Raw genomic sequence first — 57,671 nt, 5'->3', positions numbered from 1 at the left:
TCGAGGCCTCATCGATCACCAGAACATCCAGTTGCTCAAGCACTTCACGATGCGCGGCCGGCGAATAGCGCGGCGAACGGACGAACTCCTCCGTCACCCCGGGCCGGAAACTGAACAGCCGATGCAGGGTCAGCCCGCCGACGTTCAACGCCGCCATCCCCGTGGGGGCGGCAACCAGCACGTTGCGTGTGGTCTGCTCCATAAACAGCCGCACGAGCGTGGACTTGCCCGTGCCTGCTTTACCCGTGATGAATGCGTGATTGCCCACCTGAAGATGGTTGAGCGCGGCCCTCAACTCCGGGGTCATCACGATGCCAGACATGCCCCGATCCTATCCGTGCCAGTTGCGTGTGGGCGGAGGCCGGGTGTGCGAAGCCGGGGCGAGTGTGGTAGGAATGTATAGCTATTGCAAATGAGTCTCAATAGCAATAACGGTATTCTTCTCACTAGAAAGCGCACAGCCATGCCGCCACTAGGGACACCAGGGAATCAGCTTCCCGCCACCAACTCCGCTGAACGAGTCAGCGCTGACACACGTACCAGCGCCGATACCTTCAGTGCCGCCTCGCGTTCTGCTGACGTAGCTTCCAGCACCAAACAATTCGCCGCCAAGGGCGCGAAGGCCCGCATTGCCTCAACCACGGGTGTGTTGGCCCTGCTGTTGGCGGGAATCTCGCCGGTAGCGGCCGCGCACGCCAACACCGCGCCAGCCAACACGGCCGCGGCCCAGACCTCGGTTGCAGGTTTGGGTGCTCATAACGCAACTACGGGCTTGGCCGCCTATAACAGCGCTACGGTTCCGGCTGCGGACCACCTGATCCTGGAGGCGGGCCACGTTGATGCGTTCAATGTCACCGCATCGAACGGTGCTTTGAAGCTCAACCTCAAAGAAGACGTCACTGGCTCCCATGTACACCGCGACCCGTCCAAGGTTGAGCTACATGTCAAGGATGCCGCTAAGCGGGACATCCCAGCAGGCTGGCCGGGTGCTGGGCAAAGCTATTTCTTGCCGCAAACCCAAGACCACAATCTGCTCTGGCCGGGGTGGGACACCCTCGGGACCCAGGGCGGCGGGGTCGGTAAGCACGTGGATCTCGTGTTCACCTCTGTCCAAGGCCCGGGCAAGGTGTACTTGTTTGGGACTAACGGTTTCGGGCAGATGAGCCCACTTTTGAAGAACGGCGCAACCCAACTCACAGCGGGTGCGGTGCGCGAACAAACCTATCCGGCCCATACCCACGCGAACTGGGCCTTCACCAAACCGGGCCTGTACAAGATCACGCTCAAAGCACGTGGAACCCAAACCAGCTCCGGGGCGATCATCGAATCCCCGGCGCAGACCTACTACTTCACCGTAGGCTCCGCCCACAAGGGAACAGCGTTCACCAAACCGGCACCCGCACCAGCACCTGCGCCGACACCAACGCCGACGCCGAAGCCGGCTCCGGAGAAACCAAAACCGGCACCGAAGCCAAAACCAGCGCCGAAACCGACGCCTCAACCAACTCCGACGCCAGCTCCTGAGAAGCCAACGCCAGCGCCAGCGCCGTCTGAGTCAGCCAAGCCGACCCCAGCGCCAGCTCCGGAGAAACCAAAACCGGCACCGGAAAAGCCGAAGCCGAAGCCGGCGCCGAAACCGGAACCATCTGAGTCGGCCTCGCCTGAGAAGCCAGCACCGAAGCCAAAGCCTGAGAAACCGGCGCCGAAGCCAGAGAAAACGGCCCCAGCGAAGCCAGCCCCTGAGAAGCCAGCGCCAGCGCCGGGCACCGGAGAAGCTCCTGGCGACGCTGCGCCACAAACGCCGGGTGATGCTGCGCCGCAGGCACCCGCTCCAGAAGCTCCGGCTCCAGGTGCGCAACTTCCAGGCGCGCAGGCTCCAGGCGCCCCGGCCGATGTGCCAGCACCAGTCGCGCCAGCTCCAGCGCCAGTAGCGCCTGCTGCGCCGGCGACCCCGGAGTGCACCCCGGTCGAGGAACCACGTGAGGCAACGCAGGCCGAAATCGATGCGGCCACATCGTCCGAGGATTCCACGGCAGAAGATTCCGAGGCGGAGGATTCCAAGACGGAAGACTCCACAGCCGAGGGTTCCAAGGGCTCTAAGGGCTCAACGGCCGACCGTTCCGCAACTACCGGCGGCGTCACCAGGGGCGGCACCAGCCTGTTCTCCGTGGCGGGTCTGCTGCCGACGTCACGGGTCAGCGGCAGTGTGACCATCCCAGCGAACTCGCACGTGCACCCGAACTGGGTGTTCTCCAAGCCGGGTTCCTACACGGTACAGATCCGGCAGAGCGCAACACTCAAGAGCGGTGGGACCGCCTCAGCACGCGCAACGCTGCGTTTCAACGTCGGCCCAGGTGCCGCCGGTGTGACGGGCGGGCACTTCGACCTCGGTTCGCAACTGAAAGGCTCCACCCTCAAGGCTTCCCTCAAAGACGACCGTAAACAGCCGGCCGCGTGGGTTGAGCCAGGTTCGCTTTCTTTCGCGCTCGGTGATGCCGCACGCACTTCCGCCCCGGCAGGCATCGACTTCGTAGCCCCGCAAGGCTCCAACGTGTGGATGGTCCCATCCACACAGATCCCAGGCGTGCCGTGGATCGGCGCGAACACAATGCACCCATCCCTCAAAAACACCACCGGACCGGTTACATGGACGCTGGAATCCGTGTCCGGCCCCGGCAACGTAGCCGTGTTCACCTCCGGGAACTTCGGTCAAATCGTCGGCCAACGCTGGTTCCACTCCACCGCAAGCACCCCAACGCCAGGCCAGAAACCAAGCCAGCCACAGGGTGCCAAGCCAGGCCAGCCTGAACAGCAAGGCACAGGCCAGGGCGCAGACAAGGGCCAGGGTGCAGGCGGCGGCGCAGGCCAAGGTGAAGGTTCAGATGCGGCAGGTGGCACATCGGACGCTGGGGGATCCGCACCCAAGGTGACGGTGCCCGGGATCGCGAAAGACCAGGCCTCCGCCAAGGAAGGCCAGCTGTTCAAGAAGGACGGCAAGGTCATGATCATGGACACCGTGGGCCGCACCGCGGACGGCCAGCCGTGCGCACTGCCGGACGCTGGCGGGGCATCGCTGGCCCGCACCGGCGTCGATGCCGCACAGCTCGGCGCTGCCGGTGGCCTACTGACGGTGATCGGTGCGGCAGCGTTCATGCTGTACCGCCGTGCACGCCGCGCGGAGTAACGCGTGCGCGGACACCAACCGGATAACAGCCAGCCCGCCCCCAACGGGCCGGCACATACGCGGGGGCTCTCGCGGCGAACGTTCATCACGCTCGCCGCGGGAGCCGCCGCCGCGGCTGTTTTCCTCCCCGGCACAACAAGCCGCGGCCTCACCTCCGGCGGGCTGCGGATCGTCGCAACCACCGGAATCCTCGCCGACCTGACCCGAAACGTAGTCGGACCCGATGTGCACGTCAGCGCTTTGGTGCCCGAAGGCGCTGACCCGCACTCCTTCGAACCCACACCACGTGCGATGCGCGACATCGCCCTAGCCGACCTCGCGTTCTCCAACTACCTCATGCTGGAAGAACAATCCATCATCCGCGCGATCGACGCCAACATTGGCGCGGACGCAACCCACATCGCGCTCGCCGAAGAAGCCTCCGGCTACGGCGCCGAAATCATTCCACTCGTTGAGTCACGATCCCTCGACGCGGTCTGGCTCGGTTTGCGAGTCGCGACCGCCAATGGCGCGGGGACCCGCCGCGGTGATGCGACAAGGCTCGGGCTGGTATCGGCGGAGGGCCCGGGGACGGTGTTCGCGTTCGTGACGGGAACGTTCGGGCGGCCAGAGAAAGTCTTCGACTCCTCGCTGCCGGACAACGCACGCGAGAACATCACGAACCTGCCGCCCGGCGCCCACACCCATATGTCGTGGGCGTTCACCGAACCGGGCATCTATACGCTTTCCTTCCGCGCCACACCTGCCACAAGCGGGGCACTCGGCAATAAGCCAAGCGGGACGCTTGGCAACAACTCAGGCGGGACACTCGGCGGCGAGGCCCGCGGCGCCGGTGCTGATACGGCCTCACCGGATGCCGCCGATGCTTCGGGTGCGGTGGTCTCGACGTTGCGGATCGCGGTGGGCGTGAGCCCTGAGGATGCCATCGCAGACATGCCGGCGGGGGTTGCGGGGGCGGGGCCGCGCATCGTGGGCAAGGGGCATGCGGACATCACGGTGGATACAGCGAAGCGGCGGCTCGTGTTGCGTGTGGATGAACCGCAACCGGAGGACATTCCGTTGGAGAACACGGTGATCCATGTGCCGCCGAAAGCGCTACAACCGATCCCGGCTGACCCGGCGTTCAGGTTCATCGGCCGCCCCGGTACTGATGTGTATCAGCTGCCGCAAGCGGTGCTCGGTAAGCATGTTCACGGCGAAATCGACCCGCATTTGTGGCATGACGTGAGCAACGCGCAAGCCTATGTTGAGGTGATCCGCGACCAGGTGATCAAGAAAGATCCACGAAACGCGTCCCGTTACCGCGGCAACGCATCGGCCTATATCGCCCGGTTGGACGAGGTCGATGACTATGTGACGCGTTCCATCGCCTCCATTCCGGAACGCAACCGGAACCTCGTCACAACACACGAGGCCTACGGGTATCTCGCGAACCGGTATGGGCTGGATGTTGCGGGGTCGGTTTCACCCTCGCCGGGGCAGGAGCCATCGCTGGCTGAACGCCGCAGGCTCGCTGCGACCCTGCGTGACCTCAACGTCCCGGCCGTTTTCATCGAACAAACCGCGGGCGGCACCGCTCAATCCTTGCGGGACGCCGCGCAACTGGCCGGGGTGGGCGTCGCGCCGATCTGGGGTGACGCATTCACCCCCGGAGTCAACACATACGAACTCTTGATGCGCGCCAACGCTGACTCGCTCGCGCGTTCACTCGGAGGCAAACCCCTAGGTGAGCACGATGCGCCCGGCCGCTAACTGCGCACCGGCGCTGGCCCCGTTGCATGTTGGCGGCCGCCGCCACTTGCCGCCGGGCCCGGGCCTAACTGCCGCTTGCCGTCAGCCCCGGGCCTAACTGGCGACTGCTGCTGACCCTACTCACTGCTGAAATCTGGAATTAATAAGGACACTCACGATGCTGAAGTTACATACGCCACCGCATACAGCCGCGCCTGCAGCACACAGCGGATTGCCTCGGCTGTCCGCGTTTTTGCTAACCGGTGCGCTCGCTTTTGCGCTTGCTGTTGTTGGGGTTCTCGCGGGGGTTTTCGGGCAGGTTCCTGCCGCGCACGCTGAGCCGTCCTCGGATGATCCAGCACTCGAGCAGACGGTGGAATCGGATGAACGCACCGTCACGGGCGAGGCCGCGGTTTTGGATGTGGGGCACGCTGATCTAGGGATGCGCCGCGTGGATGGCAAGTGGGTTATGCAAGTGCGTGATGACCGGACTTCCCCTGCGGTGTGGCGCAACCTCGAAGACGTTGTGATCCAGGTGCATGACGCCGGTAAGCAACAGATCCCGGAAAGCGGCTACGAATTCACCGGCGCGAAAGGCGGGGATGAGGCCTGGGTTGTTCCTCAGGTGGAGATTTCCGGTGTGGTGTGGCTCGGCTGGAACACCCAGGACCCCGAGCTCATCAAACACGCAGACCGCGGCGTGACCATGAAGTTCAGCAAAGCAACCGGACCCGGGCAGATGACCCTGTTCCTGCAACCCGGTAACTTCGGTGACCCGCAGCTACTGGTGGATAGCTCCAACCTCGCCGAACACAACAGCGTGTTCATCGAGAAGAACACGCACACGCACGCGAACTGGGTCTTCACACGCCCCGGCCAGTACACGGCCCAGCTCACGATGACCGCCGAAGACAAGGACGGTAAGAAGGTCTCCGCCTCAGGTTCGCTCGTGTTCGCGGTAGGGGACTCCACGAACACCGAAGAGGCGCTCGCCGCGGCCAAGGAAACCAACAGCGCCACTGGCAAGCATGCGGTGGGAGAGGCCGCCGGGCACGATGCGGCAGGCGACGATGCAGAGAACGATGGTGCGAACAACGGGGCCGGCGACAGCAAGTCGGCCGATGCCGCAGCCGATGCGGGCGAGACCAAGCCTGCAGGCGCGTCGTTGGCGTGGTGGCTTGCCGGTGGCGCCGCCGTCGTGATCGCGGCGGGCGTGGCTGTTGGCGTGGTGGTGCAACGCAAGCGCCGCGCAACCGAGGCGGAAGTGTGGGGTAGCGGTGCCGGTGAGTGAGAATAACGGCATCGCGGTGCTTGAGGGCCGCGATGTGTGCGTGAATTTGGGGCAGCGGCCCGTGTTGGAGCACGCCTCGATCACCGCTTCCGCTGGTGAGATCCATGTTTTGCTTGGCCCGAATGGTGCGGGTAAAACCACGTTGATGCGTGCGTTGCAGGGGCTGGTTCCGTTAGCGGGCGGTTCGGTGAGTGTGGCTGGCCGTTTGGGTTATGTTCCGCAACGCCACGACATCGACTGGACGTTCCCTGTGACCGCAGCGGACGTGGTGCGGCTCGGTCTGGTGCGTTCGGTTTCCCGCTGGCGTCGCCTCAGTGTGGGGCATATGAAGCGGGTTGCGCACGCGTTGGAGCGGGTTTCGATGACGCACTTACGAAACCGTCCGATCTCGGAGATGTCTGGTGGGCAGCGGCAGCGGGTCATGATCGCTCGCGCGCTGGTTCTAGAGCCGAGCGTCTTGTTACTCGATGAGCCATTCACGGGGCTGGATATGCCTACCCAGGAAGAACTGTCGGTTTTGTTCGTTGAGCTTGCGCGGCAGGGCGCGGCGATCGTGATGTCCACGCACGATCTCAGCCACGCCCTGACCATCGCCGACCGTGTCACGCTCCTGAACCGCACCGTGATCGCTAACGGCCCACCACACGCACTCGGCGATCCGGGGCTTTGGCAACGCACCTTCCAAGTCAGTGAAGCCTCGCCACTGCTCACCCAAGTCGGCGCCTTCACCGGCGCCGCTGCGGAGGCAGCAACCGCGCCGGAAGTAACAACAGGATCGGAGGCTGCCTTCACATCGGCCCCAGCCACCGCATCGGAGGCTGCAGTCATACAAGAAGGGGTGCGCTCATGCTGACGCCGTTGGATTTTCTACAGGATCTGTTCAACCCGCAGCTCGCGTTTCTGCCGAAGGCGCTGGTGGTTGCGACGTTCTCGGCACTGGTGTGCGCGGTGGTGGGCACGCACGTGGTGTTGCGGGGGATGACGTTCATGGGGGACGCGATTTCGCATGCCGTGTTCCCGGGGCTTGCGGTGGCGTTTGTGTTGCAGGGTTCGCTGCTGTGGGGCGGGCTGATCGCTGGGGTGCTGACCGCGGTTCTGATCGCGGTGTTGAGTCAGAATGAGCGGCTGCGTTCGGATACGGTGATCGGTATTTTGATGGTCACGATGTTCGCGATCGGCATTGTGGTGATGTCTCGCGCGCCCGGCTATTCGGGAAGCTTGAGCACGTTCTTGTTTGGTTCGTTGACCGGTATCCCGGATTCGGCGCTGGTGACCACGGTGCTCGGGTCCGTGCTGATCCTCGCTGTTTTGGCGGTGTTCCACCGTGATTTGGTGATGGTGGGGCTGGACCGCGGTTACGCTACGGCGATCGGGATGCGGGTCATGGCGTTGGATATTGTGTTGGCGGTTGTGGTGACCTTCGCGGTGGTCATGAGTGTGCAGACGATCGGCAACATCCTGGTGATTGCGCTTCTGGTGACCCCGGCGGCGGCCGCGCGGATGGTGTGCGACAGGATGGTTCCGATGATGCTCACCGCCGCGTGCTTTGGTGTGCTGGGTGCGTTCGTGGGGATCTATGTTTCGTGGGCTGTTGACCTGCCGACGGGTGGCGCCGTAGTGCTGGTGTGCGCGGTGATTTTTGTGTTGGCGTGGCTTTTGGGGCCGCGCCATGGGGTGCTCGCCCGACAGCGCGGTGTGCGTGAACAGAACGGCCTGGGAAGCGTCCGCGCGGGTGCAGCGGCGACCGACGCCTAGATTTATCTCGTGCGCTTATCAATCCACTCCAAATATATATTTCAGTTCCTATTGATTGCTCCTTATTCTTAAAGAAGAGTTATCAAAGGAGGTGGCCGTGGAAATCAAAGCGTTGAGGTACTTCACGGCAGTGGCTGAAACCCTCCACTTCGGCGAGGCCGCGATGCGGTTGCATATCGCTCAGCCCGTACTTTCGCAGACGATCGCCCGGCTAGAAAAAGAACTCGGCACAACACTGCTGAACCGTACTACCCGCAAGGTTGAACTCACGGACGCTGGCGCGTACCTGAACCGGGAGGCCCGCCGCGTTCTGGCCGATGTGGATTCGATGTTCGCTGGTGTGCGCAACATCGCCGGCGGCTCGGCAGGCATCATCCGCATCGGGTTCACCGGAACCACGGGTTTCGCGCAGCTGGCTCGCATCAAACAAGCCGTGGGTGAAGCCCTACCGAACATCACGCTGGAAGTGCACACTGACCTGCTCACTCCGGCCCAGCTTGAACGGATCCGCAACGGCCAATTGGACATGGGGATTCTGCGTGGCCACACATCGGACCCTGAGCTGGAAACCTATCCGTTAGGAACCGAGAAGCTCGTGGCAGCGATGCCGGAAGGGCACCGGCTTGCATCCGTAGAAGGCGAGCTCGCCCTCAAAGAATTCGAGGAAGAGCACTTCATCGCGTTCGGAGACCCGCGCTCCAACGTCAACGCCCGTGCAGCAGCGAGCTGCCATGCCGCGGGATTCACCCCGCACATCGCGCACACCGCCCCAGGCACGGCAGGGCTACTCGCGTTGGTTGCCGCGGGAGCTGGGGTCGCGTTCATCCCCGAATCAGTGCAAGCCCTACGTCCGCAGGGTGTGGTGTTCAAGTCCGTGCCGGAAACCCTGCCGACTGACCTCGCACTCGTGACCCGCGCCGGAACATCCAGCCCCGTAGTGAAGCACGTCATCGAAGCGCTCGTGGACAACGACGTCGTCAGCGCCGACGCAGACAATCCAGACCGACTCAACAACAAACAAGTTCCCGTAACGCAGGCTTAGGTAGGACTCACTGAAGGGAGATCGATGTGGCACAGACACGGTTCCATGAATCCGCGCTCGCCGCAGTAGAAGGCATCAAGGACGGCTCGACTGTTCTGATTGGCGGTTTCGGTATGGCGGGGATGCCCGTCACGCTGATTGACGCGCTGATTGAGCAGGGGGCGAGCGACCTCACGGTCGTATCGAACAACGCTGGTAACGGTTATACGGGGCTCGCGGCCCTGTTGCAGGCGGGACGCGTACGCAAGATGGTGTGCTCGTTCCCACGCCAATCCGATTCCTACGTGTTCGATGAGCTCTACCGCGCGGGCAAGGTCGAGCTTGAGGTGGTGCCGCAGGGCAACCTCGCCGAGCGTATGCGTGCCGCTGGTGCCGGCATCGGCGCTTTCTTCTGCCCAACCAGCTACGGAACCCCGCTCGCAGAAGGTAAGGAAACCCGCGAGATCGACGGCCGTAATTATGTGCTGGAGTACCCGATCAAGGGCGATGTGGCGCTGATTCACGCGGAGACCGCGGACAAGATGGGCAACCTCGTGTACCGGAAGACGGCCCGGAACTTCGCGCCAGTCATGGCGACCGCCTCGACCCGCACGATCGTTGAAGTCAACAACGTGGTTGAGGTGGGCGAACTGGACCCAGAGAACATTGTGACCCCGAAGATTTACACCGACGACGTCCTCGACTTGTCGGCCCTGCCAAAGGAGGAGACCGCAGCATGAGCCAGGACAACGTGAAAAATGAAGCTGTAGGCGCTGGTGGTACTGACGTGGAGGGCGCTGGCGTGGCGCGCGGCACGGTTGAGCACACGGACCGCGGCCCACTGGAGAAGACCGAGATGGCGCAGATGGTGGCGCGGGACATCCCGGATCACTCGTTCGTGAACTTGGGTATTGGGCAGCCGACGCTGGTTGCGGACTACCTGGATGCTGATTCCGGCGTGACGCTGCACACGGAGAACGGGATGCTCGGCATGGGCCCGGCCGCTAAGGAGGATGAGGTTGATGAGGAGCTCATCAACGCCGGCAAGATTCCAGTGACCGAGTTGCCGGGGGCGAGCTTCTTCCATCACGCGGATTCGTTCGCGATGATGCGCGGCGGCCACCTGGATGTGTGTGTTCTGGGTGCGTTCCAGGTTTCCGGTGGCGGCGACTTGGCGAACTGGTCCACGGGCGCCCCGGATGCGATCCCTGCGGTGGGTGGCGCTATGGACTTGGCGATCGGCGCGAAGGATGTGCTGGTCATGATGACGCTGTTCACCAAGGACGGCAAGCCGAAGCTGGTCCCGGAATGCACCTACCCGTTGACCGGTACGGGCTGTGTTTCCCGCGTGTACACGGACCTCGCGATCTTCGACCTGACCGACGACGGCGTGGTTGTTCTGGAGACGTTCGGCACGAGCTTCGACGAACTTCAGGAAGCCCTCGACATCGAACTCAAGCGAGCATAGTTAGCGCTTGATGAGTTAGCGGTCTATTAGTTAGTCCACGAGGCGGCCACGGGGCCGGCTTGGTTGCGTACCAAGCCGGCCCCTTTGTTGTTGTTCGTATAGGATTCAGAATGTTGTGTTGTAGGTCACATTGTGGTCGCGCTGTTGAGGGGCTGCGCTGTTATCTGGGTCCCATTGCCAGAAATGAGTTGTCATGGGTGTGGTTAATCGCCGGTTGCGGTTGGCGAAAGCCTCGAACGCTACTGACGCGTTTTTCGTTCAGGCGTTCGGGCCGTGGATTGAGATTGTCGCGGTTGCCCTCCTCGCCGCGAGCGCGTGGCAGATGGGCCTACTGAACGCGCTGACCACGGTGGCGTTCATGATTCTGGGCATCCCCATCGGCGTTTTTGTTGACCGTTTCGAAGCGGTCCGCGTCTTGAAGCTTGCGCTTGTGGCGAAGGTCGCGCTCGCCGCAGTGCTTGTTGCGGTGGCGGTGAGCGGGCATCTGAGCATCCCGTTTCTGCTCGTGTTCGCGACCGTCATGGGTATTGTGACGGTCGCGACGGAGACCGCTCAGGTCTCCACGGTGCCTGCCCTTACGGATCATGAGGGGCAGATCAGCCGGACGGTCGCGAACATCGCCACGTGGGACCGGATCGCTTCACTTGTTGCGCCGGTCGCCGTCGCTTACGGCGTCACCGTGTTGGGCGCTAACTGGACGCTGCTGGCGGCCGTCGGTTTCGCGGTACTCGCAATGATCCTCGCGCTCTTGATCGTGAAGCCAGCCGCAACGCAGGCTGCGCCGGGTGGGGTCGATGATGCTGACGATGCCGGCACCGACACTGACGCGGGCGCTGAGACCGGTGTCGAGGCTGATGTGTCTGACCAGGCGCCCGCGAAGCAGTCGTTTTGGGAGCAGGTTAAAGACGGCTGGTCGGTTTTGGTTGCTGACCGGCAGTTAGCGGGTATGACGTGGCTTTCGGCGTTCACTAACGCCGGCTTGTCGATGGGTGCCGCGGTTGAATCGATTCTGGTCATCCAAACATTGGATCTAGGTGTCGAGTTCTACGGCATCCTTGGTTCCTTGGCGGCTGTTTCGGGGATTGCTGCGTCTTTCGTTTCCGGTCGTATTTCTGATGCGGTGCCAGTCAGGAAACTGTACGTGTGGGGCGGTATGGGGCAGTGTGTTGCCGCGGCCCTGCCGCTGTTCGCGTTCGCGGTGCCGCAAGCGGCCGTGGTGTTGCTGATTATTCACACGATGGTGTGGGGCGTCATCTTGACCATCACGAACGTGGCCTCCCAGATCTATGCCGCGACCACAGTGGAGCAGCGCCTGCTTGGCCGGATTTCTGCGTTCCGCCGCACACTCACGATGGGTTTGGTTCCGATCGGCAGCATTGTCGGCGGTGTGCTGGGCACGGTTGCCGGACTATGGTTACCGCTGCTTTTGTGGCCGGTTTTCGCGCTGTTCGGTGTGCTGATCTATATGACGCTGGATCGCCGCCGCGGCCCGGACACAGCCTAGAGAGGCGACTAGGCTCAGGCGGCGGTGAAGACTTTCTTTCCGGCGAACCACGTGCTGACCGGCTGAATCGTGATGATGTCCTCGACCGGGCAGGTGAGCGGATCGGTTTCTAGGATCACAAAGTCCGCCGCCTTACCTTCAGTGATGGAGCCGGTCTGTTCACCGAGGCCCATCGCGCGGGCGGAGTTGATCGTGTAGGTAGCCAGCGCTTCCTCACGGGTGAGTGCTTGTTCCGGCCACAGCTCGCCCGGGAATTCCCCGGTCGGGTCTTTGCGGGTCACGAGCCCATAGAGCGCTTCCCACGGATTCGGTGAAACGGACACAGGCCAGTCGGAACCGGCAGCGATCAGCGCCCCAGCCTCCGTCAAGGCACGGTTCGGGTGCGCTTTGCTTCCTCGTTCTTCACCCAGGACAGACTTGATAGCTTCGATGATCACGCCAGGGAACCACAGCGACGGCGAAATATCCGCCGCAACGTTCAGTTCAGCGAAACGCGGGATGTCTTCCTCCGTGACGAACTGGCCGTGCGCAACCTGGTAGAGCACGTCGTCGTAGCCAGCTTCGCGGACCTTCTGCACCGCATCCAAAACGGCGCGCACCGAGGCGTCGCCGGTGCAGTGGATCTTCGCGGAGATCCCGCGTTCAGCGGTACGCAGCAGCCACGTTTCAAGCTCCTCGTACGGCATGGTCATGTGGCCGTGAGTGCACGCGTGCCCGTCTGTGGGAAGGTACGGTTCAACGAACGCGGCCGTCAAAGCCGGCGGGACGCCGTCGAGGAAAATCTTGATGAAATCGGGTTTATGGTGCTCGCTGCGGGTGTGCTCCATCCCGAAAATGACGTCTTCCCCGACCGGCTGATAACCGAAAATGAACTCCTCAACCGGGGTGCTGGAAACAACCCACGAGTTCAACTCACCAGCATCATCCAGCGCCTTGACGGCCTCCATAATCTGTAGGGAGGCGGCGGCATCCTGGAAACCCGTGATGCCGTACGCGTTGAGCATCTCAACCGCTTTGGCCGTGGACGCCTTGAGAGCCTCGGCCGACTCCGGCTGATCGGCCGCCTTAGCCAACTCCACCAGAACGCCCGCGGATTCGATGAGCCAACCCGTCGCGTTGCCGGCGCTATCGCGGGAGATGACCCCGCCGTCGGGGTTCGGGGTGTCCGCGGCGATCCCGGCCTTCCGCATCGCAAGCGAGTTAGCCCACCGGTTATGAAGCGAATCATCCGTGAGCAGCACGGGGTGATCGCCGGACGCCTCATCCAGCGCGGCGAGCGCTTCCGCGGTGTCGATGGTGCCGATGAGGCCCGAACCTACCGAGCCGCCATAGATCCACTCGCCGGCAGGGGTTTCGGCGGCGCGGGTGCGTACGGCTGCGAGGATTTCTTCCAGGTTGGCGGTGGGCGGGAACGTGAGGTCGGTGAGCTCGCGGCGGCCACCATGATTGTGATGGTTATGTACGTCGATGATGCCCGGTAGGACCGTGTAACCCGTCAGATTGACGGATTCCGCGCCCTGTTCCAGTAGCGCGCGGGCGGCATCACCCACCGCAACGATGCGGCCGGCGTCCACCGCGAACGCATCAGTTTTCGGGGCGGCGGCGTCCATAGTGTGAACCGTGGCGGAATGAAAAACGGTCGTCATCGAAACCTCCAAAGCATCTTCGGGTGGGGCGCGGGAATTTGCGGATGGGGCAGAGCTATTTGCGGATGGGGCAGAGCTATTTGTGGACGGGGCGGATCGCTAGGTTTTCGATCATCGCCTCCGGCGTTGCGTCTACCGCGAGCCGGACCGTCGCCGCAACCGATTCGGGGCGGATGTACAGCGAGCCGTTGTAGTCGTGGTTGCCGTAGGAGGCCTGCAGTTCGACCTGCATGTCAGTATCCACGCGGCCCGGATGGATCGAGGTGACCCGCACCGATCCGCGTTCCTCCTCCCGCAACGCATCCGAAAACGCACGTAGAGCGAACTTAGAACCCGAATAGACGGCAGCCCCCACGCCGGAGAAGTAGCCGGAACCGGAGTTGATTGTCACAACCTGACCACGCGCCGCACGCAGCGCAGGTAGCAACAGACGCGTCAGCTCGGCCACAGCGAAAACATTCACGGAGAACACCCGCTCATACACATCCCACGGGGTCTCCGCGACCGTCTCGCCATCAGCCACACCCGCTGAATGCACCAACACATCCAGCCGCGGGAGGGCATCCGCGCCCTCGCCAAAACCGCTTGCGGTGGCACCCTCGCCGGAACCGCCAGCACCAGAACCGCCGCCGAAGCCGGCGTCCGCGACAGCGCGGGCGATCGCGTCCTTATCTGTCAGCTCGGCGATGAACGGGCGGGCACCCGGGAACTCGGCCAGCACATCGGCCAGTGAATCCTCGCTTGAAGCACCCAGGATCAGCTTGTGGGTCGAGGCGAGCTCGCGGGCGATCGCCAACCCGATCCCACGCGAAGCACCCGTAATCAACGCAACCGGCTTACCGGATTCAGCAGCCTCGGCAGATTCAGCAACAGAACCATGTGAAGTACTCATGCAACCAACGTAGCGGGTCAACGTCGCGCGGGAAACAGGTGGCATGGAAATCGCTGACCAAAGGGACAGAATCGCTGACCAAAGGAGCAGCCAACCGGGAAACAGTCACCGGGCAACCGTTGCGTTGGGTGACCGCCGCTCTGGAAGTCGAGTTCCGGATTCGGACCGCTTACGTTTAGCATGAGAGGCACATCACTCTTTACTGTTTCATTAACAGTTCTTTGTTGTTCGCGATAGGTCGGGTGCCAACGGACCGCTGTCGCTCGATTCTGCGTTTGAACTATATGCACCCAGGAGGTTGGCATGGCTGAGCCGAAGATGCCGGAGTATCTGGAGAGTCTTCGTCCGGACCCGTCGAAGGGCCGTGACGTTAAGCAGAAGTCGCCGGGCGAGTTGGATCCGGCCGTTGAGAAGCGCACGGTGAATGTGCGTTGGGGTGGGCTCGCGCTCGGTGTGGTGTTGAGCGTGCTGATCTATTTCATCCTCCCGGATTCGATGTCGCATAACGCGCGTTTGACTGCCGCTACCGCGATTGTGATGGCGGTGTGGTGGATGACCGAGGCGCTACCGATCCCGGCTACGGCACTGCTGCCGCTCGTGATTTTCCCTGTGCTGGCTCAGCCGATTCAGGCGGAGGGGAAGGACCCGGAGCCGGTCACTTTCAACATGTTGGGTGCCTCGTATGGCTCTGACACGATCTTCTTGTTTATGGGCGGGTTCTTCATCGCGTTGGCGATGCAGCGGTGGAATCTGCACCGGCGGATCGCGTTGGGTGTTTTGCGGGTCATGCCGAATAGGCCTGGCGCGATGATCGCGGGCTTCATGATTGCGACCGGTTTCGTTTCGATGTGGGTTTCGAACACGGCTACCGCGGTGATGATGTTGCCGATCGGTATGTCTGTGTTGTCGCTGGTGAACCAGATTACGCAGAATGATGACGCGAACCCGAAGACCGGTTCGATCGCACTCAACGCAGATGGCGAGCCGGTGACGTCCGCGGTTGATTTGATCCGCACTAACTTCGGTTCCGCTTTGATGTTGGGTATCGCGTATGCCGCCTCGATCGGTTCGCTGGGAACCTTGATCGGTACTCCGCCGAACGCGTTGTTGGCGGGCGCGATGAGCGACAACTTGGGTGTCACGATCGGTTTCGCTCAGTGGATGCTGGTGGGTGTCCCGATTTCTATCGTGATGATGGCGGTCGCATGGTTCTTGCTGGTCAAGGTTCTGTTCAAGCCGGAGATCGATGAGATCCCGGGTGGGCGTGAGCTGATCCGTTCGGAGCTGAGCAAGCTTGGCCCGATGTCCCAGGGCGAGATCCGTGTGATCGTCGTGTTCATTGCGACTGCGCTTGCGTGGATCATCATCCCGACGGTCGCTCAGCTGACTGATAGCACGGCGATTATTTCTGACGCGGGCATCGCGATGCTCGCGGGCGTTGTGTTGTTCATGATGCCGGCTGGTGCTGAGCGCGGTGTGCGCCTGTTGGATTGGAAGACCGCTAAAGAACTTCCGTGGGATGTGCTGTTGCTGTTCGGTGGCGGCCTGGCGCTTTCCAGCATGTTCAGCAAGTCCGGTTTGACGAAGGACATCGGTACGTTCGCGGGCAAGCTGGACGGTGTCCCGCCGGTTCTGGTTGTCGCGATCCTGGCGGCCGCGATCCTGTTCTTGACGGAGCTGACCTCGAACACCGCGACTGCGGCGACGTTCATTCCGGTGGCGATGGGTATCGCATCGGGTATGGGTGCTGATCCGTTGCTGTTCGCAGCACCTGTCGCGTTGGCTGCCACGTGCGCGTTCATGCTTCCGGTGGCGACCCCGCCGAACGCGGTCGCCTACGGTTCCGGTTACGTCACGATCGGCGAGATGGTCAAGGGCGGCGTGTGGCTGAACCTCATCGGCATCGGCGTCATCACGCTCGCGTGCTCGACCCTGCTTGTGTGGGTGTTTGGTCTCGCGCTGTAAAACAGCGTGACTGTGTAGAAGCGATCTGGCCTCGTCAGCATCCACATCAGCGGCCCCACAACCAACATTGGTTGTGGGGCCGCTTTTGATGTTGTGGTTGCGGCCACGGTAGTGTGAAAGGTTCCTCAACGAAAAGAGTGAGCATGGCTGCCGAGAGTCCCGGCGAAGCAACATACGGTTCATCCCTCACCAAGGCGGAGCCGTACGGAACGGAACAAATCCCCGATGTAGAGAGGCACGGTAGCCCACGCAGCCAGTTCACGCTTTGGTTCGCCGCGAACATGGTGCTCGCGGTCATGGTGTCCGGTTTCTTCTCCGCGCAATTCGGGTTGTCAGTGGTGCAGGGCCTCACCGCGGTTTCCGCTGGAACACTGTGCGGCGTGCTGGTCATGGGGTTGCTGGCCGGTATCGGCAGCAAGCTGGGTGTCCCGCAGCAGGTCCAGGGCCGCGGCCCGATGGGTTTCTACGGGAACTACCTACCGATCACGTTGCTCACCATTGTCTCCGCGATCGGGTGGACGGCCGTGAACACGGTGTTCGCGGTGATCGCGCTCCAAGTTTTGGTGGACATCAACTTCGCGCTCGCCGCGGCACTCATGTTCGCGGTGCAGGCGGTGTTCGCGGTGTGGGGCCACAACGTGGTGCATGTTGTGAATAAGGTAGCCACCGTCGTACTGACGGTGTTGTTCCTGGTGATCTCGGTGCTTTCGCTGCGTGAGGCTGACTTCACGCTCGCCGCTAACCCCGATGCGGGCAGCTACATGGGCCCGGTTGCCGGCTGGATCACGTTCGCGGGTTTCTTCTTCGCCTACGTGATGACGTGGACTCCGTTCGCATCGGATTTCTCGCGGTATCTTCCGCGCCGCACCCCGCATTCGAAGGTCGTGCTCTATACCGCTGGCGGCAGCTTCTTAGCGCTGACGTGGCTGGGCAGCATCGGGGTTCTGGTTTCCAGTTTCGCGGGCGAGCTGGATGCGATCCCCGCGTTGGCGCAGCTGACGGGTTCGTGGACGCCAGTCGCGATGATCACGGTGGTGCTCTCCACGATCCCGGTGAGCGCGATGAACCTCTATGGCGGCGCACTATCCCTGTTGACGTTGAAGGTCCCGGTGAGCCGTATTGTTGCGGTGGTCATCGTGGCTGTGGTGAGTCTCGGCATGACCTTGTTGATGCAGGATGACCCGTACGGCGGGTTCTATAACTTCCTCTCAGTGCTTGCCTACCTCGTGGTTCCGTTCAGCACGGTGTTGCTGCTGGACTATTACTTGCGGATGCGTAAACCCGCCGTGGATAGCTCCGTGGAGCTGTATAACACCGGGCGCCGGTTCGAGTGGGACTTCTTCGCATGGATCGGCGGATGCTTGGTCTCGATGCTGTTCTGGGATACCGAACTGCTGGCCGGCCCGCTCGCTGAACTCTCCCGTTCAATGGGGGACCTCGGGTTCCTCGCCGGGATCCTGGGCGCCGGGGTGCTCTATATGCTGACCTATAAGCTGCCCGTACCCACGGGCCTGCTCCGCACACGGAAAGCGGCCCGCCAACAGGCCGAAGCCGAAGCGGCCGCTGAGGCCGACGCCGACGCTTCGGCGACGGCCGCCGAAACTAGGCCCAACACTGAAACCAAGCCCACCACTGAATCGGAAGGTTGAGGATTGATGAGTACCGCATCGGACGCCGCTGCACCGGCTGCAGGGCAGCAAGCACCTGAGACGGGCACCCCGCGCAAGGGTGCGCTGGTGTTTATTGATATGCAGAACATTTTCGCTGACCAGGACGGCCAGTGGGGTGTCTCGAATTATGCCGAGGTTGAGCAGGCGATGGCGCGGTTGCGTGAGCGGGATGGTTCGCCGGTGATTTGGACTCGCTTTGTGCGGGACCCGGAAGAGCACGGCGCGTGGGCGGACTATTACGACCGCTGGGACGAATGCCGCGCCGAACCCGAATCCGAGGTGTGGGACTTGACCTCCCCGGTGCGGGATGGCGACCGTGTGTTGTCGATGCCGACGTTCTCCAAGTGGGGCGAACAGCTCGCCGAAATGACGAAGGACTATGACCGCCTAGTGTTGGCGGGGGTCGCCACGGACTGTTGCGTGATCGGGACCGCGCTGGGCGCCGTGGATGCCGGCAAATGGGTTACGGTGCTCACGGATGCGTGCGGCGGCGGAACCAAAGAAGTGCACGACCAGGCGATGGCGATCATGGACTGCTTCAACCCGATGCTCACGCTCATGACCGTGGACGAATACCTGAGTGCGTGAGCGGACTGAAACGCGTAACTGGAGAGGACGTGGCCGTTGTGGCTGGTTCACCGCGCTGGAAGACGGTGCTGTTTGACCTGGATGGGACGCTGATCAACACGATCCCGTTGATTGTGGCGACGTTCCACCGCACCTTTGAGCATTTCGGGGTGCAGGCCCCGGATGATGAGGTCATGAAGTCGTGGATCGGGTTGACGTTGGAGGACACGTTCCGCCCCGTGGCCGGCGAGGACGCGGCCGATGAGTGGGTGGCTGTGTACCGGAAGTTCAACCAAGAGATGCACGACGACGCGGTGGCCCCATTCCCCGCCGTGGATAAGGTGCTCGCTGATCTTGAGGCCGCTGGCTGCACGGTGGGTGTTGTGACGGCGAAGCTGCCGGAGATGGCGCGGCGCGGCCTGCGGGTGTGTGGTTTGCCAGAGCTGAGCCCGCTGGTGGGTAACGGTGATGTTGAACGGCATAAGCCGGCACCCGATCCGGTGTTGAAGGCGCTCGAGTTGGTGGGTGTTGAGCCTACCGGCGGCCCGGGCGGGGCGGTGTACGTGGGGGATGCGCCTACCGATATTCAGGCGGGCAACGCCGCCGGTGTGGACACGGTGGGCGTGACGTGGGGCGCGGCGACGCGTGAACAGATCGACGCTGCGCACCCAGGCCAGGTCGCTACGAGCATGGCGGAGCTACACAAGATCCTGCTACCGGGCGGTTAGTCCAGCTTTTCTTAGCCCGTGAGGCAACTACTGCTTTGCCGGCGTCTGTGAGTAGGGCCGGCTTTCGGGACGGGCGCCGCCTTCGAACACGGCAAGGTAGGAATCGGAGATGTGCCCAACATCGACTGCTTGGCGTCCGGTTTCGGCGATCTTGTGGGATAGAACCGTGCCTGCGGGGCCGAGCGCGACTAGGAAAATGTCCGTATCGGTGGCCTTGTGGACCTCGTTCATGATCCGTGGGATGTCCGCGTAGGCGTGACGGTCTTGTGAATCGATGCGGTCAGAACCTGCCAGGTTGCCGAACAGCTGTGGGATCAGGTCGAATCTTGAGCTTTTACCGGTGATGATGGTCGCTTTCTTGCCGGCCCAGACGCTACGCCATGCTTCCACGCCTTGCTCGCCTTCGGAAGCGAAGAACAACGGCCGGGTCGCGTGCGCGTTGCCAAGGCGGGTGGCTGGTGCGATGACTTCGCGGAATTCGGGCCAGTATTGGGCCCAGATCATGCTCCAGTGGCGGTCACGGTAGGTGTGCGGGGTGCCGAAGATGATGTCGTCACGGTTGAGGCTTCCACTCATGGCTTCGTTGAGGTCTTTTTGAAGTGCCGTTGAGTTCTTCTGGAAACCAAGGTTTGCGGTGATGTCGAAAGCGAGCTTGAGTTCGCCGTCGCCGATGCGCACAAAGGAGAGGTTGTTTTCAGAAACGGTCTGCACTGTTTCAAGCAGACCCAGCTGCTTCGCCCGGTATTCTTTCCGCATTTCTTCAAACAGTGGCATCGTAGCCAGGCTACGCATCGCATCGTCGTGGCGGCGCTGAAGTGTGGCTTCCTTGCGTAGCGTTTCCAGATCCTTCTGGATCTGCGCAAGTGCTTCATTGGTGGACGTGTTCGCGGCGTCCAGCGTCTTCTTGATGGAGCCGAGGGTCCTGTTATTGGTTTTCAGGCTCTCGGTGTAGTTGAAATTGAGCAGCCGCCGAATATTGCTTATGAACTTTGGTTTTGCCATGCCTGTAGCTTCTTTCATCAGGGTTTCTTCAATTCTGCCTGAGTTTGCTCGCGGGCTGGCTGAAGGATGAGTGTGGTGTCACCTGGCGGATCGCGAAACTGTAACCCGGGCGCGATGCCTGTAACGCCGGGCGTGGTCCTGCAATACCGGGCGTGGTGTCTAGGAGTTTTCCTCCTCCTTGGTTATGATCAATCCGGGCACTGACTCTTTTTCGTTACTTTAATGCCGATTTGAACTCGTACACATCTGAACTAGGGCAGCTTCGTCACCGTACTTGTTGAGTGTTTCTGCGCCCGTATTTGGCTCGTTCTAGTTTGAGGAATGTGTATGAAACGGTTCTTCCGTGCATTCGCTATTGTTCTGGTTGCCGTTGGGCTCAACGCCGGCACCGCGGTCCCAAGCCAAGCGGCGCCACGCCTGGTGGACGTGACCGGGTTCAGCGCAAAGTCCATCGTGGTTTCTAACTGGTCCAATTCCAGTTGTCGTGACGTCGTGGTCACCATGCGGAAAACCATGTCCCAGAAGGTTGACTCTTGGAGTGTTTGGGCCGATGTGACCCGAGGCGGCACCAAGGTGGACTGGGCAGATTATGGGGACTCTGGCGACCACTCAAAGACTCGTGTTCAGGTTTGTCCTCGCTTTGATGGCCTCGGTAAATACACGGTTGGTCCTTCGGCCGTCTCTGCTGACACCCGGGACGACTACAAGTACCAGTCCTATACCGACTGGACTAAGGGACATTTCTACGTCCGTGCTAAGGGCAAGGCCGCGCTGAAGGGGAAGCGTAAGGGGAACACCGTGACCCTGACTGCATCGGCTCAGCGCTACAATCCTGAGCGTAACAAGTACGTGGCTCATGGGGCTAAGAAGGCTCGCGTGCAGGTGAAGTCGGGCAAGAAGTGGAAGACCGTGAAGACGGTCAAACTGAAGAAGGGTAAAGCGACCGTCAAGATCAAGACGAGGCTCAAGAAGCAGTACCGCTTCGTCTTCGATCAAACCAGCGCCACCACCGGTGCAACCTCGAAGACCATCAAGATCTAGCCGCTTCCAGGTGCGGGTCCTCACCGCAACGCTACCCGGCCTTCATGCTGATTTCACTGGTTGAGCACGCTCATTTCGCCGGTTGAGAATCCCTCCGAAAAACGGGATGTCCTTGTTGGGCTCAAACTGACAGGACGTCTCCTATGGAAGGGGTTTTCAGCATGTTCGGTGATGAGTTCAAAGGCCGGGTCGCGTTGGTGACTGGCGGTGGTTCGGGAATCGGTGAGGCAACCAGCAAGAGGCTCGCTGAATACGGCGTCAAGGTGGTTGTTGCTGACATTTCTCAGGAGGCCGCGGAGCGCGTGGCTTCTGAGATCGAAGCCGCAGGCGGTACGGCGTTCGCCGTTGCCGGTGACACCTCCGTCAAGGAAGACAACGAGCGCATGGTCCGTGAGGCTATCGAGGCGTATGGTCAGCTGAACTATGCGGTCAACAACGCGGGAATCGGTGACCCGGCAGCACCGGCCGGTGAGACTGACCTTGAGGCTTGGGACAAGGTCATCGGCATCAACCTCAACGGTGTTCTGTACGGGATGCGTTACCAGATCCCTGAGATGTTGAAGGCTGGCGCGGGTGAGTCCGCGATTGTGAACATGGCGTCGATTCACGGCACGGTCGCGGCGATCGGCAATGGCGCTTACACCGCCGCGAAGCACGGGGTTGTAGGCATCACCAAGAACGCGGCCGCAGAGTACGGCCCGGAGGGGCTGCGCATTAACTCTGTTGGCCCGGCCTATATCGATACCCCGTTGCTGGCTAACCTGTCGGAAGAGATCCGCGATGCGCTCGTCGCTAAGCATCCGATGGGTCGCTTGGGCCGCCCGGAGGAAGTCGCGAACCTGGTTCTGTACTTGCTCTCGGATTACGCGTCCTTCGTCACGGGTGCCTACTACCTGGTTGACGGCGGCTACACCGCCGTCTAAGAACCGAAGAAAACCAGCGACCAAACAAACCCAAGAACACCTGCGGTGGGTGGGCATCAATGAGATGCCCACCCACCGCAGGTGTTAAAGCGCTGTAGAGCGGCGGGGCGTTTAAGCGCTGTAGAGCGGCGGGACGGCGCGGTCTGTGCGTTCCAGAATGAACCAGTAGTTGCCGCTTTCGGCCGTCCGCTGTTGTTGCGCATCGAGCGGTTGGAATTCGTCTTCGTCAACAACGCTGTGCACTGTCCAAAGGTCTTCGGCGGTGAAGAGGTTGTGCCAGCCCGTGACCGACAAGGAGAGCTGCAGCAGGAGTTCATCGACAATGAGTTCCTCGCCGTTCCAGACACGTACACGCTCAGTTTCGAGGTCGTAACCGTCGCGAGGTTCCCGCTTCGCCAGCTCCCAACGCACCGTGATGTTTTGGTATTCGGGGTTCTCGGTTGGGTCGCCGAAGCCTTCCCAATCGCCGTATTCACCGGGCTGTGGGCGTTCGGTCAGGTCAGCGCCGAAGGAGTCGAGGTGGATCAGGTATTTGCCGCCGGTGGTGACGCTCATCGCGGCGCGACGCAGGTGGGCGGCGACCAGTTCGGGGGTGGGGAGGCATCGCACAGTGTTGAGTGCGGAGAAAGCCCCCGGGTATGTGGGTAGGAGTGCGACTTCGGTGAGGTCGCCGAGGATCAGCCGTGGGGTGTGTTTGGTTTTCCGTTCGGCCGCCGCTTCGCTGAGGTGGGTGAGGGCGTCGCTCGAGGAGTCGATGCCGTCCACTTGGTAGCCGCGTTCCAGCAACGGAAGTAGCACGCGGCCGGACCCGCACCCGAACTCTATGAGCCGGTCGGCATTGGTGGTGGAGGTGATGAAGTCGAGTTCTTCGCTCGCGTCCCAGCCGAAGATGTTGTCGTAGAGAACCGGGTTATCGAATAACCGAGCGCCGGGTGCCTCATAGTTTTCGGTATCGCTTGGCGGTTCAGTTGAGTGGGCCACCATCTTGGCGACCTTCTCGTGCGGGCATGGTGACTGCGCGGGTGACTGGGTGTGTGTCTGGTCGGTGCCGGCGTCGTGGTCCAAAGCGACCTTGGGCGTCCACGTGCCCTGCGGGGTTTCAATGATCAAGGAATCTCCTCGGGTGATGTGCTGAATCCTTGCTATGAGAATAACCGCAACGACCCGCCAAGGAACAGGCCAGATCAGGCCGGGGCTGGCCAGGTCGGTCGCTTCGTCCAGGCGGTGTTTGGTTGGCTACCGCGTGAGTAGCCCTGGGATCATGGTTCGCGGCCGATGGCGTGGGTGACTTCCGCTGCCGGGCGCGGCTGAATCAGGTGTGCGTTGGCGCCGGCCCAGTGTGGCGCCATTCCTGCGGAGCCGCTCTTAGCGGCCGCGGCAGACAGCGCTTTGTTCGCCGAGTAGGCGACGGGGAAGACCGGCGGGGTTGGCGCATCGGGCGCTTCAGCGAACTCCATGAACGCGGTAGGCAACCCGCGGGCTGGCCGCCCCGAGAATACGCGAGTCAAGTGAGTTTCAGTGTCGCCGCTTGCGTGCTGAGCGGCGTGCGCGGATTGAACTAGAGCGTCACGGTAGGAGTCTTTGGCCCCGGATTCGGGGCTCGTGATGAGTGCGGTGCCGACCTGAACGGCGGAAGCCCCTAGGCTGAACATGTGCTCAGCATGTTCGCGGGTCATGATGCCGCCCGCGGCGACCACAGGCGGCTGTGTTGCTGAGGCGATCTGCTGAACGAGGCGCCCGGTAGGGGTCTGTTCATCGGGGCCGTTTTCGTCGAAGATTCCTCGGTGCCCGCCGGCCTCGATCCCTTGGGCGATGACCATATCCAAGCCCGTTTCCTCGATTACGCGCGCCTCAGCCTGGCTAGTGGCGGAAGCCATCAACAGGGTGCCGGCTTCGTGCAGTGCGTTGATGGTTGCGACGTCGGGGACACCGAAGTGGAAACTGACCACGGCGGGTTTTTCGTCCACGAGTAGTTGGAGCATCGCGGTATCGCCGAGGAACGATTCATAGGACGGGCTGAGCTCTGCTGGCGGTTGGGTGCCGAGCGAGTGAAAGAGAGGGGCCAAGTAGTCGAGCCATGCGGACTCGACGGCGGGGTCCCGGTGAGGTTCGGCGTGACAGAAGAAGTTCAGGTTGAATGGCCGGGTGGTGAGGGCTTTAAGTTCGCGGATGGCCTCGCGAACCTGGTCAACGTTCTTACCCGCCAAACCAAGTGATCCGAGCCCGCCTGCGTTGCTGACCGCCGCGGCGAGTTGCGGGGTGGAGGTGCCGGCCATCGGCGCACCAATGAACGGCAGTTCGATTCCTGTGAGGTCAGTGAAAGCGCTTGGGTTCCGCAACGTGGGCTCCTCGGCGTATCGCGTGGTGTTGGATGTTTGCTGGGTGTTGGCTATTCCAACTGTGCCATGCGGCGGGGCCCGGGTGGGAAACTTCGCGACGCTGTCAGGTACTGCGGAGGCCGGGGGCGGTGACGTAGGTTAGATGGTGTCACCGCGGGCTGGCCGCGGTGTGTGTTTCAGGAGTCTGAACGTTTTGGCGACACCGACGTCGATTGAGTTGTTTCTTGCCGATGGGACCCCGGGCGGCCTGATTGCCGCGGAAATTTCCGGGTGGACCGGCAAGATCATCGCCGCGCCGCGGCAGTCATTGGGTGCGTTGCTGGCGCGCGAGGAGGCGCAGTCGAACGGCGTCTACATACTCTTGGGCGAAGACGCCGAATCCATTAACAACACGTGGTGCTACATCGGCAGGTCGGAGAATTTCGCGGAGCGGTTGCGTAACCATCAGGCGAATAAACCTAAGTGGCAGCGGGCCATCATCATCCTGAGCCTGCACCATTCCTTCAACGAAGGGCACTGGGGATACATGGAAGCCAAGCTGCTGCAGATGGCGCGGAAGGCCGGCCGGTGCAGCTTGGATGAAAACAAGAACAACCCGCGCTCCCGGAAACTGTCCGAATCGCAAGAGGCATCCGTCAACGAATTCATTCGCAAAGTGATGTTGATTCTGCCGATGCTGGGCGTCAACATCCTGCGCTCCGCAGCCAGGGAAGATGGTGCGGCGGTTTCCGTACAGCGTGGAGTGGAGGACGAGTCGCCACTGTTTGAGCTGGTGCACACCAGCCGTGGTGTGGATGCGCGGATGCGGCCGGTGGATGGCGAACTGTTCGTGCTGGAAGGTTCGCGCCTGATCAAGCAATGGGACACCAGTGCGGCACGTTCGGAGCACACCCGCCGCAGCTATGAGGCGTTGGCGCAGCAACACCGAAAGCTGATCGCGGACGGTTCGCTACGGGTAGAGGACGATGTGTGTGTTGCTACCCGCGACATCGTGTTCAACTCGCCCTCCACGGCGGCCGCGATATGCCTCGGCCGTAGTAGCAACGGCCGGACGGCGTGGAAAACCAGTGACGGAATGACGTACGCGCAGTGGGAAGCCGCCGTGCAGTAGCGGTGGCATGAAGAATGAGGTAGCACCGATGAGTAGTGAGTTCGTGGACCCTCTTTTGGTAGGCCTGCGTGAAGACCTGGTCACCAGGGACCTGCGGCTCGCACTGGATGCGACCGCGCTTGAAACCCAGATTGCCAAGGTTGACAAGGCCGATTTCCCGCACGTCGCAGCCCGTTTCGTTGCAGAACGCCTGGAGCAGGAACTCCAGCAAATCAGTGGCGAAGAAGAACGCATCGAATTCGTGAACCAACTTCTGACAACCATGAATTCGGTGAACCACGGAGAACACATCGAAGGGCCGGAACCCCAGCAACTGTTGAGCACCGCTAAGCCACCGCACGCGGCACCGCAGTCACCGTCGATCCCCATCTCCGAAGTCGCCCTACTGACCAATGCGCAAGGCGACCCCCGCCTAGGCCCTGAGCTCAAAACCGAAATGCTCAGCGCCGACGCCGTCGATGTGGTGATGTCCTTCGTTCGCTGGTCCGGCATCCGTCTGATCGCTCAGGAACTCCAAGAACTCAACCGGCGCGGAGTCCCCGTCCGTTTCCTCACCACCACCTATATGGGTGCAACCGAGAAACGCGCCCTGGACTATCTAGTGAATGAGTGCGGCGCCGAAGTCTGCATCAGCTACGACACCCAAACCACCCGCCTTCACGCCAAAGCGTGGGTCTTCCGCCGCGACACCGGCTTCCACACCGGCTACATCGGCAGCTCCAACCTCAGCAAGGCCGCGATGGTGGACGGGCTGGAATGGAACGTTCGGGTCTCCAACATCCAGACCCCGGCGCTGGTTGAAAAGTTCGAGGCTACGTTCGAAAGCTATTGGCAGTCACCGATCTTCGAACCCTACATTCCTGAAAAGGATGGGGAACGGCTCCAGCAAGCACTCAACAACGGCGCCGCGGACAAGGTTCCGGACTCGCTTTTGGCCACGAACTTGGATGTTCGCCCGTACCCGCATCAGGCGATCATCCTGGACGATCTCCAACACGAACGCGAAGTCCTCAACCGTCACCGCAACCTTGTGGTTGCGGCAACCGGCACCGGCAAGACCGTGATCGCCGCTTTGGACTACCGCCGTCTATGTGAAAACACCAAGGGCCCACGCCCGCGGCTGCTGTTCGTGGCGCATCGTCGTGAAATCCTGGAGCAATCCCTGCGAACCTTCCGAGACGTGCTGGGTGACGGCTCTTTCGGTGAGTTGTTGGGCGGGAACTACCGGCCTACCAAGTGGGACCATGTGTTCGCGTCCATCCAGACGCTGTCTCAGGAAACGGTCTACACCAAGCTGGACCGTGATCACTTCGATGTGGTGATCATTGACGAGTTCCACCACAGTGCCGGCGCTACGTACGAACGCGTCATCAAGCATTTCGATGGGTGTAAAGAGTTCTTGGGGCTGACCGCAACCCCTGAGCGGATGGACGGCCAGAACATCGTGGCCGAATACTTTGACGGTCGGATCGCGAGCGAACTCCGGCTCTGGACGGCTTTGGACAACGACCTTCTGGTTCCTTTCCACTACTTCGGCATCGCCGATGGTGTGGACTTGTCCGGTGCCCAGTTCAGCGCCGGCGGGTATCGGGTTGCGGACCTGGACCGTCTCTATACCGGCAATGATCAGCGTGCTAAGAAAATCATCCAAGCCACCCGCGAGATCGTGACCGACACCGGCAACATGAAAGCCCTCGGTTTCTGCGTCTCCGTTGACCACGCCACCTACATGGCCGAGGTTTTCAACCAGGCCGACATCGCATCCGGCGTTGTCACGGGCAAGACCTCACGCGAGGACCGCGACCAAGCGATCAAACAGCTTGCCGCAGGCGAACTCAACTGCCTCATGGCGGTCGATGTCTTCAACGAGGGCTTCGACCTGCCAGCTATTGACACGGTCCTGATGATGCGGCCTACCCAGTCGGCGACCATCTTCATCCAGCAGCTGGGGCGCGGTCTACGCCGAGGGCAAAATAAGAGCGTCCTGACGGTGCTGGATTTCGTGGGGCACCAGCACAAGAATTTCCGTTTCGACATCAAACTGCACGCACTCACCGGTCAGGACCGGAAGCAGTTGCAGCGTTCTGCGGAACATAATTTCCCGGTGCTGCCGGCGGGATGCCAGATTGTGCTCGATGAGGTCACACAGAAGGAAGTTGTGGCTAACCTTCGGAGCCAGGTGACGATGAGCACCAAGGACTTCCTGGCGGATGTGCGCCAGATGAGCACGGCGGCTGAGGTTACGGCCGGGTTGCACCTCAAGGACTATTTGGAGCGGTCTGATCGTGACCTGCCGTCGGTATATAAACCGGGCGCGACCCGAACATATCTCGGCGATAAAGGCCCGAACGCTTGGGTTCAATACGAGGCGTGGGCGAATGGGCGGAGCTCGTTCCGTCCGAGCGAAGCCGAAAGCAAGCTGCTGCAGCGAGCCAACAAGTTTGTGCACGTGGACGACCCGGTCCGTTTTGAGGGATATCTGCGAGTATTGAACAGCGGCAAGGTCACGCCTGAGTTGCTGCAGGATCCGCTGGCGTTGATGCTGTATTACTCGTTCTGGCCGTCTGGCCATGAGAAGGGGCTAGCCGCCGGGATGGCGGAGCTTCTGAACGCTCGATTTGTGCGGGAAGAGCTGGAACAAATCATGCAGTTCCGGGAAGTGGTTTCGAGGGCCGTCCCGCGGCCACTATCCGGCGGTCTTGAGACCCAACCCATCCGAAGCCACGCGACATATACGCGTGAGGAGCTGCTCGCGGGCCTGGGTGTGGGGTCGCTGAACTCGGAGAAGCCCGGCAGTATCCGCGAAGGCGTGAAGTGGATTCCGGAACTGCAGACGGATGTGTTGCTGGTGACGTTGAAGAAGTCGGAGGCCGACTATTCGCCGACCACGATGTATCACGACTACGCGTTGACGGACACGCTGTTCCATTGGGAATCGCAAAGCCTCACTCGGGAAGCGTCGCCTACCGGGCAGCGCTACATCAACCACGAATCGGAAGGCTCTAATGTGGTGCTGTTTGTCCGCAAGGCGAAGAACGGTGAGATCGGAACGGAGCCGTACACGTGCCTCGGTAACGCCCGCTATGTGAAGCATTCAGGGGAGAATCCGATGCAGATCATTTGGGAGCTTGAACGCCCGATGCCTGCGAGCTTATTCGAAATCGCACGCGCAGCAAAATAGCTGCGTGGTTAAGAGTGGCCCGGACTGATAGGTGTGGCAACCAACCTGCCGCGGAAGGCACTTGCAACGGTTAAGCTAGCGACGTGCCCATCACCCGCTCCATCCGCGCGACCGCCGCCAAGCATCCCGAACGGCCCGCCATCACCACCAGCAACCGTTCCCTCACCTACCGCGAGCTCGTGGACGAAAGCCGCCACACCATCGCCGCCGCTCGGCAACTACACGAAGGCGTGCGGTTGACGGGAAGGAACGAGCCAGAGGCGCGGCCGGTGACCGCGGTGTGCACCGCATCGGCGTTTGAGGCGGCGCGGATCATGGCGGCGCTTGCCGGTTCCGATCATGTTTTCGCTGCGATCGACCCGCGATGGCCGGCCGAGCATCAACGCAACATCATTCGTTCGGCGGGCATCGGCGTGGTGATCGTGGACGACTCCGAATCCGCCGCAACCCTCCGTAGCTCCCTCGGTACAGACTGGGGCGGGGTCATCTGCACGATGCCGGAGTTCCGCAACCTCGAACACGCGGTCGCTAATGATGGCGGCGACGCAGGGGATGGTGCTGACAGCGTTGCCGAAGTTGCGGAGAACCGCCCCGACACCTCCCGCCCTGATGGTGCGGCGGACCGCCCTGATTCTGAACCGTTCCTGATGCTGTTCTCCTCCGGGACCACCGCCGCGCCGAAAGCGTTTCTGAAAACCCGCGGGCAATACCGCGCGAACCTCGCCGTCTCCAAGCGGCACCTCGGGCTGGGGCCTGGCATGGTCACGTTCGCGCCGGGACCATTCGCGTACTCGCTCACCCTCTACGCCGCGGTCGAAACACTCGCCACCGGCGGCACCATCCACCTCGCCAACAACACCGACACTCTCACGCTGGCAGGCCTGGGGGAGCGGATCACGCACGAAAACATCACCCGCATCGTGACCGTCCCCGCGATGCTACGCGGCATTATCACCCAAGCTACTCGTAGGCCTGAACTGTTTGCAGACCTGGACCTCATCGTCGTGGGCGGGGCGGACCTCCCCGAAACCCTCCGACGCGATCTTGCCACCGTGCTCCCTCACACCGAACTCATCAGCTACTACGGGGCCGCAGAGATCGGGTTCATCGGCCAAGGAATCCCCGACCACCCCGGCTGGCACGAGGTCTATAACGGGGTGGAGGTACAGATCCGCGACGAGGACGGGGAGCCCATGCCCGATGGCGAACTGGGCACGATTTGGGTGCGGGCCGCATCATGCTCCGACGGGTACGTGGTCGGCGGCGGCCCTACGGATGGCGGCGGTGCTGGCAGTGATAATGCCGACGGTCCTGTCAGCGGCCTGCTGGATGAGCACGGCTGGGCGAGCGTCGGCGACCAAGGCCGCGTCCGCATCGTGGACGGTCGGCAGCAGGTCCAGGTGCTCGGCCGGGCCGGGGACATCATCAACACTGGCGGACACAAAGTCGCCCTTCCGGACGTGACACGCGCCTACGCCGGCTTCACCGCAGGCGGCCAAGCGTTCGATGCGGTTGCCGTCGGGCTGCCGGATGCGACGCTAGGGACGGTGCTCGCGCTCGCCGTCGAAGACTCCGGACTGGGGACCGGCGGCGGGGAACCGGGCGGCGCAGGATCGGGTGGCACCCTCACTAAGGCCGCGTTGCGAGAGTGGGGCCGCGCGCGGTTGGCGCCGCAGTTCGTTCCAGCGCAGTATTACGTGGTGTCGCGGCTACCGCGAACCGTGGGTGGCAAGGTCAAGACCGCTGAACTCGCCGACCTGCTCCGCTCCGGCGCGACAGCCCGAACAAGCAGCGAAGGGGTGCAACGCTTGTGACGACAGAACGAGTCACCATCACCGGCCTCGGCGCGATCACCCCGAGCGGGCTGAGCGTCCCCGAAATGTGGGATGCCGTCGTCAACGGCCGCAGCGGCATCCGTGTGCTGGAAAGCGACGAATTCGAAACCCCGCACGCCCGCGAACTTGGGGTGCGCATCGGCGGCCAGGTGCGCGGCTTCAACCCCGAAGACTACGTGCCGCGCCCGCTCGCTCGCCGGCTCGAGGACATGCACGTGTGGGCTATCGCCGCCGCCGACCAAGCCCTCGCCCAAGCCGGCATTCATGTGCCCGGTGCCGGCCAACGCAACACCGCCTTGCCGTGGGATCCGGCGCGGGTCATGGTCGTAGTGGCTACCGGTTCAGGCCCGTTGCAGCCGCACCATCAGGCGGCACTCGCGTTCGAACAACGCGGGCAGCGCGGTGTCCCGTTGAGCCTCACGATGCACGGCGCATCCGACGCTCCCGCCGCCCTTATCAGTCAGCGGTACGGGGTCACGGGGCCGGCCCGCGCGGTGTCGGCGACGTGTGCGTCCGGTGCCGTTGCGCTGGGGGAGGCGATGCGCGCGCTACGCCACGGATACGCCGACGCTGCGATCGTGGTCGGTGTTGAGGACTGCGTGAACCCGATCAACGTGTCCTCCAACGCGAACGTTCGGGCGCTCGCTGCAGGCTACGAGGATCACCCGGAGCGAGCATCACGGCCGTTTGACCGCGGCCGAACCGGGTTCGTAGTCTCCGCCGGTGCCGCCGCGATGGTTCTGGAACGCGATACCGTTGCACGCAACCGCGGTGCGAATGTACTCGCGGAACTCGCGGGCTACGGTGCGTCCTCGGACGCTCACCATGCGACGGCGCCCCTGCCCGATGGTCGCGGTGCCGCGTCCGCGATGCGCGCGGCCCTCGCTGACGCCGGCCTCACGCCGGAACAGTTTGCCACGGGCGCTCCCGATGGCGGCCCGCTCGGCCACGTGAACGCGCATGGAACCGGGACAGTGGCCGGAGACGCCGCGGAAGCCGCGGCACTCACCGCAGTGTTCGGCGGCGGTGTCGAAACGAGCCCGGCAAGCACCACCGCACCCCAGCTCCCGATCACCGCCACCAAGTCTTCGACCGGCCACCTGCTCGGTGCCGCCGGTGTCCTCGAAGCCGTGATCAGTGTGTGTTCGCTGCGGGAGGGGATTATCCCTCCGACCATCAACCTCGACGATCCAGCGTTCCCGGAGCTCGCCATCGTGCCTGAACCGCGCCGCTTGCCGCCGGAGAACAACACGATGGTGCTATCCAATTCCTTCGGGTTCGGCGGGCACAACGCGGCGATCCTCATCAGCAAGAGGTAGCCGCGTTGGCGGGGGACGCCCTGCCAACGCGGCCCGCTCGGCAGTGGTTTAGTGCTGGCGAGCTCGCCTCATCAGAAGCAGGCCGCCCAACAACACCACGGCCGCAAACCCGATGAGCCCCGCGACCTCCGCGCCGGTCGGAGCCAAGCCGCGCTCACGGGCTTCCGGTTGCTTCGGAGTTGGCGAAGGCGCAGGCTCCTCGTTTGGTTCCGGCGTCGGCTCGTCACTCCGCGTCGGCGTCGGTTCGTCGCTTGGCTCCGGTTCGCGGGTGTCGGTGACGGTGAACTGGGCGGCAAGTGCGCATCCGCATCTTCGTGTTCTCAGCACGGCCCACAGCCTTGTTGACCACAACATCGCCGTCCTGAGCCTCGCGCAGCTCAGTTTTGACGGTGATGGTCTGCTTCTCGCCGTATGCCAGCGGCGCCTCGGTCACTACGCGGACGGGTCGGGGTGCTGAGCGGCGAGCCGGGGAAGGTGGTGAGCGTCAGGGCCTGGTGTTGAGCCCCAGTCGTGGCAGAGCAATGTTTAGAATCTCCTCGGCAGGAGTTCTAAGGCATTCCGTTGCAGTACGGCCGGTCGCATCGAGGTACTCCTGTACGATGCGCGTTCCAGCGGCGTAACCGGCGCCGGTAGGAAGACCGACAGGCGATGACCCAAAGAGTCGGGCACTCGCGTCGCCAAGCACCCACCCCGCAAAGTTCTGCATACCAGTGTTGTTGAGGCCTTCGCAGACGCGGCGAAGTACGTCATCGCTTTCTCGTGTCTGTTCAGAAACAAAGTGGGTGTAGCCTCGCAGGCCGCAGTAGCGGACAGCGAAAAGGTCGGCCAGACCTTCAGCCACGACGTGCTCTCCAACAGTCACGGTCATCGGATTCCATACAATCCCGCCGGGTGAATAGCGGAGGTTGTGATGTAACTCGTGTAACGCAATAGCTTCAAGCCGGTTGAGGATCACATCGGTGGGCCAGATGGTGATTGCGATGTAGCCGCTGATACCGCCGAAGGCTGAAAGCCCTTGCAATTCCTCCATAAAGTGCTGGTTGGTCGGGTCTCCCAACAGCAACAACACAGTGATGTCCGGTATCTCAAGGCCGGGGATTGCGGTAGCTAAATCTGTTGCACCTTGAATCAGTGCTTGCTTGATGCGGCCCCATGCATCGGCCTTTTCCAAGCTGTCTAGCGCATCGAGCATCCGCTGTTGCGGGGCCGCTGGGCTGAAGCCGAAGTTCTGAGCGTGAACTGCTACGAGGTCAGGCTCGCTAGGGCCGAAAGAGTACATGCCTGCTACAGGTTGCCACAACCGGCGGAGAGCATCGTTTCGTTGCTCCCGTGGACAATCCAGTAGAGCGCGCATTTCGACGCCGCTTTCGACCATCGTGATGTGTGTGCTATTCATGTTGAACCTTATGATCTGGGGCTTATGCCCACTCAGGGTTGTTGATATTCACTCCGCTGGTTACTGCGACAGCTTCAATAGCATCGGCAAGCCATCGGGCAAGGCCGGGTTGCCTGGCGTCGTAGTGATTAGTGAAACTCTTGACGGTGATGTAGCTACGTGAGATCAAATAATGCTTGGCCGGCGTGACAGGGAAAAACTCACCAAGTGCTTCGCGGTGCTTCTGAACTAGCATTGCTGCCTCATCGCTGGAGGCGGAAACGTTATTGCGCACGGCTTCGGCGCACTGTTCTTCAACGCTGTTGAACCTATCGTTACACGCTGCCCAATCAGCATGACTCCACTCGGCGGTCCGTTGTTGACTGACGCTCCAATCGTCAGTGTCGCCATAAGCGTCTTCAGCTTGTGAACGATATTCAACGAAGCGGGCTTCGCCTAGAATTTCTCCGATTTCGCTCAACGTTGGTTTCGTTGTGGCTGTTTCCTTGGCTATCAGCTTGTCGATCACGCTGAGCATCTCTTGAGTCTGCTGGATTTGAGACGTGAGAATTTCTCGTTGCCTCCGCAGATGTGCGATGTGTTCTGTGCCCGCCGCAAGTACGTCCTTGATGGTTGCAAGCTTCATTCCGGTGGCCCGATAGATCATGATCTGCTGGATCGTATCCAGGTCAGCGCGCGTATAGATCCTGTAGTTTGACCAGGTGCGCTCGGAAGGGCGGACAAGACCGAGGTCTTCCCAATGATGCAACGTACGCACCGTTATTTTGAACTGCCGGGCAACCTCCCCGACGGAGTAATGATCTTCATGGCTGTTCATGAACGTAATTCTGATGCCTGACGTTACGTGAGGGTCAACTCGGTCTTAGCGGTGGGCCAGGCGCGTGCTCGCTAGGAAGTTGCGTTGATGGGCGGGCTGGTAGGTCATGATGTCACCTTACAGAAGTGAGCTGTACCCGGCGAGGGGCCTACGACGCAGCCTCAGTCGGCCTGTTGCGGCGCGCTCCGACGGCAATCATGATGAGCCCGGCCGCGATCCACGCCGACTGCGCCCAGGGTCCGCTGACCGGCAGAGGTCAGCTGGAGAGCAAGCAGAACAGCCGAAGCCATGCCACCAAAGATGAGCGGCAGCAACGCTGAGTTCAGCCCCACGCCTTGAGGGTCCTCGGCGGTCATGGGTGCGACGTCGTTGACAGTGACTTCTTGCCCTTCGGCTTCCAGCTGGGTTGCCATCCCTTTGAAGGCGGCCGCATAGGGTGCACGCAAGTGAGCGCCTTCTTGATGTAACTGGGTGAAAACAATCAGGAATTTGTTGAATCAGAGAGGGTCTCGGAGGTTCGCGCGGACCGGCTGGCTCGCCTCGAACCTATCCTTAGGCGGGCGCGTGAAGCCGGGTTGATAGGGGACATTGACGCGATGCGATTCCTGGTTGGGATCGCTGCGGCAACCCGACCACTACCAGACTTCGTGGAGGGGCACATCCCAGATCTGCATGAGTGGCTCATCGACGTCTACTTGCGTGGGCTCCGGCCGTAAGGGTCTGGCGTTTATTCGTGCGGCTGTGGTGAAATAAAGCCAACATGGGCTTGCATCCATCGTTTTTTGAGTTTGAAAGGCTCCGTATGCGTCGCACCACAGCTGCTCTCTCCGCCCTGCTCATAAGCGTTGGCTTGGCCAGCTGCTCCCAGAACCAGGGCCAGAACGATGGGCAACAACAGGGGCAGAATCTGAGCGAACGGCTGATGCCGCAGCAGTCGCAAGACCAACAGCAGTCGCAACAGCCGGGGCAACAATCGGCACCGAGCCAGCAGTCGCCTGCGCCGAGCCCTTCCGTGCAACAGAATCAGCCAGGTGCTGGCGGCCTGAAACCTGACCTTTCGGAGCCGACCCCGCCGTCGGGCCCTTATGAAAAAGCTACGGTTCAGCATCCCGCGCGGAATGTGCCTATCCCGCAATTGGACCCGAATATTAGAAACGATAAAGCCGGGGTCAAGGAGGTCGTGAGGTACTTCATGGCTTCTCAGGAGTACATCAGGCAGACCGGTAACGCGAGGCCGCTAACTCAAGTGGCGCCGACAAGTTGCGCGGGATGCTGGGTGTATGCCAGCAGTGCGAACTATCTGACCTATTCGAAGGGCAGCTGGTATGTCGGTAAGGGCATCGAATATAAGGAAAGGACGTTACAGGTAAAGCCGCACCCCGACCGGCCGGGCCAGGTTGTCGCGACGTTCGATTTCTTTGAGAACGAGGTCACCCTCGTTGAGAATGGCAAACCGCAAGTGGTGGCGAGCCCGAGCACGTTCCGTTCCACCATGGTCCTGGAATACGACTTTTCTCTGGACAAATGGATTATTCGCGAGCTGGAGAACAGGCCGCGGTGACGTAAAACCCAGGAGTCAATCGGCATGACAGCCCCTGAACCCGCGCCAAAGTCGGTGACCGGGCGGATCTTGAGCATTCTGACGCTCTTCGAATCCGGGCAACGCTCCATTTCACTCACCGACATCGCTGCCCGCACCGGCTTGCCGCTGTCCACCGTGCACCGTTTGGTTGGAGAGCTCGTCGAATGGCGGTTCCTGGCCAAGAATGAGACCGGCCGCTATCAGCTTGGCATCCGGTTGTGGGCGCTCGCCCAAAACACCGGCCGTCAGCTTCGCGATGCAGCGAAACCTCTGTTGCAGGACTTGTTCTCCTTGACTGGGGAAACCACCCACCTCGCCATCCGTGAGGGCAACGAGGCTCTCTATATTGAGAGGCTCTACTCGACCAAACGGCTGGCTCGCGCAGCAAAAGTGGGCGGCTCTCTGCCGCTACACGCCACCGCCGTGGGTAAATGCATTCTGGCTTTTGAAGAGGACTGGGTCCGGGACTCGTACCTGCAGTTACCTTTGAAGGCTTTCACCCCCTTCACTGAAGTGAATCCGCACCGTCTAGCTGGCCAGTTGGTCAAGTTCCGCAAACAGGGCTATGCGACGGCGCACGAGGAAGTCACGATCGGCTCCAGTTCCATCGCTGTCCCCATTTTTCATACCGGCAGGCTCGGTGGTGCGTTGGGCCTAGTTGTCTACTCATCTCAGGCTCCGGACATGACAAAGTTCCTTCCGGCGATGCAAGCGATCTCCCGCAAGATCGAGAAAGCGACCGAGTTCATCCCGCTCGAATCCCTCCATGACGCTCATAAGGAGCCGTTGCCCGAGTCAGGAAACATGCAGGGCTAACAACCGGTTCAGCTTCCGGAAAGCCCCCGCAAGAATGTCACTTCCACTGAGTGGAAGTTTCTCCTCGCCGGTGGAGTGTGAGGCGGCTCACACTAGGTGGAGCAGTTATCCATCCATTGGTTTTCTGAGGAGTCGTTTTGACTGACACCACTTCCACGACCGGTTGCCCGTACGCCGCAGCTGTGTCCGGCGCGGACAAGGACTACCACGGCTACAAGCCGTTTGATCTGAAAGACCCGTTCGGCGCCTACGCTGAGCTACGCGAGGAAGCGCCGGTCATGTTCGATGACCGCGTGGGCCTCTACGTTGTGACCCGCTACGACGACGTGAAGGCCGTCTTTGACGACTGGGAGACGTTCTCTTCTGAGAACGCCCAGGCTCCTGTACGTAGGCGGGGCCCTCAGGCCACCAAGATCATGGAAGAAGGCGGCTTCACGGCCTACTCCGGGCTTTCGGCCCGTATCCCGCCGGAGCACACGCGTATTCGTTCGATTGTGCAGAAGGCTTTCACCCCACGCCGATACAAAGTGATGGAGCCATTCATCCGGCAGAACGTGGTGGATCTGCTTTCCGCAATGCTGGATAACCCGGATAACCAGGGCGACATCCTGCGGGATCTGGCCTACGACCTGCCGACCATCACCATCCTGACCCTAATTGGCGCGGACGTTGAGAAGATTGACGATTTCAAACGCTGGTCGGACTCACGGGCAGCGATGACATGGGGCGATTTGAGCGATGAAGAGCAGACCCCACACGCCCACAACTTGGTTGAGTACTGGCAGGAATGCCAGCGCCTGGTAGCTGAGGCCCACGCGAACGGTGGGGATAACCTCACGGCTGACTTGGTCAAGGCTCAAGACGAGGGCGCTGAGATCACCGACCACGAGATCGCGTCCGTTCTCTACTCGCTGCTGTTTGCCGGGCATGAGACCACAACCACGCTGATCTCTAACTGCATGCGTGTGCTGTTGAACCACCCGGAGGACTGGCAAGCACTGATCGATGACCCTAAGAAGATCCCGGGTGCCATCAACGAGGTCCTGCGTTACTCGGGTTCGATTGTCGCTTGGCGCCGTAAGGCACTCAAAGACACCGAAGTTGGCGGGGTAAAGATCCCTAAGGGTGGGGAACTGTTGCTGGTCATGGGTTCCGCGAACCGTGATGAGAGCCAGTTCGAGAACGGTGAAGAGTTCGATATCTCCCGCCCGAACGCCTCCGAACATTTGTCTTTCGGTTACGGCATCCACTATTGCCTCGGCCAGATGCTGGCCCGGCTGCAAACCAAGATCGCGTTGGAAGAGATCGTCAAGATCGCCCCGCATCTGCAGCTGGTGGCACCGGAAGAGATCACCTTCCGGGAGAACATTTCCTTCCGCGTCCCAGAGTCCGTTCCGGTGCGCTGGGCTAGCTAGGTTCTAGGAGTTTCAAACGATGAAATCTAACGAATTGATTCAGTTCTTTGATGGCGGCATCGAGCCTGAACTTGAGCAGCTAGGCGGTAAGGGTGCCTCCCTGGTTTCGATGACTGCGGCTGGTATGCCGGTCCCGCCAGGTTTTGTGGTGACATGCGCTCTGTTCGATGAGTTCATGGCCGCACACAATCTCCACGAGAAGGTTCGGGAAGCGCTCGAAGGTCTCAACCCGGACGCTGTGGACGAGGTCGAGGAGATCTCCAAGAAGGTTCGGGAGAAGATTCTGTCCGCTCCGGTCCCGCCAGCTTCCTCCGAGCTGACTCGCCAGGCCCACGAAGCGCTCATGGAGCGTTTTGAGGAGCCAGTCCCGGTCGCTGTGCGTTCTTCGGCGACCGCGGAAGACCTGCCGGATGCGTCCTTCGCTGGCCAGCAGGACACCTACCTGTGGCTGGAAGGCTTCGACACGGTTGGTGAGCATATCCGTAAGTGCTGGGCCAGCCTCTATACGGCGCGGGCTATCTTGTACCGCCTGAAAAACAACATCCCTGACGAGGGGCTGTCCATGGCGGTGGTCGTCCAGAAGATGGTCAACGCTAAGGTCTCCGGGGTCGCTATGACCCTTGATCCGGCCACCGGGGACCGCTCCAAGATCACCGTCGATTCCTCTTATGGTGTGGGCGAGATGGTGGTTTCCGGTCAGGTCACCCCGGACAACATCATGGTGGACAAGGTCACCATGGGGCTCGTTTCCGAGCATATTGGTGACAAGCACGCAGAGCTGGTCCCGGATGTAGCAGCTAAGACGCTGATTGAGAGGGAAGTGGACGCTGAACGCCGTGCGGTGCGTTCCTTGAACGATGAGGAACTCACCCAGGTGGCTGCCATGGCTAAGCGTGCAGAAAAGCATTACGGCTGCCCACAGGACATCGAATGGGCTCTAGATGCTGATCTCCCAGACGGGGAGAACCTGCTGTTGCTGCAGTCTCGCCCCGAGACTGTCCATTCCTCCAAGAAGCCTGCCGTGAAACCGGCCAGCACGGGTGGATACGCAGCGAACCTGACCGGTTCCCTCACTGGTGCCGCCGGCAACGGTGGCTCCTTCTCCCTGTCCTCTATCACCTCCGCTTTTATTAAGAACTAAGGAACGCATCATGGCGATGAAGTCTTTCCCTAAGCCGTCTGAACTACCAGTCCCTGAGGGGGCTAAAGGCTGGGAGAAAATCTATCCGTATTATCTGGTCTTCCAAGACAAGCTCAAGGACGAAGAGGATCAGAAGTTCTGGTTCTGCGATTCGCAGCACTGGCCTACCGTTTTCAAGCCGTTTGAGACTATCGGCGCTGAGTTCGCTGTGAAGTGCTTAGGCCAATACAACGCACGCCACTTGATGATCCCTACCGCTAAGGGCATCGAGTTCCGCGTGCACCTGGGGTACTTGTACATGTCTCCGATCCCGGTTCCTGAAGAAGAGATTGCTGAACGGGTTCCGGAGTTTGAAGCCCGCATCGGGCACTACTTCCAGAACTGGCAGCCGCTACTGGATCAGTGGCACACCAAGGTGCGCGACACCTTGAATGAGATGGAGTCGATCGAGTTCAAGCCGTTGCCGGACATGGTGCCGATGCAGGACATCCAGGACGGTGTGGGTAAAGACGGCTCGGAGCGGCTGCTGGAGGATTACGACCGCCTGATCCAGCTGGCTTACCAGAACTGGCAGTACCACTTTGAGTTCCTGAACCTGGGCTACATCGCTTACCTGGACTTCTTCAACTTCTGTAAGGAAGTGTTCCCGAACATCCCAGAGCAGAACATTGCCGTGATGGTTCAGGGCGAGGACATGGAGCTGTTCCGTCCGGATGATGAGCTGAAGCATCTGGCGGTCAAGGCTGTGGATCTGAATCTGCAGGAACACTTCACCAACACGGACGATGCGGAAGCAACTCTGGCCGCGATCGCCGCCGCTGAGGGTGGGGATCAGTGGCTGGCTCAGTGGGAAGAGGCGCAGGATCCGTGGTTCAACTTCACCACCGGTAACGGCTTCTACTGCCACGATAAGTACTGGCGCGACCATTTGGACATCCCGCTGGGCTTCATCGCTGACTACATCCACCGCTTGGAGCAGGGCCAGCAGATTCTGCGCCCGATGGCCGAGCTCGTTGCCGAGCGTGAGCGCATCATCAGCGAATACCAGGACTTGCTGGATGAAGAGACCGCAGCGATCTTCGATGCCAAGCGTTCCCTGGCAGCTACCGCGTACCCGTATGTGGAGAACCACAACTTCTACATCGAGCACTGGACCATGGGCATCTTCTGGCGCAAGGTCCGTGCCTTGTCTAAGGTCTTCGCAGACGCCGGTTTCTGGGCAGATGACGAGGACATGCTGTACCTATCCCGCACCGAGGTCCGCGACGCCCTGTTCGATCTGGTCAACTCGCACGGCATCGGCGCTAAGGCGATCGGTCCAGTGTACTGGCCGGACGTTATCGCCGAACGCAAGAGCACCGTGACCGCCTTGAAGAAGGCCCGCCCAGCGCCAGCGTTGAACACGCCACCGGAAGCAATCACCGAGCCGTTCACCCGCATGCTCTGGGGCATCACCACCGAACAGGTCCAGCAGTGGCTGGCAGGCGATGACGTCAACGAGTCTGGCCTGAAAGGCATGGCTGCGTCCCCAGGCACTGCGGAAGGCTACGCCCGCGTGATCATGGATGCCGATGAGATCGGTCAGGTCCAGCAGGGCGAGATCCTGGTGGCGCCGGTGACCGCCCCGAGCTGGGGTCCGATCTTCGGCAAGATCAAGGCCGCAGTGACCGACATCGGCGGCATGATGTCCCACGCTGCGATCGTGTGTCGCGAATACGCACTACCGGCGGTCACGGGCACAGGTTCGGCATCCACCACCATCCAGACGGGCCAGTACCTGCGCGTCAACGGCACCGCCGGCACCGTGGAAATCCTCGACGGACCGTCTGATGAGGGCGCCGAAGCCGAGTCAGCTACCGCGGAGGCAGCGCTCTCATGAGTGCCAACAACCCGCAAACCGCTCTGATCCCCGGGGCAGCCGGCGGCCTGGGCCGAGTCTTCGCACTCGGCTTCGCCGCTGCCGGCTACCGGGTGGTCTGCGCAGACCGCAACCTCGAAGGCGCACAAGAGACCGCGAACATGGTCAACACCGAACGCGGAGAAGACACCGCGCTCGCCGTCGCAGTTGATGTCACTGACGTGGACTCAACGGAGGCCTGCGCCGCTGCCGCCGCTGAATTCGCGCACGGCAGCATCGACGTTCTGATCAACAACGCGGCGATCTACGCGACCATCACCCGGACCCCGTTCGAGGACATCGACCCTGCGGAATGGGACCAGGTCATGGCGGTGAACCTCAAGGGGCCATGGCTAATGTCCAAGGCTTGCTCGCCGCACATGAAAGATGGCGCGCGCATCGTGAACCTGGCCTCAGCCACCGTGTATTCCGGTTCCGAACAGTGGGCCCACTATGTGGCATCCAAAGCCGGAGTCATCGGGCTCACTCGTGTTCTGGCTAAGGAATTGGGCCGGCGCAACATCCGCGTCAATGCGCTCGCTCCAGGCTTCACACTCACCGAGGCCTCGCTCGGACTCATGGAGGACGCCGCGAGCTACGGGGTGGACCGAGGCGCTTTGCGCCGGGCTTCCGAACCCGAAGACATGCTGGGTGCCGCCCTGTTCCTAGCCTCCGACCAATCCAGTTACGTCGCCGGGCAGACCCTGGTAGTCGACGGCGGCCGCCAATTCATCTAAAGACTTACTCCCACTGTTCTTATCTCAAGGAAGGACACCGCAATGAGCAACGTAGTTTTCACTGACGCTTCCGGCGTGGAACGCACCGCGACCGCTCAAGCCGGCGATTCAGTCATGCAGACCGCAAAACGCAACGGTATCCCCGGCATCACCGCCGAATGCGGCGGCGCGCTCTCGTGCGCGACCTGCCACGTATTCGTCGATGAACGCAGCCAAGACGCGTTCGAACCCATGGAAGAGCTGGAAGACGAAATGCTGTGGGGCACCTCCGAAGACCGGGAAGACAACTCCCGCCTCTCTTGCCAGCTACCTGCCGACGCCGCCGAGACCATCTACGTCACCACCCCGGCCACCCAGGTCTAGGCGTTAGCCGACCGCAAAGAATCTAGGACATACACATGAAAACGGATGTGCTGATCATCGGAGCCTCCCAGGCGGGGGTGCAGTTGGCCATTTCGCTACGCGAAGATGGCTTTACCGGCACCATCACCATGGTGGGCGAAGAAAACCACCGCCCCTACCAGCGCCCCGCGCTATCCAAAGAGTTCCTGGCCGGGGAAATCGAATCAGAGCAACTGATTTTCCGCAGCAATGACTTCTGGGATGAGCAACGCATCACCCTGCTCAAGAACACACGGATCACCGAAGTGGACGGCGCAGCCAAGACCGCCACGACCGATGCGGGAGAAGAGATCCACTACGGCCGGCTCGTTTTGGCTACAGGTGCACGCGCTCGCCGTTTGGCCGCGCCAGGGCTGGAATCCAACCCGGCAGGTGTGCACTACCTCCGCACCGCTGATGACGCTTTGGAATTGAAGGCTGTTGTGCCTGATGCTCAGAACGTCGTGGTGACCGGTGGCGGGTTCATCGGCCTGGAGGCAGCGTGTTCGCTGCACGGAATGGGTAAGGCAGTGACCGTGGTTGAGGCTGGGCCTCGTCTTGTGGGCCGGGCGGTTTCGGCTGAAGTCGCGGAGCTGTTCCTTGAAAAGCACCGTGAGCGTGGCCTTGATATCCGGTTGGAAACCGGGCTTGACTCCGTTGAAGTCGATGAGCAAACCAATAAGATCACCGCGGTGATCCTCAGCGACGGAAGCCGAATCCCGGCTGACCTGTTACTGGTCGGCATCGGAGTTATCCCCAACACCGAGCTTGCAGAACAGCTCGGATTGAAGGTAGACGACGGCATTGTGGTGGACGAATACGCCCGCACCTCTGACGGCCACACCTTGGCGGTGGGGGACTGCACCATCATGCCTAACCCGCTGCCGGACCACCTGAAAGCGCCGTCCGTGCACGGCACCCCGGCGAGCGACCAGGTGCGGATCGAGTCAGTCAACCACGCCATCGAACAGGCTAAGACCGCGTCCCAGACCGTTCTCGGCCGCCACGTCCGCTACGAATCAGTGCCGTGGTTCTGGTCCAACCAGGCAGATCTACGGCTACAGATCGCGGGTCTGAAAGACGGCTACACCGACACCGTGACGCGCTCGGTACCGGAGAAGAACAAACACACCGTGCTGTATTACCGCGACGGCAAGATACTGGCCGCCGACTGCATCAACGCGCCTCTAGATTTCATGGCTGTCCGGCAGGCCCTGACCGTAGGGAAGAACATTCCAGCGGATGAGGCCGCGGACCCGAACACCATGCTGAAGAAAGTGATTGGCTAAGGAGAGCCTCCATGACGTCCACGCAAGAAACCACCGCGGAAGCGGACCCGCGGGCCGAGGCCTTCGCGGCAGCCTACCCGGTCCGGCCTATCCCTACCGAGCAGCCCATCAACACTGACCCGATCTCCTGCCCGCTCAGCGCAGAAGCAGAGGCGGAGCTGGCTAAGTACAACCCGATCTGGGAAAGGATTGTCCCGGAATCCCGCACCCGCGGCAACGACATTCACTTGCCGATCTCGCTACGTTTCGCTCAACGCTTGTGCGACGCCTACCCGGAGGCGGACCGCGACCTGGTGATGATCTCGGTGATTCTGCACGACACCGGGTGGGCACATGTTGATGAGTCCCGTATCTTGTCCGAAGGTTTCGGCGACAACTGGCGTAAAGCGGCCATCCGCTTCGAGCACGAAGAACAGGGTTGCAACGTGGCCCAGCGAGTTCTGGGGGAGTTGGATTACTCGGAAGAGTTCATCGAGAAGGTTTGCGAGATCATCGATGGGCATGACACCCGCCCGGTCGCTTACAGCCTGGAAGATGCGTTGATGCGCGATTCCGACCGGTTGTGGCGCTTCGACCACGCGGGTATCTCGCTTGCGGCTTCCTGGTTTGGTCAGGACCCGGCCTGGTACACGGACCGTTTGACGGTCGAGATCATCCCGGAGTTACTCACCCAGGCTGGCTACGAGATGGGCACCACTGATTTGGCTCGCAGCAAGGAGCTACTGCAGACGGGGATTCTGCGATGAGCACTCTCAACCTGGAAAACAGTCCTCGCACGGTGCGGACTGAACTGGATATTCCATACCGGCATGTGGACACACACTTTATCGGTGGCCAGTGGGTTCAGGCGCACGCGAGCGAGCGTGCGGATGTGGTGGATCCTGCAACCGGTCAAGTGTGGGGTTCTGTCCCGCGAGGTAACGATGATGACCTGAACGCGGCCGTGGCCGCCGCGAAGGATGCGTTCGATGCCGGCGCTTGGTCCGGGCTTGAGGCCGCTGAACGCGCACAGTATCTGAACCGGATTGCGGATGAGATTGAAGCGCGGGCCGATATCTTGTCATGGACTAACTCGCTAGAGAACGGTTCCCCGGTCGCAGAGACTGCTGGTGCCGCGGCGAACGCGGCCGGTATTTTCCGGTATTTCGCGACCCTGGCGCACGTTATCGATGAGGAGGACGTGCGCCCAGCTCCTCGGGGTGGGTTTTCCTCGACCGTGAAGCGGGACCCGGTTGGGGTGTGCGCGTTGATCGCGCCGTGGAACTTCCCGATCAACCTGGTTGTTATCAAGCTGGCGCCAGCTTTGTTGGCTGGCTGCACTGTGGTTATCAAGCCCGCCTCGCCTACGCCGGTGTCTATCCGCATCGTCATGGATGCCATCGCAGCTGCAGGGGTGCCGGCCGGTATGGTGAATATGGTGACGGGGTCCGGCCAGATGGGCGACAAGCTGGTTCGGCATCCGGACGTGGCGAAGGTCGCGTTCACGGGGTCTACTCCAGTGGGCCGGAAGATCGCGGCGGCGTGTGGCGAGTTGTTGCGGCCAGTCACGCTTGAGTTGGGCGGTAAGTCTTCGGCTGTGATTCTGCCGGATGTTGATGTGGAGGTTCTGCGCGCTAACCTAGTGCGGTCCTGCCTGAGGAATACGGGGCAGACGTGCTACATTTCCACGCGGTTGATCGTTCCTACGTCACGGTACGAGGAGATCGTGCAACTAGTGGCTGAGGAGATCAGCGGGGCAGCCCAGGGGGATCCGTTGGCGGAGGCGACGGTGTTTGGGCCGTGCGCTACGGAGTCTCAATACAACACCGTGTTGGAGTACATCGATTCGGCTAAAGCCGAGGGTGCGCGATGCGTGACGGGCGGTGAGCCGGCCGACCTTGCTGGGGAGCTGGGGCAGGGTTTCTTTGTGAAACCAACCGTTTTCGCGGACGTCACACCGGACATGCGGATTGCACGGGAAGAGATTTTCGGCCCGGTGATCTCGATGATCAAGTACGACGACAGCTCGGGTGTTGAAGAGGCGATCGCGATTGCTAACAACACTGAGTTCGGTCTGGGCGGCATCGTTTTCACGGCCGACGAGGAGGCGGGCAGAGCGGTTGCCGAGAAGATCGACTCAGGGTCGGTTGGTGTGAACTTCTTCGCATCGAACCATGCGGCACCGTTCGGTGGCCGGCACGATTCCGGTATGGGTGTCGAGTACGGTCCGGAAGGGCTCCACGCATACCTGTCCTATAAATCGATCCACCACCGGTAAACCGCTATCCACGCAACAGTTCCGGGTGGACTGTACTCAGCGGAATTCAGAGGAAGCGCCGGTAGCTAGCAGTGCTAGCTACCGGCGCTTCCGCTGTTGCACTACGAGCGGGGCGGCGTTTTACCCGATCGGTTCTGGCATTGGCTTGACGGTGTATGCCAGGTCGATGCTGTCTCCAGTGTCCCGGTTGGTCATGACCACGCGCCATTTGTTGGCGAACTGGTTGACTTCACCGTTCATTGGGATGGTGCCGGAGATCAGGATGGTGCCTTCTTCGGCATCACCGCGCTCGGTGAGCTTTTCGATCCAGTATTTAGGTGGCAGAAGTTCAGCCAAAGTGCCGTTTTGAATCTGCTGCTCGCTCCCGTCGGAGTCGGTCACGAATGCTTCAAGCCGGATGGAATCGAGGTTTTCCTCAACGTCCTTCAAGCGCCACGCCTTCTTGCCCAACACATCCGGTGACGCGTTCTTGCTCCAGGCAACGCCGTGTTCTTCAAGCGCACGGTCCGTGTGATCGCATGCCACGGTGAGCAAGATGTCGTTAGCTGTAAAAATGATGGCCCATTCAGCCTCGCCGGAGGTCTTGTTGTGTTGAACGTCGACTAGCTCAGTCTGCTGCGCAAGATATGGCGACACCGGGTAAAGAGACGGAATGGTAGTTGGGGCGGGCACACCGAGCTCGGCCAGTTCATCGATGTGGGCCTGGACGTCTTCTTGATTGCGGCCAGCATAGCCAGCGTTGAGGAGCTTCTGGACAGTGATTGTTTCGGTTGATCCGTCAGGTAGTTCGAAGCTGAGCGTCGTCATTTTGGCGTGTCCTTTCGAGCGTTCTCACATGCGTCGCCGAGGTCAGGTTTTCAGAATGCATTCTTGTATACAACTTGTATATAATCAACGATACCTGTGATCTGCCTCACGAGTGAAAGGGTGTTCGAAGTGAGCTCGGCGCCTAGTTCGGCCAACGCAAAGCCGGAAGTTTCAAAGAAAGATTTATACAAAGCCTTTACCGCGAGTCTGAGCGGTACCACGCTTGAGTGGTACGACTTCGCGATCTATTCAGCGGCAGCGGCAATCGTATTTCCGCAACTGTTCTTCCCAACCGATGACCCAATGACCGGCGTCCTGCTGGCGTTCTCCACCTACGCGGTGGGCTACATTTCGCGTCCGGTTGGCGGTATCGTGTTTGGCCGCCTCGGGGACCGGGTCGGGCGCAAGAACATCCTGGTGTGGACGCTCATCTTGATCGGTATCGCGACTGTCCTCATCGGTCTTTTGCCAACCTACGCACAGATCGGTGTTATTGCGCCGATCATCCTGGTCTTGCTGCGATTCGCGCAAGGCGTTGGGGTAGGCGGCGAATGGGGCGGAGCCGTCTTGCTCTCCGGCGAATACGGAGAACCTGAACGCCGCGGCTTCTGGTCTTCCGCTGCACAGATTGGCCCTCCTGCGGGCAACCTGCTCGCTAACGGTGCCTTCGCGCTGCTCTCCCTGGCCCTCACGAACGATCAGTTCATGGCGTGGGGCTGGCGTGTAGCGTTCCTCGTGTCTGCAGTTCTGGTTGCTTTCGGTTTGTGGATTCGCCTCAAGCTGGAGGACACCCCGGTCTTCCGCGCCGTCGAGGAATCCGGTGACAAGCCAGAGAAGCCGATTACCGAGCTTCTGAAGTCCGAACCTAAACAGCTTCTTTCCGCGATCCTTTCGCGCATCGGCCCAGACGTCACCTACGCGTTGTTCACGGTATTCACACTCGCATACGGCACGTTGGTCTTGGATCTTGAACGCACGATGGTGCTCTCAGCGGTCATGATCGGTTCGGTTTTCCAGTTGGTGTGTATTCCACTGGCAGGGCACATCTCCGACAAGATCAATCGTCGCTGGGTTTATGGAGCATCAGCCGTAGCCGCGGCAGTGTGGGGATTCACCTTCTTCTTGTTGCTACACACCAACCCGACGTTCTGGATGTACGTTGGAATCCCGATCGGGCTGTTCTTCCACTCGTTCATGTACGGGCCGCAGGCTGCGTTTGTGATTGAGCAGTTCCATCCGCGTCTGCGTTACACTGGCGCGTCCCTCGCGTACACGATCGCAGGAGTATTGGGCGGAGCGATTGCGCCAGCAATGTTCACACTGTTGTTGGATAAGACCGGGACGTGGGTATTCGTGGCCGTATACCTTGCGGTTGCTTGCTCAATCACCATTATTGGTTTGGTGATGGGCCGCGACAACAATGTGGAAGAGGACTACGAATACCTCGAGTCCATCCATAAGACTCGTCCGGTCCTTGCCGCAGACTAACGAATAGGTGCGATTCCGCGGTCCGTGGTCTGACCTGTTACCAGGCGAATCTTTTGCCTTGTTCGATCTGGCTGAGGAGGATGTCCCGGGTGATTGTGATGTGGTCACGGACTGCGGTTACTGCGGCATCGGCGTCGCCGGCATCCAGCGCATCGAAGATAGCGTGGTGCTCCCGAAGAACCTGCTGGAAACGCCCTTCGTTCATGGTTGCGCTGATACCAAACCGTACGTGATTGACACGCAGTTTCTGATACATCTGGGACATCACCGCGTTGTCTGCGGCATTGACGAGGGCAGCATGGAAAGCCTGATCGACGGAGATGAACTCTTTGGGGCTCGCAGTGGCGATATCGAGGGCTTCTTGTTCCTCCAAGAGTGTTCTCATGGCGGAACGAGGAACTGTTCCAGCGGCGATGGTGGCGCGGGCGCAGTGCTCCTCGATAAGGAGCCGCATCGCGAACGTATCGCGAACATTCTTCGCCGTAGCTGGTGGGACGTAAGCGCCGCGGTGGGGAATGAGCTCGACTAACTCATCGGCGGCGAGCATGATGAGAGCCTCGCGAATGGGAGTTCGTGAAAGTCCTAAACGTTCCACCAAAGTTGCCTCGGTGAGAAACGTTCCCTGCACTGCAGGGTCAGTAAGGACAAGCTCCCGCAAGCGCTCATATGCGGCGATGCGGGCCGCAGGACCAACAAGTTTAGCCATAAATTCAACCCTAGCCTCTAGCTATTTAGTTGTTCATTGCGAAGCGACGTTTGTGTCGAAGAGCCACGGCGCGACATTCGGCAGAGGGCAGTGGGGTAGAGGAAGGAAGTTCAGTGAAGGTAGCAATCGCTCAGATCAATTCGAGCTCGGATAAGCAGAAGAACCTGGACCTGATTCAACATAACGTTGCGGACGCCGCTGAGAAGGGGGCGCGGCTGGTGGTGTTCCCGGAGGCGACGATGGTCCCGTTCGGGTCCAAACTGTCTGATTATGCGGAGGAGCTGGACGGCCCATTTGCTCAGCGTGTGCGTGAGCTGGCGGCTGAAGCTGGCGTGGTGGTAGCTATGGGAATGTTCCGCCCAGGTCAGGGCGGACGGGTCGTTAATACGTTGCTGGTCACGGGAGCCGATGGTGCAGGTGAACGTGTCGAAGCTCATTATGACAAGATCCACCTCTTTGATGCTTTCGGTCACAAGGAATCTGATGCTGTAGATCCGGGGGAAGATCTTGTTGCGGTGAACATCGACGGCGTCACCGTAGGTTTGACGATTTGCTATGACTTGCGGTTCCCGGCTCTGTACACCTCGCTGGCGCGAGCCGGCGCAGACGTCATTATCAGCTCAATCTCGTGGGGTTCAGGCGAAGGCAAGGTTGAGCAGCTTCAGCTGTTGGGCCGTGCGCGGGCCTTGGATGCGACGGCATTTGTGGTCGGGTGCGACCAGGCTGATACTGCAGTTACGGGCGCCGAGTCGTATGAAGGTTCACCGAACGGTGTGGGGCATTCGTTCGTGGTCGGACCGGATGGCAACATGATCGCTTCGGCAGGAAGTGGTGTTGAGCTTCTTGTGGTGGACCTTGACCTGGATGCTGTAGCGCCAGCGCGCGAAGAGTTGCCGGTGTTGCAGAACTCCCGCTTGGAAGGTGAGAACCGCGTCCGCGTGATGTGACTGACGCCTGCGCACTGTCGAAGCGGCGGCGCGATCGGCGCGTACGATCGTGCACATACGAAGCGAGAGAAAAGCGGATCCGATGGACGGGAAGACTCTGCAACAGCACGCCACAGACCGCACGCAGGAATTGCCCGGCACTGGGCTGACTCACCCGTTCGGCCCTGACTGGGACGTCTACAAGGCGCGCGGCAAGGTGTTCATGCTGCTCACCGATATTACCGGCGAGCCGATCGTGATTTTGAAGGCGGACCCCGCCGACAGCATGGCTCTGCGGCAAGCGCACGAGAGCATCACTCCCGGGTACCACATGAACAAGAAGCACTGGATCACCCTGCATCCCGGTGAGGACATCTCGAAACAGCTCATCGATGACCTGGTCACCGAGTCCTATCTGCTCGTCGTGGAAGGACTGCCGCGCGCGAAGCGTCCCGTGAACCCCGAGACATTCGGGAAGACCCCGCCGGAAACGGTCGCCCTTTTCAACCGTCGTTGATACCCCGTGCTAGACGTCAAGCAGGGCGGCGAAGCGGCCGGTGTCGGCTCCGTTCTCAAGCGATGTTGAGAATGATGTCTTTGTTCGCTCTCCACTCGATGATGCCCTCATCCATCGCTTTCGCGTCGATGCCACGCTCACGCAACCATACGGCGGCTTCCCGTGCGAATCTGCACAGTTCTCCCCGGCAGTACAGCACGACTTCGGAACCCGGCGGAATCTCGGTGTAGCGCTCCTCGATCTCGTCCAACGGAATCGATACAGCGCCGGGAAAGTGTGCTGTTTCGTACTCATCTGCCGGGCGCACATCAACTACGAACATGTCCGAGGTGACGGCAGCGGGGTCGATGGTGGGGCTTTGCGCTCGTGGCTCACCCATGTACGTCTGTAGTGTGGCTTGTAGCTTCGGGTTGTGCGCGAGCGCGACCCTCTTCGCAGCCGTGTAGAGCTCGGCCACGTCGTCACCGGCGAGTCGATAATAGATGCTGGTGCGTTGGCGACGAGTCAGCACAAGCCCGGCACGCTTCAGCGTCTGCAGATGTGCAGAGGTTGTTGTGATCGCCATGCCGGTCATGCGCGCGAGGTCTTCAACGGCATGCTCGTTCTGTGCCATAAGTTCAAGCAGTTCTAAGCGTCTGCCGTTGGCGACCGCTTTCATTACTTCGGCGAATACATCGAACACGTCGGCTCTGCTCAGCCCAGAGATATTCTCCTTTTTCATGGAATGAGGGTAACAGTTTCGTGGTGGGGAGCGGTGAGCTTCTGTCTCAGCGCTGTTTGTTCCGTGCCCAGAAGAGCACAGGGACCAGGACGATAGCGAGGATACCGCCGCCAATGGACAGCACCTGGTAGCTCGTGGCGTGCATGACGGCCCCAGATACCATCCCGCCGCCAGCGCCGGCGAGCGCCATGAGCACATCGATGGTGCCCTGTGTCTTGGGTCGATTCTGCGGCACTGTTGCATCGACCACGAGCGCTGTGCCTGCGACTAGACCGAAGTTCCATCCGAGGCCGAGCAGTATGAGCGCGAGGATCAACAGTCCGAGAGAATCGGCAGGAGCAAGTGTTGCCAGGAGCCCGGCGAACAGTAGTGTGACTCCGGAGGCGATCACCATCGGGGTGCGGCCGAGTTTATCAACGAGGGCGCCGGTGACTAGAGAGGGTAGCCACATCGCACCGATATGGAGTCCGATCACGAGACCAACCGCGCCAATTTCGTGGTTATGGGCTCGCATGTGCACCGGAGTCATCGTCATAATCGCGACCATGACGATATGCGTGAGCACCATCACCGTCGCGCCGACGTATGCGTTCACCCCGACTTTCGGTATTGTCGTGGCCTGATCAGCCTGGGCGGCTTGGGCTGTTTCGTGTTCGGCTATGTCTCGTGCAAGCAGGTAGGGGTCGGGCCGGAGGAACGCGAACAGGAAGATGCCAGCCGCGGTATAGGCAACCGCCGCTAGGATGAACGGACCCGCCAGAGTTGGCACACCTACTGTGTCAGCAAAAGCGCCCATTGGCTCGATGAGGTTCGGGCCGGCGACGGCGCCGATCGTGGTGGCTACCATCGCCATGCTCGCTCCGAACCCGCGCCTGTTGGGCAGTGCCAGGTCTGTGCCAGCATAGCGGGCTTGCAGGTTCGTCGCGGTGCCTGAGCCGTAGACAAACAATGCACCGAACAGTAGTGGGACGTTATCTGCGATTGCGGCGATCACGACGCCGAGAGCGCCGATCCCGCCGGCGATGAACCCGTAGGCCAAGCCCAATCGGCGACCGAATCTCTGTGTGGAGCGGCCCACAAGGTAGGCGGCGAGGGCAGAGCCCAGCGTGAACATGCCAGTTGGCAATCCGGAGAGGGCATCGGAGCCGAGCATGTCTTGAGCAAGCAGCGCCCCGACAGAGATACCAGCAGCCAGGCCAGCACCCCCAAGGATCTGGCTCAGGATTACAACTGTGAGTGTGCGTTTGTGCACGCGGGCGCGTTCGTGCTCACTGACCGGTGCGTCTAGTTTGGAATCGGTATTCATTCGTTCTCTTTCGCGAAGAGTGACGGGAGCGGTTGCATGGTCTTCGAGGACCACGATGTTTTGTCCCAGAAGAAGGAGCAATAGCAGTTCGTATTCCAATTATCCATGGAATATGACACTATACGACTTCTGTGCCGTACGCAAAAGGCAGGACTGCGAGTGGCACCCCATGCATAAAGCCGCCACGATCGCGGCCAATACCTTCGTGACAGTCGGCTGTCCATGGGCCAGTTGGAGGGGCAGTCGTTGAGAACGGCCGCCCGCAGGTGGTGGCGACGCTGATAACGTTCCGCTCCACGATGACCATGGAGTATAGCTTCTCTGCTAAGCGTCGGGTTGTTCGTACCCCCGAGAACAAGCAACTTTCACGCTAACCCTCGAGGTCTAGGCTTCATGTCTGCCCGGTACAGGTCGGTTCGGTGCGCTGATGCGGGTGTCGAACCGGGTGCTCGCCCATTTACGTTGGGTTGCGTTCAGCAGCTCGAAAATGTCGTTGCAGACGAAACCGCGTTTGCCCTTGCCAACGCTGCGCCGCTCTAGGACGCCGGCCTCAGCAAGGTATTCAAGGGCGTTTTGTGCCGAGGTGCCGCTGGTTCCGGTTAGATGAGCCGCCACATCGACGGTTAAAGCAGGCAACTTCGGCAGAACATCAAGCATCTTCCATACAGTTGAGTCGCTGCGCGGAATACGCGTGCCGGTCTGCTCGGCATGGGCCGCGACCATATCTCGGGCGTCACGTTCGAACTCGTCGAGCTCATCTCTGAGTTCAGAGGCGAGATCCACAGCGTCATCAGCGGCGGCGATGAACGTCCGCAGCCACGCGTTGATACCTTCGCTGACGCTGAGCTCGCGGACCGGTTCAGCATCTGATGCGAGTTCGGCGCCGTTCGGGATGCCACGGAACGCCATGAGCCCGGCAATGTATTCTTCGGAACGCGTCAGGAGCACCTGGCTGATCGGCAGGACGGAGCCTTCTGTGAGGCCGCCACGGACAAGCACGGTGTGGATGAGGGCACGACCGATGCGCCCATTACCGTCAGCGAAAGGGTGCAGAGTTTCGAACTGCGCATGAACCAGCCCGGCCTGGATCAGGGACCCCACGGCGGCGCCGTTCATGAACTCCACCAGGTCCTCAACCGCGGGAACTAGCGCGTCTTCGCTGGGCGGAATGAACTCGGCTTGGCCCGGGTGGAACTCGCTCCCGCCAACCCAGTTTTGTCTGTCACGAATGCCTGAGGCGCCCAGGTGGGGTAGCAGTTCTGTCTGTAGCGCTTCGATGTCGGCCCACGTGACATTTTCGGCTGTCCCGAGACGTTCAACGGCGCTGGTGAGGGCCGCGATGTTGGCGGCGACTTCTGCCGCTACTGATGGATGCCCCGCGTCGGGGGCGCCCTTCGTCCCGCGTTCTAGTTGTTTGAGCTCTTCAAACACGATGTTCTTCGGGTTAGAACGCAGTCCCTCTATGTAGGAGCTTGAGACTGCTTCGGTGCGCAGAAGGTGGCGGGACACGGCTTCGAGTTTGCCTGCGGCGTCGTGAAACTTCAGGTTTCGGATGCGACGTTCCACGCGACCGGCTTCGGCTGCTATTGCCGGGTCGATGCGCCACTCAGGTGTGGTGAGTGAGGACGGCTGATACGCCCAGTAGGTTCCGTGCCAACGGTCGCGTGGGCGCCGTGCATTGTCAGAGGGAGTCCATTCCTTAGCTGTCCACGACATAACCACTAGCCTTCCAGCAAGCGGGGTTTCTCTCAAGGATAATGCTTATCCTTTGGCAGATCCGTGTTCTACCCAAGGATAACGCTTATCCTTGGATGTCGCTCCGGCCTAGCCAAGGATTATCAAGATCCTTAAACAACAACGGTGCCGAGCGCCGTCACCTATGTGATCGGCTGCTCGGCACCGCTGTTGCGAACCAGAGCTGTTGTGAACCGGAACTGGCTCAGCAGAAACTAACTCACAGGCTCGCTACTGGGTCTGTCCCGTCCATGAACGCAATGAACCGGTCCTCCGGGAGCTGATCTGCGTCAGCCAGGTGTGCCAACACCTGTGCGACGAGTTCCCGGCTGGTCTCCGTGTTCTCCGGTACACCGCTGTTGGGATCGAAACGCTGCATACCGGCGGGCGCATCCTCATCGGTAAGGAGCCCCGGGCCAACGATCGCGTAGTCCAGGCTGGTGCCTTGCAGGTGCTCGTCGGTGGCACGCTTGGCCAGCACGTAATGGTGGAAGGGGTCTTCCTCATCGATGGGGTGCACGAACGAGGTCGCGAAGCTCACCATCAGGTAGCGCGGCTTGCTAGCGGCGCGGGTGGCCGCATCGATCGATGCGATCGCGGCGTCGCGGTCGATCGCGTAGGTCTGGTCGACACCGTTGCGGCCGCCGTTGCCTGCCGCCCAGATGACGACGTCTTTGTCGCGCAGCAGTTCATCCCACGCGGCGTCGTCGAAGTCGAGCATCTCGGCAATGCGAGGCCGCGCGCCGAGGGCTACGATGTCCGCCTCATACTCGGGCTTCCGGATGAGGGCCTCGACGTTGTGGCCGGCTTTGGTCAGCAACGGCAGGGTGCGTAGGGCAACTCGTCCGTGGCCGCCGATGACAAGGACATTCTTAGATGTACCCATGCCAACAACCCTACGCGCGGGGTCTGGAGCGGAGACCCGGTTGCAAGCCACCGCTTCGTATCGCCGCGAGCACGCGCCCCGCACTCTCGTCCCACCACCGCGCGCCCCACCACGTCGGCCGCCGCACGCTGGCATATCCTGTCAGAAAGCTTTCTTTTGGCTTCCATTCGCGTGCCTGGGTTTTGAGGGGTTGTTGTGGGTTCTTTGTCGCGTGAGGTTCAGCGGGATCGTTTGCACCGGACTATTTGGGAGGTAGCGAACGAGCTCCGCGGCGCGGTGGACGGCTGGGACTTCAAGAGCTATGTGCTCGGCATGCTGTTCTATCGCTTCATTTCGGAGAACCTCGCTACCTTCATCGAGAAGAACGAGGGCGAAGGGTTCAGCTACGCGGACCTCACTGATGAGCAGGCTGAACCGATCCGCCAAATGATGGTGGATGAGAAGGGCTTCTTCATCCTCCCGTCGCAGCTGTTCGTGAACGTGCGCAAGCGGGCGGCGCAGGATGAGAACCTGAACGAGACCCTGGAGAAGGTCTTCCAGAACATCGAGGGTTCGTCGGTGGGGCATGCGAGCGAGGACGACCTCAAGGGTCTGTTCGATGATCTTGATGTGAACTCGACCCGCTTGGGTAACACGGTGGAGCGCCGTAATGAGAAGCTGCGGAAGTTGCTCAACGCGATCGGTGAGCTGGACATGGGCGAGCAGCACGATGAGGGCATCGACATGTTCGGTGACGCTTACGAGTACCTGATGCAGATGTATGCCTCGCAGGCCGGTAAGTCGGGTGGTGAGTACTACACGCCGCAAGAGGTCAGTGAACTGTTGGCGCGCTTGACGGTGATTGGTAAGGACAGTGTGCAGCGTGTGTATGAAACTTTCATGTCACAACGGATACAAACGCGCGCCAACTACGATTTAGCCGCTTGACTGGTTCACTTCCAGCGAGCGAGGGTCATGGGCCGATCTTCCGGGAAACGAAGAGCTTGCGGTAATGGGGATCCCCGTCTTTACGCGGGTAATAGTGCCAGCCAATTCCTACCCAAAACTCGTCAGCGCCTTCGGAGAAAGCGATCAAGGGGTAACCTGCGTAGTGGCTGATCAGATGCCTTGCAAGCTCAGCCCCATAGTGCTGTCGGCGAAGGTCATGACGGATTTCAAAGAACCAGATCGGCTCTTCGCGAACGAGGGTGTAGTCGGGTGAGCGCGTCGGTGGCCGGGTAGGGGTCGAGGTCTCCCGGATGATGGAAGTTCTTCACGCTCGCCATCCCGAAAGACCTCGACGTGCTCCACTCTACTTTCGCGACCCCTGACCTGACCACGTTCTGCCGCCTGGATGAACTCGGACTCGAAGCGGTCGGCCAGCTGATCGAGCGGGACCGGGCGATGATCGAGTGTCGGCCGGTCGAGGTGGACCCCTGGTGTCGGAAGTGCGGGGCGGAGGGCGTGTCGCGGGACACGGTGACGCGTCGACTCGCGCATGAGCCGTTCGGGCATAGGCCGACAACGCTTCTGGTCCGGGTCCGCCGCTACCGGTGCGCGCACTGCCGACGGACGTGGCGGCAGGACATGACTCGCGCCGCCGCGCCACGAGCGAAGATCTCCCGCCTTGGCGTGGAGTGGGCGCTGCGGGGCATCGTCATCGACCACCTCACCGTGACCCGTGTCGCCGCGGGTCTCGGGGTTTCCTGGAGCGCCGCGAACACTGCGGTGCTCGCGGAGGGCAAGCGTCGACTCATCGACGATCCTGGTCGGTTCGACGGGGTCACCACGATCGGCGTCGACGAGCACGTCTGGCGGCACACCCGCCTCGGTGACAAGTACGTCACCGTGATCATCGACCTCACCCCGGCCCGCGACAAGACCGGCCCCGCGCGGCTGCTGGACATGGTCGAGGGTCGTTCGAAGGCGGTGTTCAAGCAATGGCTCGCGGCGCGCCCACCCGAGTGGAGCAAGCGGATCGAAGTCGTCGCGATGGACGGGGTCGCAGGCTTCAAGACGGCCGCCGCCGAAGAACTCCCCGACGCCGTCCCGGTCATGGACCCCTTCCACGTTGTCCGCCTCGCCGGCGACGCGTTGGACCAGTGCCGACGCCGAGTGCAGCAGGACACGGTCGGGCATCGCGGCCGCGCCGGTGACCCGCTCTACAAAGCGCGCCGCACCCTGCACACCGGCGCGGACCTGCTCACCGAGAAACAGACCGCCCGCCTGGAGGCTGTGTCCGCGATCGAAGAGCACATCGAAGTCGAAGCGACCTGGGGTATCTACCAGCGCATCGTCGCCGCCTACCGGGAACCCGACAAGAAGAAGGCCAAACAGATGATGCACGCCGCGTTCGATGCGATCACCACCGGCGTCCCCGCCGCGCTCGTAGAGATCCGCCGGCTCGGCCGCACCATGGGCCAGCGCGCCACCGACATCCTCGCGTTCTTCGACCGCCCCGGCACATCGAACGGGCCAACAGAGGCGATCAACGGCCGACTCGAACACCTCCGCGGCTCCGCGCTCGGCTTCAGGAACCTCACGAACTACGTCGCGCGCAACCTGCTCGAAGCCGGAGGCTTCAGACCCCACCTACACCCTCGTTCGTGAAGAGCCGAGAAACCCCTCGAGCTGCGTCTCTGCGTAGGCTCAACGTCTAGCTCAAGGGACCGTAGTGCCTCATGTCAAGTTGATCGCGTA

The 57,671-nt window shown here is 61.2% G+C and carries 49 protein-coding genes and 1 pseudogene (1 of these 50 running past the window's edge); 34 read left to right on the top strand and 16 right to left on the bottom strand.

The window, feature by feature from the left end; genetic code table 11:
- On the bottom strand, positions 1 to 322 hold the start of the coding sequence (locus HMPREF3160_RS01995; protein WP_083285292.1) for an AAA family ATPase. 1,649 nt of this gene lie to the left of the window's left edge; only the first 322 of its 1,971 coding nucleotides appear in the window; its start codon is at positions 320 to 322; the stop codon falls past the left edge of the window.
- A 141-nt stretch (positions 323 to 463) separates the two neighbouring features.
- Between HMPREF3160_RS01995 and HMPREF3160_RS09795 the strand changes: the two genes are divergently transcribed.
- From HMPREF3160_RS09795 to HMPREF3160_RS01950, 9 genes are all read left to right on the top strand, one after another.
- Positions 464 to 3,184: a choice-of-anchor M domain-containing protein gene (locus HMPREF3160_RS09795; RefSeq protein WP_070506785.1), complete on the top strand. Its 2,721-nt coding sequence runs from the start codon at positions 464 to 466 to the stop codon at positions 3,182 to 3,184.
- A 3-nt stretch (positions 3,185 to 3,187) separates the two neighbouring features.
- On the top strand, positions 3,188 to 4,936 hold the full coding sequence (locus HMPREF3160_RS01985; protein ID WP_083285289.1) for a metal ABC transporter solute-binding protein, Zn/Mn family: 1,749 nt from the start codon (positions 3,188 to 3,190) through the stop codon (positions 4,934 to 4,936).
- A 157-nt stretch (positions 4,937 to 5,093) separates the two neighbouring features.
- Positions 5,094 to 6,206: a choice-of-anchor M domain-containing protein gene (locus tag HMPREF3160_RS01980; RefSeq protein WP_070506782.1), complete on the top strand. Its 1,113-nt coding sequence runs from the start codon at positions 5,094 to 5,096 to the stop codon at positions 6,204 to 6,206.
- A complete protein-coding gene (locus tag HMPREF3160_RS01975; protein WP_083285315.1) occupies positions 6,199 to 7,059 on the top strand; it encodes an anchored repeat-type ABC transporter ATP-binding subunit in 861 nt (286 codons plus the stop codon). Before HMPREF3160_RS01980 ends, HMPREF3160_RS01975 begins: the two co-directional genes overlap by 8 nt.
- Positions 7,053 to 7,961 carry an anchored repeat-type ABC transporter permease subunit gene (locus tag HMPREF3160_RS01970; RefSeq protein WP_070506777.1) on the top strand — a complete coding sequence of 303 codons (909 nt, stop codon included), beginning with the start codon at positions 7,053 to 7,055 and terminating at the stop codon, positions 7,959 to 7,961. Before HMPREF3160_RS01975 ends, HMPREF3160_RS01970 begins: the two co-directional genes overlap by 7 nt.
- 97 nt (positions 7,962 to 8,058) lie before the next feature.
- The gene (locus tag HMPREF3160_RS01965; protein ID WP_070506775.1) at positions 8,059 to 9,003 is read left to right on the top strand and encodes a LysR family transcriptional regulator; all 945 of its coding nucleotides are present in this window, start codon (positions 8,059 to 8,061) and stop codon (positions 9,001 to 9,003) included.
- A gap of 26 nt (positions 9,004 to 9,029) precedes the next feature.
- Positions 9,030 to 9,722 (top strand): 3-oxoacid CoA-transferase subunit A, encoded by a 693-nt coding sequence (locus tag HMPREF3160_RS01960; protein WP_070506773.1) that lies wholly within the window; start codon positions 9,030 to 9,032, stop codon positions 9,720 to 9,722.
- Positions 9,723 to 9,784: 62 nt separating this feature from the next.
- Entirely contained in the window at positions 9,785 to 10,450 is a 666-nt protein-coding gene (locus HMPREF3160_RS01955) for a 3-oxoacid CoA-transferase subunit B (RefSeq protein ID WP_370977373.1), read from the top strand.
- A gap of 193 nt (positions 10,451 to 10,643) precedes the next feature.
- On the top strand, positions 10,644 to 11,954 hold the full coding sequence (locus tag HMPREF3160_RS01950) for an MFS transporter (RefSeq protein ID WP_070506771.1): 1,311 nt from the start codon (positions 10,644 to 10,646) through the stop codon (positions 11,952 to 11,954).
- 14 nt (positions 11,955 to 11,968) lie between these two features.
- Here HMPREF3160_RS01950 and HMPREF3160_RS01945 read toward each other — a convergent pair whose 3' ends face one another.
- Positions 11,969 to 13,600, bottom strand: a complete 1,632-nt coding sequence (locus tag HMPREF3160_RS01945; protein ID WP_070506768.1) for an amidohydrolase — start codon at positions 13,598 to 13,600, stop codon at positions 11,969 to 11,971.
- A 76-nt stretch (positions 13,601 to 13,676) separates the two neighbouring features.
- Positions 13,677 to 14,492: an SDR family oxidoreductase gene (locus HMPREF3160_RS01940; protein ID WP_070506899.1), complete on the bottom strand. Its 816-nt coding sequence runs from the start codon at positions 14,490 to 14,492 to the stop codon at positions 13,677 to 13,679.
- A 303-nt stretch (positions 14,493 to 14,795) separates the two neighbouring features.
- Between HMPREF3160_RS01940 and HMPREF3160_RS01935 the strand changes: the two genes are divergently transcribed.
- The 4 genes from HMPREF3160_RS01935 to HMPREF3160_RS01920 all read left to right on the top strand — a co-directional run bounded on the left by HMPREF3160_RS01935 (position 14,796) and on the right by HMPREF3160_RS01920 (position 19,422).
- A complete protein-coding gene (locus tag HMPREF3160_RS01935; RefSeq protein ID WP_256173812.1) occupies positions 14,796 to 16,457 on the top strand; it encodes an SLC13 family permease in 1,662 nt (553 codons plus the stop codon).
- A 143-nt stretch (positions 16,458 to 16,600) separates the two neighbouring features.
- Entirely contained in the window at positions 16,601 to 18,106 is a 1,506-nt protein-coding gene (locus HMPREF3160_RS01930) for a purine-cytosine permease family protein (protein WP_070506766.1), read from the top strand.
- A 6-nt stretch (positions 18,107 to 18,112) separates the two neighbouring features.
- Complete coding sequence (locus tag HMPREF3160_RS01925; protein ID WP_083285283.1) at positions 18,113 to 18,715, top strand: cysteine hydrolase family protein; 603 nt, start codon at positions 18,113 to 18,115, stop codon at positions 18,713 to 18,715.
- Positions 18,712 to 19,422, top strand: a complete 711-nt coding sequence (locus HMPREF3160_RS01920; protein WP_176744680.1) for an HAD hydrolase-like protein — start codon at positions 18,712 to 18,714, stop codon at positions 19,420 to 19,422. Before HMPREF3160_RS01925 ends, HMPREF3160_RS01920 begins: the two co-directional genes overlap by 4 nt.
- Positions 19,423 to 19,449: 27 nt before the next feature.
- On the opposite strand, the gene HMPREF3160_RS01915 is transcribed toward HMPREF3160_RS01920, so the two are convergent.
- Entirely contained in the window at positions 19,450 to 20,424 is a 975-nt protein-coding gene (locus tag HMPREF3160_RS01915; RefSeq protein WP_176744679.1) for a GT-D fold domain-containing glycosyltransferase, read from the bottom strand.
- Between the two features lie 327 nt (positions 20,425 to 20,751).
- On the opposite strand from HMPREF3160_RS01915, the gene HMPREF3160_RS01910 reads away from it, so the two are divergent.
- Both HMPREF3160_RS01910 and HMPREF3160_RS01905 read left to right on the top strand, forming a co-directional pair.
- Complete coding sequence (locus tag HMPREF3160_RS01910; protein ID WP_070506760.1) at positions 20,752 to 21,465, top strand: hypothetical protein; 714 nt, start codon at positions 20,752 to 20,754, stop codon at positions 21,463 to 21,465.
- A 143-nt stretch (positions 21,466 to 21,608) separates the two neighbouring features.
- A complete protein-coding gene (locus HMPREF3160_RS01905) occupies positions 21,609 to 22,388 on the top strand; it encodes an SDR family NAD(P)-dependent oxidoreductase (protein WP_256173805.1) in 780 nt (259 codons plus the stop codon).
- Between the two features lie 111 nt (positions 22,389 to 22,499).
- Here HMPREF3160_RS01905 and HMPREF3160_RS01900 read toward each other — a convergent pair whose 3' ends face one another.
- Together HMPREF3160_RS01900 and HMPREF3160_RS01895 are read right to left on the bottom strand one after the other, a co-directional pair.
- Positions 22,500 to 23,498: a class I SAM-dependent methyltransferase gene (locus HMPREF3160_RS01900; protein WP_070506757.1), complete on the bottom strand. Its 999-nt coding sequence runs from the start codon at positions 23,496 to 23,498 to the stop codon at positions 22,500 to 22,502.
- Between the two features lie 149 nt (positions 23,499 to 23,647).
- Positions 23,648 to 24,727, bottom strand: coding sequence for an NAD(P)H-dependent flavin oxidoreductase (locus HMPREF3160_RS01895; RefSeq protein WP_070506754.1), 1,080 nt, complete (start codon positions 24,725 to 24,727; stop codon positions 23,648 to 23,650).
- A 193-nt stretch (positions 24,728 to 24,920) separates the two neighbouring features.
- Between HMPREF3160_RS01895 and HMPREF3160_RS01890 the strand changes: the two genes are divergently transcribed.
- The 4 genes from HMPREF3160_RS01890 to HMPREF3160_RS01875 all read left to right on the top strand — a co-directional run bounded on the left by HMPREF3160_RS01890 (position 24,921) and on the right by HMPREF3160_RS01875 (position 32,173).
- Complete coding sequence (locus HMPREF3160_RS01890; RefSeq protein WP_070506752.1) at positions 24,921 to 25,838, top strand: GIY-YIG nuclease family protein; 918 nt, start codon at positions 24,921 to 24,923, stop codon at positions 25,836 to 25,838.
- A gap of 28 nt (positions 25,839 to 25,866) precedes the next feature.
- A complete protein-coding gene (locus HMPREF3160_RS01885) occupies positions 25,867 to 29,019 on the top strand; it encodes a DEAD/DEAH box helicase (protein WP_083285277.1) in 3,153 nt (1,050 codons plus the stop codon).
- Positions 29,020 to 29,102: 83 nt separating this feature from the next.
- Positions 29,103 to 30,833: a class I adenylate-forming enzyme family protein gene (locus HMPREF3160_RS01880; RefSeq protein ID WP_070506747.1), complete on the top strand. Its 1,731-nt coding sequence runs from the start codon at positions 29,103 to 29,105 to the stop codon at positions 30,831 to 30,833.
- Complete coding sequence (locus HMPREF3160_RS01875; RefSeq protein WP_070506745.1) at positions 30,830 to 32,173, top strand: beta-ketoacyl-[acyl-carrier-protein] synthase family protein; 1,344 nt, start codon at positions 30,830 to 30,832, stop codon at positions 32,171 to 32,173. The genes HMPREF3160_RS01880 and HMPREF3160_RS01875 overlap by 4 nt, the downstream gene beginning before the upstream one ends.
- Positions 32,174 to 32,221: 48 nt before the next feature.
- Here HMPREF3160_RS01875 and HMPREF3160_RS09790 read toward each other — a convergent pair whose 3' ends face one another.
- From HMPREF3160_RS09790 to HMPREF3160_RS01855, 4 genes are all read right to left on the bottom strand, one after another.
- The gene (locus HMPREF3160_RS09790; RefSeq protein ID WP_141739784.1) at positions 32,222 to 32,500 is read right to left on the bottom strand and encodes a hypothetical protein; all 279 of its coding nucleotides are present in this window, start codon (positions 32,498 to 32,500) and stop codon (positions 32,222 to 32,224) included.
- A gap of 157 nt (positions 32,501 to 32,657) precedes the next feature.
- Positions 32,658 to 33,569, bottom strand: a complete 912-nt coding sequence (locus HMPREF3160_RS01865) for a DUF2268 domain-containing putative Zn-dependent protease (protein ID WP_070506740.1) — start codon at positions 33,567 to 33,569, stop codon at positions 32,658 to 32,660.
- A gap of 22 nt (positions 33,570 to 33,591) precedes the next feature.
- Complete coding sequence (locus HMPREF3160_RS01860; RefSeq protein WP_070506737.1) at positions 33,592 to 34,386, bottom strand: MerR family transcriptional regulator; 795 nt, start codon at positions 34,384 to 34,386, stop codon at positions 33,592 to 33,594.
- A gap of 161 nt (positions 34,387 to 34,547) precedes the next feature.
- Entirely contained in the window at positions 34,548 to 34,832 is a 285-nt protein-coding gene (locus HMPREF3160_RS01855; RefSeq protein WP_070506735.1) for a hypothetical protein, read from the bottom strand.
- 356 nt (positions 34,833 to 35,188) lie between these two features.
- Between HMPREF3160_RS01855 and HMPREF3160_RS01850 the strand changes: the two genes are divergently transcribed.
- From HMPREF3160_RS01850 to HMPREF3160_RS01805, 10 genes are all read left to right on the top strand, one after another.
- A complete protein-coding gene (locus HMPREF3160_RS01850; RefSeq protein ID WP_141739783.1) occupies positions 35,189 to 35,947 on the top strand; it encodes a DUF6318 family protein in 759 nt (252 codons plus the stop codon).
- Positions 35,948 to 35,971: 24 nt separating this feature from the next.
- Positions 35,972 to 36,784, top strand: a complete 813-nt coding sequence (locus HMPREF3160_RS01845) for an IclR family transcriptional regulator (RefSeq protein WP_070506730.1) — start codon at positions 35,972 to 35,974, stop codon at positions 36,782 to 36,784.
- 137 nt (positions 36,785 to 36,921) lie between these two features.
- The gene (locus HMPREF3160_RS01840) at positions 36,922 to 38,199 is read left to right on the top strand and encodes a cytochrome P450 (protein ID WP_070506727.1); all 1,278 of its coding nucleotides are present in this window, start codon (positions 36,922 to 36,924) and stop codon (positions 38,197 to 38,199) included.
- Positions 38,200 to 38,218: 19 nt separating this feature from the next.
- A complete protein-coding gene (locus HMPREF3160_RS01835) occupies positions 38,219 to 39,340 on the top strand; it encodes a PEP/pyruvate-binding domain-containing protein (RefSeq protein WP_070506724.1) in 1,122 nt (373 codons plus the stop codon).
- A gap of 10 nt (positions 39,341 to 39,350) precedes the next feature.
- Positions 39,351 to 41,219 (top strand): PEP-utilizing enzyme, encoded by a 1,869-nt coding sequence (locus HMPREF3160_RS01830; protein WP_070506721.1) that lies wholly within the window; start codon positions 39,351 to 39,353, stop codon positions 41,217 to 41,219.
- Positions 41,216 to 41,974, top strand: a complete 759-nt coding sequence (locus HMPREF3160_RS01825; protein ID WP_070506719.1) for an SDR family NAD(P)-dependent oxidoreductase — start codon at positions 41,216 to 41,218, stop codon at positions 41,972 to 41,974. Before HMPREF3160_RS01830 ends, HMPREF3160_RS01825 begins: the two co-directional genes overlap by 4 nt.
- 42 nt (positions 41,975 to 42,016) lie before the next feature.
- The gene (locus tag HMPREF3160_RS01820) at positions 42,017 to 42,337 is read left to right on the top strand and encodes a 2Fe-2S iron-sulfur cluster-binding protein (protein ID WP_070506716.1); all 321 of its coding nucleotides are present in this window, start codon (positions 42,017 to 42,019) and stop codon (positions 42,335 to 42,337) included.
- Between the two features lie 35 nt (positions 42,338 to 42,372).
- Positions 42,373 to 43,644, top strand: coding sequence for an NAD(P)/FAD-dependent oxidoreductase (locus HMPREF3160_RS01815; protein ID WP_070506714.1), 1,272 nt, complete (start codon positions 42,373 to 42,375; stop codon positions 43,642 to 43,644).
- Positions 43,645 to 43,655: 11 nt separating this feature from the next.
- On the top strand, positions 43,656 to 44,390 hold the full coding sequence (locus tag HMPREF3160_RS01810) for an HD domain-containing protein (protein WP_070506711.1): 735 nt from the start codon (positions 43,656 to 43,658) through the stop codon (positions 44,388 to 44,390).
- Entirely contained in the window at positions 44,387 to 45,901 is a 1,515-nt protein-coding gene (locus tag HMPREF3160_RS01805) for an aldehyde dehydrogenase family protein (protein ID WP_070506709.1), read from the top strand. Before HMPREF3160_RS01810 ends, HMPREF3160_RS01805 begins: the two co-directional genes overlap by 4 nt.
- 120 nt (positions 45,902 to 46,021) lie before the next feature.
- Here HMPREF3160_RS01805 and HMPREF3160_RS01800 read toward each other — a convergent pair whose 3' ends face one another.
- A complete protein-coding gene (locus HMPREF3160_RS01800) occupies positions 46,022 to 46,708 on the bottom strand; it encodes a DUF2848 domain-containing protein (protein ID WP_070506706.1) in 687 nt (228 codons plus the stop codon).
- 120 nt (positions 46,709 to 46,828) lie between these two features.
- Between HMPREF3160_RS01800 and HMPREF3160_RS01795 the strand changes: the two genes are divergently transcribed.
- The gene (locus HMPREF3160_RS01795; protein WP_070506704.1) at positions 46,829 to 48,196 is read left to right on the top strand and encodes an MFS transporter; all 1,368 of its coding nucleotides are present in this window, start codon (positions 46,829 to 46,831) and stop codon (positions 48,194 to 48,196) included.
- Between the two features lie 37 nt (positions 48,197 to 48,233).
- On the opposite strand, the gene HMPREF3160_RS01790 is transcribed toward HMPREF3160_RS01795, so the two are convergent.
- The gene (locus HMPREF3160_RS01790) at positions 48,234 to 48,902 is read right to left on the bottom strand and encodes a GntR family transcriptional regulator (RefSeq protein ID WP_070506701.1); all 669 of its coding nucleotides are present in this window, start codon (positions 48,900 to 48,902) and stop codon (positions 48,234 to 48,236) included.
- 113 nt (positions 48,903 to 49,015) lie between these two features.
- On the opposite strand from HMPREF3160_RS01790, the gene HMPREF3160_RS01785 reads away from it, so the two are divergent.
- Positions 49,016 to 49,849 carry a carbon-nitrogen hydrolase family protein gene (locus HMPREF3160_RS01785; protein WP_070506698.1) on the top strand — a complete coding sequence of 278 codons (834 nt, stop codon included), beginning with the start codon at positions 49,016 to 49,018 and terminating at the stop codon, positions 49,847 to 49,849.
- Between the two features lie 82 nt (positions 49,850 to 49,931).
- A complete protein-coding gene (locus HMPREF3160_RS01780; protein ID WP_070506696.1) occupies positions 49,932 to 50,345 on the top strand; it encodes an MmcQ/YjbR family DNA-binding protein in 414 nt (137 codons plus the stop codon).
- A gap of 55 nt (positions 50,346 to 50,400) precedes the next feature.
- Here HMPREF3160_RS01780 and HMPREF3160_RS01775 read toward each other — a convergent pair whose 3' ends face one another.
- The 4 genes from HMPREF3160_RS01775 to HMPREF3160_RS01760 form a co-directional block, all read right to left on the bottom strand.
- Positions 50,401 to 51,066 carry a metalloregulator ArsR/SmtB family transcription factor gene (locus tag HMPREF3160_RS01775; RefSeq protein WP_070506693.1) on the bottom strand — a complete coding sequence of 222 codons (666 nt, stop codon included), beginning with the start codon at positions 51,064 to 51,066 and terminating at the stop codon, positions 50,401 to 50,403.
- A 46-nt stretch (positions 51,067 to 51,112) separates the two neighbouring features.
- Positions 51,113 to 52,372 (bottom strand): MFS transporter, encoded by a 1,260-nt coding sequence (locus tag HMPREF3160_RS01770; protein ID WP_070506690.1) that lies wholly within the window; start codon positions 52,370 to 52,372, stop codon positions 51,113 to 51,115.
- Between the two features lie 384 nt (positions 52,373 to 52,756).
- On the bottom strand, positions 52,757 to 54,088 hold the full coding sequence (locus HMPREF3160_RS01765; RefSeq protein ID WP_070506688.1) for a Fic family protein: 1,332 nt from the start codon (positions 54,086 to 54,088) through the stop codon (positions 52,757 to 52,759).
- Between the two features lie 238 nt (positions 54,089 to 54,326).
- Positions 54,327 to 54,992: an NAD(P)H-binding protein gene (locus HMPREF3160_RS01760; protein WP_070506686.1), complete on the bottom strand. Its 666-nt coding sequence runs from the start codon at positions 54,990 to 54,992 to the stop codon at positions 54,327 to 54,329.
- A 195-nt stretch (positions 54,993 to 55,187) separates the two neighbouring features.
- Here HMPREF3160_RS01760 and HMPREF3160_RS01755 point away from each other — a divergent pair.
- Together HMPREF3160_RS01755 and HMPREF3160_RS01745 are read left to right on the top strand one after the other, a co-directional pair.
- Positions 55,188 to 55,865, top strand: a pseudogene (locus tag HMPREF3160_RS01755) (type I restriction-modification system subunit M); the annotation flags it as partial.
- A gap of 408 nt (positions 55,866 to 56,273) precedes the next feature.
- Positions 56,274 to 57,581, top strand: coding sequence for an ISL3 family transposase (locus tag HMPREF3160_RS01745; protein WP_070506683.1), 1,308 nt, complete (start codon positions 56,274 to 56,276; stop codon positions 57,579 to 57,581).
- The last annotated feature ends 90 nt before the right edge of the window (positions 57,582 to 57,671 follow it).

It is taken from the genome of Arthrobacter sp. HMSC06H05, from assembly GCF_001807395.1.
In the GTDB taxonomy this organism is placed as follows: Bacteria; Actinomycetota; Actinomycetes; order Actinomycetales; family Micrococcaceae; genus Pseudoglutamicibacter; species Pseudoglutamicibacter albus.
The sequence above is the reverse complement of the archived record's forward strand: the minus strand, read 5'-3'. Positions and strand labels throughout refer to the sequence as shown.

Excerpts from the sequence above, each read along its gene's own strand:
- HMPREF3160_RS09795 (WP_070506785.1), top strand. The coding sequence starts at position 464 with ATGCCGCCACTAGGGACACCAGGGAATCAGCTTCCCGCCACCAACTCC.
- HMPREF3160_RS01980 (WP_070506782.1), top strand. The coding sequence starts at position 5,094 with ATGCTGAAGTTACATACGCCACCGCATACAGCCGCGCCTGCAGCACAC.
- HMPREF3160_RS01970 (WP_070506777.1), top strand. The coding sequence starts at position 7,053 with ATGCTGACGCCGTTGGATTTTCTACAGGATCTGTTCAACCCGCAGCTC.
- HMPREF3160_RS01950 (WP_070506771.1), top strand. The coding sequence starts at position 10,644 with ATGGGTGTGGTTAATCGCCGGTTGCGGTTGGCGAAAGCCTCGAACGCT.
- HMPREF3160_RS01945 (WP_070506768.1), bottom strand. The coding sequence starts at position 13,600 with ATGACGACCGTTTTTCATTCCGCCACGGTTCACACTATGGACGCCGCC.
- HMPREF3160_RS01940 (WP_070506899.1), bottom strand. The coding sequence starts at position 14,492 with ATGAGTACTTCACATGGTTCTGTTGCTGAATCTGCCGAGGCTGCTGAA.
- HMPREF3160_RS01935 (WP_256173812.1), top strand. The coding sequence starts at position 14,796 with ATGGCTGAGCCGAAGATGCCGGAGTATCTGGAGAGTCTTCGTCCGGAC.
- HMPREF3160_RS01930 (WP_070506766.1), top strand. The coding sequence starts at position 16,601 with ATGGCTGCCGAGAGTCCCGGCGAAGCAACATACGGTTCATCCCTCACC.
- HMPREF3160_RS01925 (WP_083285283.1), top strand. The coding sequence starts at position 18,113 with ATGAGTACCGCATCGGACGCCGCTGCACCGGCTGCAGGGCAGCAAGCA.
- HMPREF3160_RS01915 (WP_176744679.1), bottom strand. The coding sequence starts at position 20,424 with ATGGCAAAACCAAAGTTCATAAGCAATATTCGGCGGCTGCTCAATTTC.
- HMPREF3160_RS01910 (WP_070506760.1), top strand. The coding sequence starts at position 20,752 with ATGAAACGGTTCTTCCGTGCATTCGCTATTGTTCTGGTTGCCGTTGGG.
- HMPREF3160_RS01905 (WP_256173805.1), top strand. The coding sequence starts at position 21,609 with ATGGAAGGGGTTTTCAGCATGTTCGGTGATGAGTTCAAAGGCCGGGTC.
- HMPREF3160_RS01885 (WP_083285277.1), top strand. The coding sequence starts at position 25,867 with ATGAGTAGTGAGTTCGTGGACCCTCTTTTGGTAGGCCTGCGTGAAGAC.
- HMPREF3160_RS01865 (WP_070506740.1), bottom strand. The coding sequence starts at position 33,569 with ATGAATAGCACACACATCACGATGGTCGAAAGCGGCGTCGAAATGCGC.
- HMPREF3160_RS01860 (WP_070506737.1), bottom strand. The coding sequence starts at position 34,386 with ATGAACAGCCATGAAGATCATTACTCCGTCGGGGAGGTTGCCCGGCAG.
- HMPREF3160_RS01850 (WP_141739783.1), top strand. The coding sequence starts at position 35,189 with ATGCGTCGCACCACAGCTGCTCTCTCCGCCCTGCTCATAAGCGTTGGC.
- HMPREF3160_RS01845 (WP_070506730.1), top strand. The coding sequence starts at position 35,972 with ATGACAGCCCCTGAACCCGCGCCAAAGTCGGTGACCGGGCGGATCTTG.
- HMPREF3160_RS01835 (WP_070506724.1), top strand. The coding sequence starts at position 38,219 with ATGAAATCTAACGAATTGATTCAGTTCTTTGATGGCGGCATCGAGCCT.
- HMPREF3160_RS01830 (WP_070506721.1), top strand. The coding sequence starts at position 39,351 with ATGGCGATGAAGTCTTTCCCTAAGCCGTCTGAACTACCAGTCCCTGAG.
- HMPREF3160_RS01825 (WP_070506719.1), top strand. The coding sequence starts at position 41,216 with ATGAGTGCCAACAACCCGCAAACCGCTCTGATCCCCGGGGCAGCCGGC.
- HMPREF3160_RS01820 (WP_070506716.1), top strand. The coding sequence starts at position 42,017 with ATGAGCAACGTAGTTTTCACTGACGCTTCCGGCGTGGAACGCACCGCG.
- HMPREF3160_RS01815 (WP_070506714.1), top strand. The coding sequence starts at position 42,373 with ATGAAAACGGATGTGCTGATCATCGGAGCCTCCCAGGCGGGGGTGCAG.
- HMPREF3160_RS01810 (WP_070506711.1), top strand. The coding sequence starts at position 43,656 with ATGACGTCCACGCAAGAAACCACCGCGGAAGCGGACCCGCGGGCCGAG.
- HMPREF3160_RS01805 (WP_070506709.1), top strand. The coding sequence starts at position 44,387 with ATGAGCACTCTCAACCTGGAAAACAGTCCTCGCACGGTGCGGACTGAA.
- HMPREF3160_RS01800 (WP_070506706.1), bottom strand. The coding sequence starts at position 46,708 with ATGACGACGCTCAGCTTCGAACTACCTGACGGATCAACCGAAACAATC.
- HMPREF3160_RS01790 (WP_070506701.1), bottom strand. The coding sequence starts at position 48,902 with ATGGCTAAACTTGTTGGTCCTGCGGCCCGCATCGCCGCATATGAGCGC.
- HMPREF3160_RS01780 (WP_070506696.1), top strand. The coding sequence starts at position 49,932 with ATGGACGGGAAGACTCTGCAACAGCACGCCACAGACCGCACGCAGGAA.
- HMPREF3160_RS01775 (WP_070506693.1), bottom strand. The coding sequence starts at position 51,066 with ATGAAAAAGGAGAATATCTCTGGGCTGAGCAGAGCCGACGTGTTCGAT.
- HMPREF3160_RS01770 (WP_070506690.1), bottom strand. The coding sequence starts at position 52,372 with ATGAATACCGATTCCAAACTAGACGCACCGGTCAGTGAGCACGAACGC.
- HMPREF3160_RS01765 (WP_070506688.1), bottom strand. The coding sequence starts at position 54,088 with ATGTCGTGGACAGCTAAGGAATGGACTCCCTCTGACAATGCACGGCGC.
- HMPREF3160_RS01760 (WP_070506686.1), bottom strand. The coding sequence starts at position 54,992 with ATGGGTACATCTAAGAATGTCCTTGTCATCGGCGGCCACGGACGAGTT.